Consider the following 55968-nt stretch of genomic DNA (forward strand, 5'->3'; position numbering starts at 1 on the left):
GTGCGCCGGGAGGCCGAGCGCGTGAACCGGGAGCTGGAACTCGTCCTGCGCCCGCTGCGGTCTCCGGGCTACCCCGACCCGTCCCCGCGCCCCCATCACCCCGGCGCCGGCTGGCAGCGCACGGCCATGCTCCCCGGCCCGCGACCGCAGTGACCGAGCCCGGTGACCGAGCGCGGTGACCGGCCACGTTGATCCGGCCACCGGTGACCTGACCGGGGTGACCCCCACCGCGGTGACCCGCGCACCGGCCGTCCCTGCCCGTCAGGGCCGGGCGGAGCCGGTGCAGTCGACGTGCTGGGGCCGCTGGTCCGCGACGGGCCGCCCCAGCCACTCGGCGATGGCGCGGGCGATCGGCTGGCCCGTGTCCACTTCCACGAAGCCGAACTGACCCGACTGGTTGCACTCCAGGAACCACCAGGTGCCGTCGCCGTCCTCGGCGAAGTCGAAGGCCCCGTACGCCAGTTCGGCCTGCTCCAGATAGCGGCGCACGGCCTGCGCCACCCGCGGCGGCACCTCCGCCGGCTCCCAGAGCGTGCCGGAGGCGTCGAAACGGACGTCCACCAGGTCCGGATCCGCCTGCGGATCGGCCGGCTTGCGGGCCGCCAGCAGCCGTTCGCCGACGGCGGTCAGCCGGATGTCGGCCCGCTTCGCGATCCGGCGCTGCAGCAGCGTGGGGCCGTAGGCGACGGCCGAGAAGTCGGTGTCCGGCGCCACCCGGCTGGTCGGCACGGCCCGAGGCGGATCCTGCGGATGCGCGCCCGAGACCGGTTTGACGACCAGGTCCGGAAAGCGTTCGGCGAACTCCCGGGCCGCCTGCGGGAACGTCGTGATCAGCGTGGCCGGGACGGGCAGCCCGCAGCGCTGGGCCAGGTGCAGTTGCCAGGGCTTGTGCCGGGCGCGGCGGGCCGCGTCCGGGTGGTTCATCCACCGCGCCCCGCTGCCGCGGAGCATGCCGTACAGCGCCTGCCCGGACTCCTCCGTCAGCCAGGCCGACGCGTGCGGCGCCCGCCCGGCCGGGGCTCCGGGCCTGCGCACCCACACGGAACGCAGGCCGTCGAGGCTCACCAGCCGCCCCCCGGAGGACAGATGGCCCCGGAACGCCCCGTGGACGTACTCCCCGGACAGCGCGACGCCGTCGGTGAGGTCGGCGGGGTCGAGCCGGACCACCGGCACCGCGGCGGCGTTCAGGTGGACCACCACCATGTCCGCCGTCACGTCCTCTTCACAGGTGAGGATCAGCACGGTCATTGTCGGCGGTCTCGCGTTCAGTCGTCGAAGTGGGTCTTGGAGCCCGCCGTCGACGTCGTGGTCCCCAGCTCCCGGAGCAGCGCGTGGTCGCGGGCCGCTATCCGGCCGTCCAGGAGCACGTTCAACTGCAGTCCGGAGTCGTAGGTGTACGGAACGGCGAACTCCAACTCCGCAGCGGGGCGTGCGTAGTTGAGCGCGAACGGTTGCATCGTCTCTCCCTCATCGGTACTGCATCGAACAAGTGGTGCCGCCGTGCGGCGCCCCTCGGCCCAGCGCGGTCCTGCGACCTCCAGTCACTTATACGAATCGAACGGGTGAATGGTTTCCTTACTCTGCGTAGTCGGCGCGGAGTGGGGCCTGGACGCCCGTCGTGACGCGGTGGTGAAGAGGATGTGCGGGGCCGGGAACTCCCGGTGGTTCAGCTCGCCGGCGCGGAGCGGTCCGCGAGGCGGCACACGGGCCGCGCGGCGAGCGGGAGTACGGCGATGTCGTCCGGGTGGGGATGATGGAGCAGAACGCCGGCCGGCAGGACGACGGGCGTGGTGGTCGTGTCCACGAGTCCTCCCCTTGCGCGGAACGCCGCGCCGCGTCTGCTCTTCCCCCGCTTTCGATTGACGGATTCCCGTTTCCGGGCCGCCGTACCGCTCCGAGGGGGGAAACGGGGCGCACGAACTTGCGTTCCGGTGGGCTCCTGTACCCCTCGCGGTTCCCCAGTTCACACGGGTGCGCCGGTGGAGTGGCGAACTGCTGTGCGTGCCCCTAGTAATGGGCAGGGCAAGCCGCGTGTCGCAGCTCGGGGGCCCGGTGCGACCGCACCCCTCAGAGAGAGCCCATGATGATCAGCCGCTCTTCGCCCGGTCCGGACCGTCCCACGTCTGCCCTGACCGACCTCACCGAGGCCCAGTCCCCGTCAGCGGGCCCCGCGCGCGCCGCCTACCCGGCCGGCCCCGACCCCGGCTCCGCGCCGCCCGGGACCGGTCCGGGGCCCGGTGCGACGCCGGCTCCCGGGCCGGCGCAGGCCGTTCCTGACGGTGCGCCGGTTGCCGCTGCGCCGTCGCTCTCCGACGCCGGGCCGGTCGCGGCTGCGGCGCCGGGCTTCGCGGAGGCGCCGGTGCCCGATGCGCTCGCGTCGGCTGCCTATGTGACGCCGGGGCCGGCTCCGTTCCCGAAGACCGGGTCCTTGGACTTCGGGGACTTCGCGTGGAATCCGGTGCGTGACGGCAGCCCGGCCGGCGGTCCCGCGCCGGCTGCCGAACCCGGCGCGCCGGCCGGCCCGCGCACGGCCGTCCTGCCGGCGGCGGACACCTCCGCCGGCGCGGGGGTCGTCCCGGAGACGGATCGGGCCGCGGCCGGCTACGCCCCGGCCGCGGAGGCCGCCTCCCCGGCTGCTGCTTCTCCGGCCGCTGCTTCTCCGGCCGCCGCCTTCCCGGCCACCGAATCGGTCGCGGGTCCTCCGCCTGGCGCGGACGGCGCCCCCGCCGAGGCCCCTGCCGCCCCGGCTGCAGCCGCCCCTGCCGCCGCTGCCGCCCCGGCGGCCCCAACCCCGGCTGCCGACGCGACGTCAGGTGCGGGCGCGGGCACGGACGCGGGCGACCCTGCCGGTGCCGGGGGCGCCGTCGCGGCGGCCACCGTGTCCGGCGAGCGCCCCGCCGCGGCCGGGACGGCCGCCGTCCCCGACGCCGCCCCCGCGTCCGGGACGTCCGCCGTCCCCGACGCCGCCCCCGCGTCCGGCGGCCCGGAGGCGGCTCCGGAGGCGGCTCCCGGCAGCCCCACGCCCGCGCCCGATGGCCCGGCGCGTCCTCAGGACGCGGTCGCGTCCGGCGCCGTGGAGAGCGCCGATCCCGTGGGCGGTCTGCTCCAGGTCGCCGCGGCACAGCGGTCGTTGGAGGACATCGCCCGGCTGATCACCCTGCTCCAGGAGTCCGGGGACCCGGGCGTGGCCAGAGACATGCTGCGCGCGGTCGGCATCGCCCGCCCCGTGGAGGACGTCAGCCGGCTGGTCGCGGTGCTCTCCCGGCCCCCGCACCGCGCGGAGGACGCCGACGAGATGATCCGCGCCGCGGCCGAGCACCGCCCCGTGGAGGAGGTGACCCGGCTGATGGACGTCCTCTACCGCGAACCGTCGCAGCCGCACTGCGGCGACGAGGCCGTGCGCGCCGCCGCCACCGGACGCCCCGTCGAGGAACTCGTCGAACTCGTCGGGCGCCTGGCCCGCGAGCGTCGGCACCGTGCGGCGGGCCCGGCTCAGCCTGAGCCCGACGCGGAATCGATGCCCGCCGAGGCGGCCGCCGCGGACACACCGGTGTCTTCGGAGCGCGAGGAGCGGCAGCCCGCCGCCCTCGCGCCCTGGGCCGGACGTCTCGCGGCCCTGGTGCTCGCGGTGTGCGGCGCCGCCTGGTTCCCGCTGCACCGCGACGGTGCGCCCGCGCAGACGTACGCCCTCGCCTTCGGGCTGTCCGCCGTGTGCCTGGTGCTGGCCCTGCTGCTGACGCTGCGGCGCCCGCTGCTGGTCGTGCTCGGCGCGGCCGTGGTGGTCCCGGCGGCTCTCGCGGCCGCCCAGCTGCTGGCGGACCGCGTCCATGTGGCGGAACTGACCCATGCCCTGGCGCTCACCGCGGCGCCGCCCTGGGTCACGGGCCCCCTCGCGGTCGCGGCGTCCTTCACCGCGCTCGCGGCCCTGTGCGTACGCCTCGCCGGTGAGCGCCCGGCGCCCCGCCAGGCCCCGCGGCGGAGAGCGAGCGCCGAGCCGAGCGCAGAGCCGAACCTCGAGCTGAGCCCCGAGCCGGCCTTGGCGCCGGTGGCGGAGCGCGCCTCCGAGTGAGGCGGCGCGGGCGGAAGGCCCGACGAAGACGGCGGCCGCCTCACGGGCCCGAGGACCCGGAGGCGGCCGCCGCCGTCCGCGCGGAAAGCGCCCTTTCGCCGTCCCTCCTCCTGCTCCTGCCTTTCCGGTCGGCCGTCCGCGCCGGGTCAGCCGCCGCCGGACAGGGCCGTCAGGACGCGGTCCGGGGTCAGCGGGAGGTCGCGCAGGCGGACGCCCGTCGCGTGGTGGACGGCATTGGCGACGGCCGCGGCCGTGCCGACGATGCCGATCTCGCCGATGCCCTTGCTGCCCATGGGGTTGAGGTGGGCGTCGTCCTCCTCGATCCAGTGCGCCTCGATGTCGGGCACGTCGGCGTTGACGGGCACGTGGTAGGACGCCAGGTCGGACTGGGCGAAGTCGCCGAACGCCGGGTCCACGGTGCTGTCCTCGGTCAGCGCCATGCCCAGGCCCATCGTCATCCCGCCCACGAACTGCGAGCGCGCGGTACGGGCGTTGAGGATCCGCCCGGCCGCGTACACCCCGAGCAGCCGGCGCACCCGGACCTCGCCGGTCACGGTGTCGACGGCGACCTCGGCGAAGTGCGCCCCGAAGACGTGCCGCGCGTACGGGCTGTCCGCGTCGGCCGTGCCGGAGGTGTCGGCTTCGGCGGTCAGTCCCTGCGGCGGCAGCGGTTCCGTGCGGGCGGCGAGGCGTTCGCCCAGCCGGGCGCACGCCTCGTGCACGGCCCAGCCCCAGGACGCGCTGCCCGAGGACCCGCCGGCCAGCGAGGCGTACGGCAGGTCGCTGCTGCCGACCTCGATGCCCACCCGGTCGAGCGGTACGCCGAGGGCGTCGGCGGCGACCTGTGCGAGCACCGTCCGGGCGCCGGTGCCGATGTCCGTGGCGTTGACCTGGACGAGGTACGTGCCGTCGGGACGGGCGTGCGCCCGCGCGGTCGACGGCTGGACCATGACGGGGTAGGTTGCCGCCGCCACTCCGGTGCCGAGCAGCAGCGGTCCCTGCCGGTGCGAGCCGGGCCGTGGGTCGCGCTCGGCCCAGCCGAACCGGCGGGCCCCCTCGCGCAGGCACTCCACCAGATGCCGGCTGCTGAACGGCTTGCCGCTGTCCGGTTCGCTCTCCGGCTCGTTGACGATCCGCAGCTCCACCGGGTCCATGCCCAGGGCGCAGGCCAGCTCGTCCATCGCCGACTCCAGCGCGTACATCCCGGGCGCCTCGCCGGGCGCCCGCATCCACGACGGGGTCGGCACGTCGAGCCGGACGACCCGGTGCACGGTACGGCTGCCGGGGGCGGCGTACATGACGCGGGAGGGCACCGCCGCCTGCTCCACGAACTCCTTGATGCGGGAGGTGTGCGTGGTGCTCTCGTGCAGCAGCGCGGTCAGCCGGCCGTCGGCGCCGGCCCCGAGCCGCATCCGCTGCACGGTGGGCGCGCGGTGGCCGACGGTGCAGGGCAGGAAGCGGCGGGGGAGGGCCAGCGTGACCGGCCGTCCGGTCTCCCGCGCCGCCATCGCCGCCAGGACGACGTCCGGGCGCGGGGTGCCCTTGGAGCCGAACCCGCCGCCGACGTGCTCGGCCACCACCGAGATCCGCTCCTCCGGCAGCCCGAACAGCCCCGCCAGCGTCATCCGCACCACGGAGGTGCCCTGGCTGGAGGTGTACACGGTGAGCCGGTCGCCGTCCCAGTGGGCGGTGCTGGCGTGCGGCTCCATCGGGTGGTTGTGCAGCGGCGGCACCTGGTAGGTCGCGTCCACGCGGACGGCCGCCGCGGCGAACGCCCCGTCGGCGTCGCCGCGTTCCCGCACCGCCGGGTGGCCGCCGTTGGCCTTCTCGGGGACGTACACCTCCGCATGGTCCTCGGTGAGGGTCACGTCGTGCGGTTCCTCGGTGTACGTCACGCGGACCGCGGCGGCACCCGCGCGTGCCGCCTCCAGGGTTTCGGCCACTACCAGGGCCACGCACCAGCCGCGGTGCGGCACCCGCGGGTCCTGCAGCACGGCGAGCGTCGGATCGTCCGCGTCGCCCAGGCGCGGCGCGTTGTCGTGGCTGAGCACCGTGACGACCCCGGGCAGGGCGAGCGCGGCGGAGGCGTCGACGGCGGTGACCCGGCCGCGCGCGATCGTGGCCGGCACCGGACGGGCGTACAGGCGGCCCGGCAGGGCGTGTTCGGCGGCGTAGCGGGCGGTGCCGGACACCTTCAGGCGCGCTTCGCGGCGCTCGGCCGGCGCGCCCACGGCGGTGGCGGTCATGTCTCCTCCTGAGGGATGCCGGTCCGGTCGTGTCCCGGGGCCAGGACACCGTGGCGCGGGGCCCGGAGCCGTGCTCCGGTGCCGGGCGGGCCCGGCGCGCGGGAACCGGCGGCGGTCATGTCGCGGCGGGCGGGGCGAGGCCGGTCAGGACGTCCACGGCGAGATTGCGGGCGAGGGGCACCTTGAAGGCGTTGTCGCGCAGCGGACGCGCGGCGGCGAGCTCCAGGTCCACGGCGTGCTCGAACGCGGCCGGGGTGGGGGCCGCGCCGCGCAGCGCCTCCTCGGCACGATGGGCGCGCCAGGGCCGGTGCGCCAGCGCCCCGAAGGCGATCCCGGCGTGCTCGACGACCCCGTCCGTCACATGCAGCACCGCGGCGACGGACGCCAGCGCGAAGGCGTACGACGCCCGGTCGCGGGCCTTGCGGTAGCGCGAGGGCAGCCCGGCCGTCGCCGCCGGCAGCAGCACGGCGGTGATCAGCTCGCCCGGCCGCAGCTCCGTGTCCTGCTCCGGGTGCTCCCCGGGCAGCCGGTGGAAGACGTCTGCCGCGATCTGCCGGGCGCCACCGGGCCCGTGCACCTCCACGCGCGCGTCGAGCGCGGCCAGCGCCACCGCCATGTCCGAGGGGTGCGTCGCGATGCACTGCGCGGAGTGGCCGAGCACCGCGTGGTCGCGGTGGACGCCGTCGCGGGCGCCGCAGCCGCTGCCCGGTTCGCGCTTGTTGCACGGCTTGGACAGGTCCTGGAAGTAGGGGCAGCGGGTGCGCTGCATCAGGTTGCCGCCGGTGGTGGCGGCGTTGCGCAGCTGGCCCGAGGCGCCCGCGAGCAGCGCCTGCGAGAGCGCCGGGTAGCGGTCGCGGACCAGGGGGTGGGCGGCGAGGTCGCTGTTGCGGACCAGCGCGCCGACCCGCAGCGAGCCGTCCGGCAGCTCCTCCACGCCGGCCAGCGGCAGCCGCGTGACGTCGACGAGGACGGCGGGCCGCTCCACGCCGAGCTTCATCAGGTCGACCAGGTTGGTGCCGCCGCCGAGGTAGCGGGCGCCCGGCTGGGCGGCGTACGCCTCGGTGGCCTCCGCGACGCTGCCCGGCCGTACGTAGCCGAAGGGTTTCACGGGATCACGTCCTCCACGGCGTCGACGATGCGTGGATAGGCTCCGCAGCGGCAGAGGTTGCCGCTGAGCCGTTCGCGGATCTCCTCCCGGCTGAGCGCCATCGGGCCGCCGGAGGGCACCGCCGGGTCGGTGACGTGCGAGGGATGCCCGGCCGCCGCCTCGGCCAGCGCGCCGAGGGCGGAACAGATCTGGCCCGGTGTGCAGTACCCGCACTGGAAGGCGTCGCGCTCGGTGAACGCCCGCTGCAGCGGGTGCGGTGCCTCCCCGTCGCCGGCGAGGCCTTCCACGGTGGTCACCTCGCAGCCGTCGAGCGTCACCGCCAGCAGCAGACAGGCGTTGACGCGGCGCCCGTCGACCAGCACCGTGCAGGCGCCGCACTGGCCGTGGTCGCAGCCCTTCTTCGCGCCGGTCAGGCCCAGGTCCTCGCGCAGCAGGTCGAGGAGGGTGCGCCGGTGGTCGACGGTGAGGGTGTGCGGTTTGCCGTTGACCCGCAAGGCCGTGTCGGAGCTGTGCGCGCCATGCGCTTCGGAGTGCTCGCTGTGCTCGCTGCCCATGTCGTGTTTCCCCTCCGGACGGGGGCGTCCTGCCGTCCTGTCCGCGTATCCAGGGCGGGCCGGACGACACCCACCGATCGCGGGCACCCTGGCGCGGGCGGGGGTGGTCGTCCCTAGGGGGTGTCTCGTCGATCACGCCGGGCTCGCGGCGCCTGGCACCGCACCTCGCCGCGTTGTCGTCGGTCCCCGATGCTCCGCATCGACTCCCTCCTCCGCCTTGCGATGCTCCCCCACTGCCTGAACGGCGTGGGAGGTACCCCCATCACCAGACGCCGCTCCCTGATCCGGCCTGATCGACGAGACACCCCCTAGGCTGGCCGCATGACGGCTGATCTTTCCGGCACCTTCGACCCGGTCGACGCCCTGCGCGCCTCCTACGGGGCCTTCGCCGCGGTGGTCGAGACGCTCGACGACGACGCGTCGTGGCTGCCGAGCGGCTGCACCGGCTGGGCCGTGCGCGATCTGGTCTTTCACTGCGCCGGCGACGCCCAGCGCGCCCTGGTCGCCCTGCACACGCCGGTGTCCGCCCCGCCGGACCGGGACTCCGTGACCTACTGGCGGGACTGGGGCGCCGACCAGACCGGCGCCGCGAACGGGCGGCGCTGGGCGCGGGTGAGCGCGAGCATGTTCCTCGACTTCGGCCAGTTGCGCGCGCTGTACCTGGAGACCGCCGCGGCGACGGTCGTCGCCGGCGCCGCCGCCGACCCCACGCGCACGGTGCGCACGCAGGGGCACGTGCTGCGCGCGGGGGACCTGCTGACCACGCTCGCCGTCGAGGCCACCGTGCACCACCTCGACCTCACGGTGTCCCTGCCGGGGGCCGCCCCTCCGGCGCCGGAGGGGCTCGCCGCGGTCCGCGCGACCCTGGACGGCCTGCTGGGCCGGCCCGTGCCGCTGGACTGGAGCGACGAGCACTACGCGCGCGCCGCGACCGGGCGCGCGCCGCTGACTCAGGAGGAGCGGCGCGCGCTGGGCTCCGACGCGGACCGGCTGCCGCTGCTGTCCTGAGCGGGAGCGGGAGCGGAGGCGGTGGACGGGGTGGCCGCGGCGGCCTCGGCGGAGGCGGCGGATACGGCGGGTGCGGCGGAAGCCGTGGACCCGCCCAAGGCGGCCGGCGTGGCGGAAGCGGTGGAGTCGGCGGAGGCGGCCGGCGTGGCGGAAGCGGTGGACTCGCGGGAGGCGGCGGGCGCCGGCGAGGCGGTGTCCGGACGGGTGGCGGCGGGGCGCGGCGCACGGGCGGCCTTCAGCCGCTCGAACGTCCGGGTCAGCTGCTGCAGCGGGCCACCGGCCGGCCTGCTGGGCGCCGACACCTCGTCCACGGGCGCCCCGGCGTTCTCCCGGTAGGCGGCCAGCGCCTCGTGCGCCCGCTCGGCGGCCTCCCGGTACAGGTCCCGGGACCGCGTCATCGCCTCCAGGGCTTCGGCGTACATGGCGACCAGGGCGCGCTGGCGCTCCAGCTCCTCCTGCAGCGTGTACAGGTGCCACTGCTCGCGCAGCGCTTCGAGCTGCTCCCCCGCACCCTCCGGGAGCGGCGTGGGCAGGGCGGCGAAGCGGGTCACCGCGTCGACCAGCTCGACGGGTTCGCTGCCGTCGAGGAACACGCTGCGCACCGCGAAGTCCGCGGCGTTCCAGCCGTCCGGGGCGGGGCTGCCGGGCAGCACCAGGGCGCCGCCGCGCGGCACCTCCAGCCCGGTGTCGCGCAGGGCCCAGTTCACCGCGCGCAGCTGCTGCGGGGTGGCCCGGTGCTCCACCACGCGGTGGTGCAGGCCGGGCGGCAGGAAACGGGTGAGCGGCCCACGGCCGCGTGCGTCCGGCGTCATGGCCTCGTGGACGACCACGTGGACGGTCCAGCTGTCGCGCAGCGCGTCCCGCAGCACGCGCCGCAGCGCCTTGTCCTCGTCCGGCAGGAAGTTGACCTCCAGGAACCGCAGACCGGTCGCGGACTCGTGCGCCCAGCCGCCGTCCGGCTCGGCGGGCCAGAACACCGCGGCCGGGGAGGGCCAGCGCAGGTCCCACGGCCGTTCGGCCTCGGCCAGCAGCTGCCACTCCTGGCCGTGTCCGGCGCCCTTGGCGACGGTGAGCCGCGCGCGCACGGTCACCGCGTCCTCGACCTGCCAGCGGGCCTCGAAGACCCGTCTGCCGGTGGGGCTCTCGTCCTCGGGCAGTTCGAGGAAGTCCTCGACGGCCCCGTCGTCCTTCAGCCGCTGCAGGTGTTTGCGCAGCACGCCGGCGGCGGCGGAGCCCGTGAAGCGGCCGCGGGCCGGCCACAGCGTCGGGGGAGTGGTGGTGGGGGCGGGGCGGTCGGTGGGCGAGGTCGGCATGGGTCCGTTCGTGGAGGCGGGGGCGACGTGCTCAGTCAGTATCGTTGCCGCGCGCCGCGCGGATCACACGGGGGTGAGGCCGCGGGTTCCGTCCGTGCCGGGTCCGCCCACCGGTCGTCCCGCCGGGGTCAGTCCTCCCGGTCGGGATGGGGTTCGAGGCCCGCGACGACGTCCGTGACGCCGGCCTCGTCGTCGGGCTCGTCCCGGGCCGGCCGGGCGTCGGCGCTGCGCGAGTTCGGCTGTCCGCCGCCCGTGGTGCCGTAGCCGCCGGGCACCCCGGGAACGCTGTCGGCGTCGGCCTGTTCGCGGCTGATGTGCCGGGTGGCGCGGACGCCGGCGCGCCGTTCGTCGTACGGGTAGCTGAAGGGGCGGGCGGCGGCCCGCCGCTCGTCGGCGGTCTCGGCCGCCTGCGCGGCCTCGTGCGGGTCGGGTGTCTTGCGGTCGCTCATGCGCGCCGGGTACCCGGGGCGTACGGCGGCATGTCGCTCACCCGGACGGGCGACATACTCGCGCCGCGGCTCGTGGACCGGGCCGAGCCGGGTGCGCGGACCTGGCACACGGGACGCACACCGCGCGCACGGCGTGTGCGGCGTTCACCACGGCGGGCGGTGCACACCCGTGGTCGCGGCAGGGGCGCTCCGCACACAATCGTCCGGGCGGACAGGGCCCGTCCACCATCCGCATCGGGACGGGTCCTGCCCGTTTCGGCCGCGCCCGGGGCCACCCACCCGGTCATCCACTGCTCGCTCAGCCGTCCAGCGGCCGCTCAGCCGCCCACCGGCCGCCCTGCCGGGCCGTCACCGTCTCCTGACGGACGAGGGACCGTCGCCGCAGACTCTAGGGACCGCCGCTGCCCTCCCGCTCCGGGCGGCCCCGGCGACGGCCGCGTCGGCGGCGGTCCGCCGGTGGGGCTGCCGGATCCGCCGGGGGAGCGCTGAAGCCGCCCGGCACGAACGACGCGGCCGCCGGCGCCGGGCGCGGCGCGGACCGGTCGTCGCCGGTGGGGCGGGGCACGGACGGGGCCGGCCGGGCGGCGGCCTTGGCCATCACGCGCGTGTGGCTCATCAGCGGCGCGCACGCGGAGCACACCTCGCTGAGCGTCCACACCTGACCGACCGCGGGGTCGTGGCGCAGCACCAGGACCACCGCGCCCCCACAGGAGACCCGGGTGCCCTCGTGCGGAGCGCACCGGTTGTGCCGGCACCAGCAGGCGGCGTCGGGCCGCACGGCCGCCGCTCGGGCGTGCGCGCGGGCATGGGCCTCGGCGAAGCGGCGCAGCGCCGCGAGGTCGCGGGAGCGCGGCGGCATCGCGCAGGCCGAGGAACAGGTGACCGAGGCGGTGCGGTCGCGGTGACCGACCACGCGGATCGTCCAGCTACGACCGGGGCGGCGCGCCGAAGGCGCGTCGGGAATCGTCAGAGTCAAGAGCGCATGTCCTTCGTGGGAGGCGATCAGGCGGGCAGGCACCGAGGAAGATCCACCGATCCACCGGAAGTGGCCTCGCTCACAGCATGCCCACGGGAAAGGCGCGCCATCCTTCTCCCACGCGGGCACCGCGACGCCGCTCACTCCAGCGCGCAGCGGCCTGCCGCGCGACGGGTCCCGGGCCTGGCCACGGGCGCGGCAGGGACCCCGCCGACGCCGGGGAACAGACGTTCAGTGCGGGTACTGCCGCGGCTGCCGCGGGCGCCGCGGGCGCCGCAGCCCGTCGCGGGACCGCGCGATCCGGGAGCTGATCCAGCGGTTCCCGCCCGGCCGCCCCGCTCCGCGGGATCCGGGCAGCGCACGGCGGGGCCGGCGCCGTGTCCGGCACCGGCCCCGCCGGCCGTACGGCCGCGCTCACGCCCTCCGTACGGGGGCCGCTCAGGCGCCGCTCGCCTTGAGCATCTCCTCGCGCTCCACGATCTTCACGCGCTCGCGGCCCTGCGGCTCGCCCAGGGCCTTCTCGGCAGCGTCGAGGGCGTACCAGCCGTCCCAGGTGGTGAAGCGGACGTTCCGCTCGGCCAGGAAGGCGTCGACGGCCTCCGGGGCGGGCGAGGCCGGCGTGTGCAGCCGGCCGTTCGCGTGGTCGTCCAGCAGGCTGGCCACCGTCTCGTTGGCGTCGCCCTTGGTGTGGCCGATGAGGCCGATCGGGCCGCGGCGGATCCAGCCGGTGACGTACACCGACTGCAGGTGGGTGCCGCCCTCCTCGATGACCCGGCCGCCCTCGTCGGGCACGGTGCCGCTGTCCAGGTCCCAGGGCAGCTTGGGGAGCTTGTCGGAGAGGTAGCCCACCGCGCGGTAGACCGCCGTGACGTCCCAGTCGGTGAACTTGCCCGTGCCGCGCACGTTGCCGGTGCCGTCCAGCTCGGTGCGCTCGGTGCGCAGCCCGACCACCTTGCCGTCCTCGCCGAGGATCTCGGTGGGCGACTCGAAGAAGTGCAGGAACAGCTTGTGCGGGCGGTCGCCGGTGTCGCGGATCGCCCAGTTCTCCAGGGTCTTGGCGACCATGTCGGCCTGCTTGTTTCCGCGCCGGGTGGCGATCGAGCCCTCGTCGTAGTCGATGTCCTCGGGGTCGACGACGACCTCGATGTTCGGCGAGTGGTCCAGCTCGCGCAGTTCCATCGGGCTGAACTTCGCCTGCGCCGGGCCGCGGCGGCCGAAGACGTGGATCTCCACGGCCTTGTTGGCCTTCAGCCCGTCGTAGACGTTCGGCGGGATCTCGGTGGGCAGCAGCTCGTCCGCCGTCTTGGCCAGGATGCGCGCCACGTCCAGGGCCACGTTGCCCACGCCCAGCACCGCGACCTTCTCCGCCTCCAGCGGCCAGGTGCGCGGCACGTCCGGGTGGCCGTCGTACCACGAGACGAAGTCGGCGGCGCCGTAGGAGCCGTCTAGGTCGATGCCCGGGATCGGCAGCGCGCGGTCGGCCATGGCGCCGGTGGCGAAGATCACGCCGTCGTAGAAGGCGCGCAGGTCGTCCAGGGAGAGGTCGCTCGGGTAGTCGACGTTGCCGAAGAGGCGGATCTGCGGCTTGTCCAGCACCTGGTGCAGGGCCGTGATGATGCCCTTGATGCGCGGGTGGTCGGGGGCGACGCCGTAGCGGATCAGCCCGAACGGGGCGGGCATGCGCTCGAAGATGTCGATGGACACGCCGGGGTCGGCGGCCACCTCGGACTTGAGGAGGGCGTCGGCGGCGTAGATCCCGGCGGGGCCGGAACCGACGATGGCGACCCGCAGGGGGCGAGACATGACAGGTTCCCTTCGAGCGGCGAATGATCGACTCGACGGGAAGCCTAAGCTAAGGCAAGCCTAAGTCGGTACGCGGGTCCGCTCTATGACCTCATAAGCGCCTCTTATGAGATCTCAAAGGACTGCTTGATGAGTGGAGGTCGGCGGGCGGCACCGGGCAGCGGTGAAGGCCACCGTCTGCCGGGACGTCCGAGGGCTGACGACGGCGGCTACGGCAGCGGCTGCTCGGCCCAGATGATCTTGCCGCTCTGGGTGTAGCGCGTGCCCCAGCGCTCCGTCATCTGCGCCACCAGGAACAGCCCCCGCCCGCCCTCGTCGGACAGGGCCGCGTAGCGCAGATGCGGCGAGGTGTTGCTGCCGTCGGAGACCTCGCAGATCAGGCTGCGGTCCCGCAGCAGCCGCACCCGCACCGGGGCGCTGCCGTACCGGATCGCGTTGGTCACCAGCTCGCTGAGGATCAGCTCCGTGGTGAATTCCAGCTCCTCCAGCCCCCACTGCGCCAGCTGCCGGGTGACGAACGCGCGCACCTCCTTTACCGCCGACGGCTCCATCGGCACCTCCCGCTCGGCGACCTGGTCGGGGCCGAGCGCGCGGGTACGGGCGACCAGCAGCGCGATGTCGTCGGCCTGCCGGGCCGGCAGCAGCGCCTGAAGCACCGACCGGCAGGTCTCCTCCGGCGAGGAGCCGGCCTCGCTCAGCGCCCCGGACAGCAGCTCCAGACCGGTCTCGATGTCGCGCTCGCGGTCCTCCACCAGGCCGTCGGTGTACAGCACGAGTCGGCTGCCCTCCGCCAGGTCCAGTTCGGCCGCCTCGAACGGCAGCCCGCCGAGCCCCAGCGGCGGACCGGCCGGCACCTCGGCGTACTCCACACCGCCGTCGGGACGGACCACCGCGGGTGGGGGATGGCCGGCCCGGGCCACCGTGCAGCGCCGCGCCACCGGGTCGTACACCGCGTACAGGCAGGTCGCCCCGGACACCGGCGCCGCCGAGCCGTCCTCCGTCTCGTCCTGGTCGATCCGCGCCACCAGCTCGTCCAGCAGCGTCAGCAGCTCGTCCGGCTCCAGATCGAGCGCGGAGAAGTTGTGCACCGCCGTGCGCAGCCGGCCCATCGTCGCCGCCGCGTGCAGCCCGTGGCCCACGACATCGCCCACGACGAGCGCCACCCGGGCCCCCGACAGCGGCAGTACGTCGAACCAGTCGCCGCCCACGCCGGCCTGCGCCGGCAGGTACCGGTAGGCGATGTCCAGGGCGTTCTGCGCGGGCAGGCTGCGCGGCAGCAGGCTGCGCTGCAGCGTCACCGCCAGGCCGTGCTCGCGGGTGTAGCGGCGCGCGTTGTCGATGGCCACCGCGGCCCGGGTCACCAGCTCCTCCGCCAGCGCCACCTCGTCGTCGTCGAACGGCTCGGGCCGCTGCGAGCGCCAGAAGCCGACCACGCCCAGCACCCGGCCGCCGGCCCGCACCGGCACGGTGATCAGCGAGTGGATGCCGAACTCCACCACCTGCGCCGACCGTTCCAGGTCCTGCGCCTGCCAGCCCCCGGCGTCGGCCAGGCTCGGCTCGGTCACCACCCGTCCCGTGCCCAGGCTCACCGCGTGCGGCGAGGAGTCCACGAACCGTATCTGCCGGCCCCGCGGGTACAGCGGCGCCCGCTCGCTGACCCCGCTCACCGCCGTACGGCGCAGCGCGCCCCCCGGCTCCGGCTCCTCCCCGGACAGGACCGCGTCGAAGAGGTCCACGGTCACGAAGTCCGCGAACCGGGGCACGGCCAGCTCGGCCAGCTCCTCCGCCGTCCGGGTGACGTCCAGGCTGGTGCCGACGCCCACCCCCGCCGCGTACAGCAGGTCCAGGCGCTCGCGCGCCGCCTCCGCCCGGCCCGACAGGGCCCGCAGCTCGGTGGAGTCGCGCAGGGTGGCCACACTGCCGCTCGGGCCGCCCTCCAGATCGGTGGGCCGCTGGTTGATCGCCAGCAGCCGGTCGCCGACCAGGTGCACCTCGTCGGTGGCGACCCGCCCCGAGGCCAGCAGCTCGGCCGTGTCCTCGTCCAGGCCCAGGTCCCGTACGTGCCGGCGTTCCGCGTCGGCGGGCAGGTCGAGCAGCCGGTGCGCCTCGTCGTTGGCGAGCAGCAGATCGCCGTCGCCGCTGACGATGAGCACGCCCTCGCGCACCGAGTGCAGCACCGCGTCGTGGTGCTCGTACATCCGGGTCATCTCGCGCGGGCCGAGGCCGTGGGTCTGGCGCATCAGCCGTCTGCTGACCAGCGCGGTACCCCCGGTGGCCAGGGCCAGGCCGATACCCGCCGCGGCCAGCACCAGCGGCAGCTGCCGGTCGGCCGCGCCGCCCACGTGCGCGGTGGTGATGCCGGCCGACACCAGCCCGACGACCTTCCCGCCGGGCGCCTTCACCGGCACCACCGCCTGCACCAGGCGGCCGATCGTGCCGTTGACCTCCTCCACGACCGTGCCCCCGGCCAGCGCCGGGGCGATGGTGCCGACGAACTTCTTGCCGATGCGGTCCGGCTTGGGGTGGGTGTAGCGGATGCCGTCGGTGTCCGTGACGACGATGAAGTCCACGTTCGCGGCCTTGCGGGCCGCCTCGGCGCGCGGCTGCAGGAGGGCGGTCGGGTGGGGGCTCTTGAGCGCCGCCTGGATGCCGGGGGAGTTGGCGAAGGTCTCGGCGACCGCGAGGGAGCGGGTGCGGGCCTCCTGCGTGGTGTCGTGCCGCACCTGCAGCACCAGCGCCACCACGGCCGCCACGACGAGCAGCAGCACGATGACGACGTTGAGCAGGAACACCTGCCCGGCCAGGCTGCGGCCACCCAGCGTGCCCCGCAGTCCCGCCGCCGGTTCCCACCGGGTGCGGCCCGGCCCCGAGCGCCGCGCGGCGGGCGGGGACGCGGCGGCCGTCGTCCGCCGCACGCGCCGTCCGTCCGTCCGGGGCACGCCGTCATGGCCGCGCGCATCCCGCCGGCTGCCGGGACGCCGGGGCGAGCGGGTCCCGGAACGACCCAGAAGTCGGACCATGTGCCCATGTCTACACTGCCGCGCCGCATGAGGCGAGGGGCGTCGCGCCCTGGTGGGGTCCCACGGGGTGAGTCCGGGGGCGGTCCTCTCGGCCGCCGGGGGCGGGAGCTCAGGGGACGTTCCGGCGGCGCCGGTGAGGCCGAGGCCCTCCCGCGCGGTGAGCCGCGTCCTCCGCGCCCTCGGCGGAAGGCATCACCGTGCGGTGGTCGCGGTCGGGGTGAGCGACGCGAGGAGGAGGGCGATGTCGTCCGGGCGGCCCGTCGCCTGGCGGGCCGTCGCGGTGAGCCGGTCGGCGACGTCCGACAGCGAACGGCAGCCCGGGTCGGTGCCGGGCGCGCCCGCCCGGCACAGGGCGTCCAGCAGCGCCGTGATGCCGTCGTCGATGTCGCGGCCGGGCCGTTCGACGAGCCCGTCGGTGTAGAGCGCGAGCACCGCGCCGGGCGTCATCCGCAGCTCCGCCACCGGATAGCGGGCGGCCGGGTCCACGCCGAGGACGACCCCGCCGGGCAGGTTCACGACCCGGGCCCGCCCGTCGGCGTCCCGCAGCAGCGGCGGCGGATGCCCGGCCCGCACCACCCGGGCCACCCCGCTGACCGGGTCCAGCCGGACATAGCAGCAGCTGGCGAACTGGCCCGGATCCAGGTCGATCAGCAGCCGGTTGGTGCCGCCCACCACCTCCTCGGGCGGCCGGTCGCTCAGCGCGAACGCGCGCACCGCGCTGCGCAGCTGCCCCATCGTGGCGGCCGCCTGCACGCCGTGGCCCTGCACGTCCCCGATGACCAGCGCGAGCCCGTCCCCGGACGGCACCACGTCGTACCAGTCGCCGCCCACGTCCATCCCCTCGGTGCCGGGCAGGTACCGCCCCGCGGTCTCCACCCGGGGGTGCACGGGCAGGCTGCGCGGCAGCAGCGCCTGCTGCAGCCCGTGGGCCAGGGCGGCCTCGGTGTCGTAGCGCTGGGCCTTCTCCATCACGTGCGCGATCAGCCCGGCGAGCGCGGTGAGCACCGTGCGCTCCTCGGCGCTGAAGCTGCGGGACCGGTCGAAGCCGAGGATGCACGAGCCGACCGGCCGGCCCGAGGAGATCAGCGGCAGGAACGCGCGGGCCCCCTCGGTGGCGTCCATCGGGATGCCCGGGTAGGCGGCCTGGAGCTGCTGCATGGAGTCGAAGAACAGCGGGCGGCCCGTGGTGAGGGTCTCCACCCCGGGCAGCCGCGCGTCCAGGGCCACCCCCTCGAACGGCGTGAGGAAGCCCGGTGGGAAGCCGGTCTCCCAGGCCAGGAACAGATGGCGTTCCTGCAGCAGGTAGATGGCCAGCCGGCGGCCCCCGAACGCGGGCAGCAACTCCTGGACGACCACGGCCGACACCTGGCGCGCCGTGACCGCCTCGGACAGCGCGAGGGCGAGGGCGATCGGGCGGTACTGCGGTGTCGTCGCGGCCGTGACCGGGCCGGGCGCGCCGTCCTTCGACACCGTCGGCGCGGAGTCCGGCACCCGGTCGGCGGGGACCACGGTGCAGGTCAGGATGTGCGGGCCGGGATGCACCGACACGGCCAGCCAGTCGCCCTCGTACGCCTGGCGCGCCGGGGCGGGCGGGCGCCGGACGTGGAAGGTCACCGGCTCCATGGAGAGCAGGGCGTGGCGCAGCTGGTCCTCGCAGCCCGGCTGGTCCAGCCACGGCACGGCCTCCCACAGCGGACGGCCGAGGAGACGGTCGTGCGCCAGGCCGAGCAGGTGCGCGGCGCGCGGATTGGCGTAGCCGACCACTCCGAGCCGGTCCAGGCAGAACACGCCCTGCGGCAGCAGATCGGCCGCCCCGTCGGCGAGCGTGCCGGACTCCGGGTCGAGGACGACGCCGTCGACGGGCCGGACCCGTCCGCCGTCCGCCGTGCCCGGCGCCCACAGCAGCACCAGGCGCTGCGCGCCGTCCGCGGTGCGCACCGGCAGTGGCAGGGGCGGCGGCCGGCCGTGGGCCGCCTCGCGCAGCAGCGCGGGCAGCTCCGGCGCGACGGTGCGCAGGGAGTCGAGCGTCCCGGGAAGCCGCCCGGACGCCACCCCGAGCAGGGCCTGGGCCTGGCCGTCCGCGGTGAGCACGTCGGCCAGCGGGTCCCAGGCCAGGCTGCCCACCCGGCCGCCGGCCGGCCCCGGGCCCGGCGGCCGCACGTCCAGGGGCGCCGTGTCCCAGGTGACGTCCGAGCCGGTCGCCGCGCGCCGGTGCAGCGCGGCGGCCAGCCGCTCGGCGAGCGCGGTCAGCGACTGGCGGTGCGGCACCAGGTCGGCGCCGTCCGCGACCGCGGGGCGCAGCACGGCCAGCACCCCGAACGCGCGCGCGTCGTGGCTGACCGGGACGCACAGGGAACCGAACGGGAACGGCAGCCCGGCCGCGAACTGCGGATAGCGCCGCATCGTCTCGGCCGGGTTCGGCAGCACCACGGGCTCGCCGAGGCGGTGCGCGTCGGACACCGGGAACGGCCGCTCGACGTGCAGCCGCCACCAGGGCCGGAACAGGGTCCCGGGCAGCCCGGAGAGCACCGCCAGCCGCAGCAGACCGGGCGTGGCCGAGCGCAGGTACACGGCGGCGACCCGGCCGTCCGCGGCACGCGCCGCCTGCGTCGCGGCATCGGTCAGCAGCGCCGCCGCCCACCCGGGTGGCCGCTGTCCGTCCCCGGCGCTCGCACTCATGCCCCTGCCTCATCGGTGTGCCGCCGCGTGGGCGACACAGCAAGAATGCGCCTCCTGCGGGCCGGGGCGCATCCGCGCGCACGGGGTACCCGGCCGTGGTCCGTCGCGGCCGCGGCGGCCGGCCGGCGGCACGGCCCGCCGACACGGCCGGTGGAGTGACGAACATCCCTCCGACGCACCGCCCGGTTTGCGCTCGCCACGAGTGAGCAGGGGATCTTGCGGTTGTCCCTGTCCGCTGGAAAGGAGTCCTCATGGAGCCCGGCGCGCCCGACACCTTCGAGGCCGCTGCGGATCCCGCGGCCGAACGCCGCCACCGCGCGCTCTTCCGCGCCGCGAGACGCCGCCGCAACCCGCCGCTGCGCCGCACCGACATCACGGTGACCGACGAGGCGGCCGTACAGCGCGCCGTGAAGGCGGCCTCGCTCGGCAACGCGATGGAGTGGTTCGACTTCGGCATCTACAGCTATCTGGCGGTCACGCTCGGACACGTCTTCTTCCCGTCCGGGAACGAAACGGTGCAGCTGCTGTCCTCGTTCGCGACGTTCGCGGTGTCCTTCCTGGTACGGCCGCTCGGCGGCATGGTCTTCGGGCCGCTCGGCGACCGCATCGGCCGCAAGAAGGTGCTCGCCCTCACCATGATCCTGATGGCGATCGGCACGTTCGCGATCGGCCTGATCCCCTCCTACGCGGTGATCGGCTTCTGGGCCCCGGCCCTGCTGATCCTGTTCCGCCTGGTCCAGGGCTTCTCCACGGGCGGCGAGTACGGCGGTGCCTCCACCTTCATCGCCGAGTACGCGCCCGACCGGCGGCGCGGCTTCTTCGGCAGCTTCCTCGAACTGGGCACCCTCGCCGGCTACGTCGGTGCCGCGGGCCTGGTGACGGCGCTGACGGCATGGCTGGGCGACGGCGGCATGCAGGACTGGGGCTGGCGGGTGCCGTTCCTGGTGGCCGGCCCGATCGGTCTGATCGGCCTCTACCTGCGGCTGCGGCTGGACGAGACGCCCGCCTTCCGCAAGCTGGAGGACGACTCCGTGCACCGGGCGTCGGAGGCCGCCTCCACCGTGGAGACGAGCGCGCGCGGCGACCTGGCGAAGATCTTCCGCGCGCACTGGCGGACGCTCATCCTGTGCGTCTGCCTGGTCGGCGCCTACAACATCGCCGACTACATGCTGCTGTCGTACATGCCGACCTATCTGTCCGACGAGATGGGCTACTCCGAGGCGCACGGCCTGCTGATCCTCATCGGCACCATGGTGGTGCTGATGCTGCTCATCAACCAGGTCGGCCGTCTCTCCGACCGGCTGGGCCGCAAGCCCCTGCTGATGACCGGCATGCTCGGCTTCCTGCTGCTGTCCGTCCCCGCGTTCCTGCTGGTCGGCCAGGGCAGTCTGGGCGCGGTGACGGCGGGCATGCTGATGCTCGGACTGTCCCTGGTGTGCCTGCTCGGCACGATGTCCGCCGCCCTGCCCGCGCTGTTCCCCACCCAGGTGCGCTACGGCTCGCTGTCGATCGGCTACAACCTCTCCGCGTCCCTCTTCGGCGGGACGACCCCGCTCGTCGTCACGGCGCTGATCTCGGCCACCGGCAGCGAGATGATGCCCGCGTACTACGCCATGGCGGCGGCCCTCGTCGGCGTGATCGCCGTCGCGTGCATGAAGGAGACGGCACGCCGCCCCCTCGACGGCTCCCCGCCGTCGGTGGAGACGCAGGAGGAGGCGGACCGCCTGGTGACGGAACAGGCACCGGCTCCCCGCTTCTGACCTGCCGTCAGGGCAGCCGCGGCACCTCGCGCCAGGGCGGAGCGATCCCCCGCATCACCCGGCACAGGCCCGCCCCCCCCGGGACGCACAGCGCGACGGGGCGGCGGGCCTGCGCGCGTCCGCCTCCCGCCGGCGTCCGGCCGCAACCGCCCCATGAGCGGGCCGCGTCGGGGTAATCGGGCCGCCATGGGTGAGATTCTCGTGGGCACGTGCTCGTGGACCGACCGGGCACTGGTCGGCAGCGGCTGGTACCCCGCCGGGCGGCGGGACGCCGAGGGACGGCTGCGGCACTACGCCGAGCGCTTCCCGGTCGTCGAGGTCGACGCCACCTACTACGCCCTCCCCTCCGCCCGCACCACCCGGCTGTGGGTCGAACGCACCCCCGACGGCTTCGTCTTCGACGTGAAGGCCTTCTCGCTGCTCACCGGCCACCCCACGCGGGCCGGTACGCTGCCGGACGGGCTGCCGCCCGACGGCCGGGACCCCGCGGTGCTGGACGAGGTGTGGTCCCGCTTCGCCGTCGCGCTCGAACCCCTGCGCGACGCGGGCCGCCTGGGCAGCGTCCTGTTCCAGTTCCCGCCCTGGCTGCGCCCCGGCGCGCGCGCCGAGGCGGTCCTGCGCGACTGCGCCGCACGCACCGCCGGCTGGACGGTCGCCGTCGAGTTCCGCCACCCGGCGTGGTGGAGCGGCGAACACCACGACGACACGCTCGCGTTGCTGCGCCGGCACGGCTTCGCCTCGGTCGCCGTGGACATGGCCCAGGGCCTGCCGTCCTCCGTGCCGCCCGTCACCCCGGTCACCTCACCCCGGGTGTCCGTGGTCCGCTTCCACGGGCGCAGCCCCGCCTGGGGGACCGGCAGCAAGGAGGACCGCTTCCGGCACGACTACACCGACGCCGAGCTGAAGCAGTGGGTGCCCCGGCTGCGCGCGGCGGCCCACCGGACCGAGCGGCTGCACGTGCTGTTCAACAACTGCTGCGGCACGGCCGCCGTCGACGCCGCCGCACGGATGCGCGACCTGCTGGCCGGCTGATCGCGGCGGCGCGCCACCCGAAGGCCCCCCGGCGGCACCGGCCGGCGGCACGCCACCACGACACCGCGGCCGGCGGCGTGCCACCACGCCACCGGCCGGCGGCACGTCGACACGCGGGCGCATGCGCGGCACCACAGCAACCCCGTGGCGGCGCGCATGCACCGGCACAGCCCGGCGGCGCGCAGCCGGCAGCATCCGCCACCGACGCGCCGCCGTGCGCGTCAGCCCCGGTGCGCCGCGATGACGTCCCGGTACCACCGGTAGCTGTCCTTCGGTGTCCGCCGCTGCGTCGCGTAGTCGACCCGGACGATGCCGAACCGCTTGCCGTAGCCGTGCGCCCACTCGAAGTTGTCCAGCAGGGACCACACGTAGTAGCCGCGCACGTCGACGCCCGCGTCCAGCGCGGCGCGCAGCGCGCGGAGGTGGTCGCGCAGGTAGGCGACGCGGTCGGTGTCGTGCACCGAGCCGTCGGCGCTCACCTCGTCGTGCTCGGCCGAGCCGTTCTCGGTGATGTGCACCGGCGGCAGCGCGTCGCCGTACCGCTCCTTGAGGGCCACCAGCAGGTCGGTGAAGGTGTCCGGCGCGACCGGCCAGTCCATCGCGGTGTGCCGTACGCCGTCCAGCCGCACCTCCGTGTACCGGTTGTCCGTGGCCACCCGCCGGGCCGGGTCGGTCTCCCGGTGGGGCGCGTCGGCGACCACGATGGGCCGGTAGTAGTTGATGCCGAGAAAGTCCAGCGGCTGCCCGATCAGCTCCAGGTCGCCCGCACGCCGGAAGTCCTGACCGGTGATCAGCTCGCCCCAGGTCTCCTCCTCGCTCGCCGGGTAGCGGCCCGCGAACAGCGGCTCGGTCCACACCAGGTTGTGCTGGGTGTCCGCGCGGACGACGGCGGCCCGGTCGGCGGGGGAGTCCGGCGAGGCCGGCAGGTTGCGGTCCAGGTTGAGGGTGATGCCCGCCTCGCGTACCCCGGCCGCCCGCAGGGCCTGGACGGCGAGCCCGTGGCCGACCAGCAGGTGGTGGGCGGCGGCGAGCGCGCCGCGCCCCTCCCGGGCGCCGGGCGCGTGGCGGCCGACGGAGTAGCCGAGGAAGGCGCTGCACCACGGCTCGTTGAGGGTGATCCAGCGCGGCACCCGGTCGCCCAGGCGCTCGGCGACGACGGCGGTGTACGCGGCGAAGTGCTCCGCCGTCTCGCGCGTCCGCCAGCCGCCCCGGTCCTCCAGGGCCTGCGGAAGGTCCCAGTGGTAGAGGGTGGCGGCGGGTTCGATCCCGGCGGCGAGCAGCTCGTCGACCAGCCGGTCGTAGAAGTCGAGGCCCTTGGGATTGACCGCGCCCGAGCCGTCCGGGACGATCCGCGGCCAGGCGAGGGAGAACCGGTAGGAGTCCACGCCCAGGTCGCGCAGCAGCGCCACGTCCTCGCGGTAGCGGTGGTAGTGGTCGCAGGCGACGTCGCCGGTGTCGCCGCCTGTGACCAGGCCCGGCGTGTGGCTGTAGGTGTCCCAGATGGAGGGGCCGCGGCCGTCCTCGTACGCGGCGCCCTCGATCTGGTACGAGGCGGTCGCGGCGCCGAAGACGAAACCGGGCGGGAACAGGGGGAAGTCGGTCATGTGGGCGGCCTTCGCGGTCACTTGACGGAACCGCCGGTGATTCCGGCGGCGATGTACTTCTGGGCGAGGACGAGCAGGATCGCGGCGGGGACGGCGGACAGCACCGACGCGGCCATCACCGAGCCCCAGTCGCCGACGTGCGCGCCGATGTACTGGTAGATGCCGAGCGTGACCGGCTTGACGTCGTCGGTGGTGTTCAGGGTGAGGGCGAACATGAAGTCGCTCCACGAGAACAGGAACGCGAACAGGCCCGAGGTGATGAGCGCGTTGCGGCTCATCGGCAGCACCACCTGGACGAACGTGCGCACCCGGCCCGCCCCGTCCACCTGCGCCGCCTCCACGACCTCGGCGGGCAGGGACACCATGAACGAGCGCATCAGCACGATGGAGAAGGGGATGCCGAGCGAGGCGTCCGCCAGCATCAGCCCGGCGTAGGAGTTGACCAGGCCGAGGTCGACGTAGGTGGTGTACAGGGCGTTGGCGATGACGATGCCCGGCACCATCTGGGTGATCAGGGTGCCGAAGACGATGCCGCGGCTGCCGGGCAGCCGGAACCGGGCGAGCCCGTAGGCGGCCGGCGCGGCGAGCGCCAGACAGATCACCACGGCACCCAGGGACACCACGAGCGAGGTCAGCAGATGCCCGCCCTGGTCCGTGAGCGCCTTGGAGAAGCCGGACAGGTCCAGTCCGTGCGGCAGCGGATCGACCTCCAGCAGGCCGGCCTTCGGCTGCAGCGCGGTGTCGAGCATCCAGTACAGCGGGAACAGCATCACGCCCAGCACGAGCACGCCCGCCACGGTGGAGCCCCAGCGGCGCTTCGGCCCGCGCGGCCTCACGGTCTCGGTGGCCATCGTTCGGTCACTTCCCCTCGGTGCGGTTGGCCCGCAGGTAGAACACCGCGAACACCGCGGAGATCAGGATCAGGACGTTGCCGACCACCGCGCCCGCACCGAAGTCCAGCTGCACGAAGGAGTTCTGGTAGGTGAGGGTGCCCAGGGTCTGCGTCGCGTCGGCGGGTCCGCCGTCGGTCAGGGCGAGGATCAGGTCGAGGATCTTGACCGTCGACATGAATCCCAGGACCAGCACGACGGTGATGACGGGCTTGAGCATCGGCAGGGTGACGGACCGGAACGTCCGCCATGCCGACGCCCCGTCAAGAGAGGCGGCCTCGTACAGCTCCCGGGGGATCTCCTGCAGACCGCCGTACAGAATGACCATGTTGAAGGGAATGCCGATCCAGACGTTGACCAGGACGACCGACAGCAGGGCCATGTGCGGACTGGTCAACCAGGGGGTGTGACCACCCAGTCCGACCGTGTCCAGGAACGTGTTGAGCACACCGGTGTCCTGGTCCAGGATGCGGCGCCACACGATGCCGGACACCACCATCGGCACCAGCCAGGGCAGGAGGATCAACGACCTGAGCACACCGCCCAGCGGAAACCTGTTGTTGAAGAACACCGCGAGGGCGAGGCCGGCGCTGAACTGCCCGAGCAGCGAGCCGGCCGTGAAGAGCAGGGTGTGCCAGAGCGCCTTGCCGAACAGGGTGTCGTGGAAGACGTGCGACCAGTTGTCGACGCCGTTGAAGGGCGCCTCGCCGGTGAAGAACGTCTTCGGCGTGTAGTGCTGGAAGCTCATCACGACGTTGCGGACCAGCGGATAGCCGAAGAACAGCAGCATGAAGACGACGGCGGGGGCGACGAACCCCCACTGTGCGAGCCGTTGCCGCAGCCGGCGGGGACCCGGGGCGCCGGTCTTCTCGCGCGAGGCGGCCGGCGCCGGGGCGGTGACGGTGGACGTGGTCATGGGCGCGTACCTCGGTTCCCGCTCGTGGCCCGCTGCTGGGCGCGCTTCAGGGCGGACTCGCTGGACTGCCCGGTGAGGGCGGACTGGAAGGCGCTCTGCAGGGCGAGGGACACGTTCGACCAGCCGGCGCCGAGTTCGGCGGTCCGGGAGCGGGCCTGGGCCACCTGGTCGGCGAGGGCGTCCAGCTCCGGCACGCGGCTGCGCCATACGGTGGCGGCCCGTTCGTTCGCGGGGACCATCCAGCTGTTGAGCGCGTAGGTCAGCTGCTCCTTCTCGCCGGCCAGGCAGCCGATGATGCGCCCGGCCGTCTTCTCCCGGGCCGTGTCGCCGGTGTTCGGCACGGTCAGCACCGCCCCGCCGAGCGGGCCGACGGACCGCCCGCCCGCCTTCGGCACGGGGATGCGCGCGATGCCCCAGTGCAGCGACTTCTTGTTGTTGAGCGTCTCGACCTGCCACGGACCGTTGATCATCATGGCGGCGTTGCCCGCCATGAACTGGTCGTTGACGTCCGCCTGGGTCCAGCCGACGGTCGCCTTCGACAGCGAGCCGTCCTTCAGCAGGCTCTTCCAGAAGTCCAGGGCCTGGACGACCTTCGGCCCGTCGAGGTGGGCCTCGTCGCCGCCGTTGGACCACATGAACGGCGTGAACTGGAAGACGCCGTCCTCCGCGCCGCCCGCGCTCAGGGCGATGCCGTAGCGCTTGCCGTCGGTGAGCTTCCTCGCCGCCGCGCGCAGTTCGTCCCAGGTGGTGGGCACCGGCACGCCGGCCCGGTCCAGCGCGTCCTTGTCGTAGAACAGCGCGAGCGTGTTCACCGAGCGGGCGGCGCCGTAGTACGTGCCCCGGTACGAACCGAAGTCGACGATGCCCCGCGGAACGCCCTCGGTGCGCAGCCCGAGCGTGCGCAGGTCGACCAGCCCGCCGGCCTCGGCGAACGTCGGCATCTCGGAGGCGTCGAACTGGATGATGTCCGGCAGCGATTTCGAGGACGCCATGCGCAGCGCCTTGGTCATCACCTGCGCCGCCGGGACGCTCTGCTGCTCGATCGTGACGCCGAGCTGCCGGCCGCAGCGGGCCATCGCCTGCGCGTCCCAGCGGTGGTACGACTCGTCGGTCGAGGAGTTCAGGACGGTGTAGACCCCGCTGTCGTGCTGCCGGCCGCATCCCGTCAGGGAGGTGCCGGCCAGCAGTATGAGGACCGCTGCAAGCGATTTGTTGAAGCGCTTCGACATAGGCTGGACCTTGCTGTCAGCTGCCCGGCCACCTTGCCGGGCGAGTTTGTTTGCTGCGATGACTAATACGGCAATCCTGGCTCCGGCGCCAGACCCTCTTCCGTGGTCGTCCGCTCACGAACCGAGGTGAGACCTCCACATTCCCGGGGTCTTGGGTACGATCCCAACCCTCGGGCGACGCTCCGCGCGGGCCCGCCGACCAGCCCCTCTCCCCCTGAGGAAGACCATGAAGTTCACCGACGGCTTCTGGCGCATCCGCGACGGCGTCCGCATCGACTACGCCACCGATGTCCGCGACGTGCGCCTGGAATCGAAGCGCTTCACCGCCTATGCTGCCGTGCAGAAGGTGACGCGGAGAGGGGCCACGCTCAACGCGCCGCTCCTCACGGTCGACTGCTTCTCACCGGCCGAGGGCGTCATCGGCGTGCGCGTCACCCACCACGCGGGCCGGCGCGCCCCGGGCCCCGACTTCGCCCTGGCCGGTGACCCCGGCGGCGCGGGCCGCGTGCGCGTCGACGGCACGGTCACCGAGCTGACCAGCGGCCCCCTCACCGTGCGCCTGGACCGGGACGCCCCCTGGACGCTGACCTTCCACGACGCCGACGGCCGGGAGCTGACCCGCGCCGGACGCAAGGGCACCGCGTTCGCCACCACCGACGACGCCGCCCACCACGTCCTCGCCCAGCTCGCCCTCGGCGTCGGCGAGCAGATCTACGGCCTCGGCGAGCGCTTCACGCCGTTCGTGAAGAACGGCCAGGTCGTTGACATCTGGCAGGCCGACGGCGGCACCAGCAGCGAACAGGCGTACAAGAACATCCCGTTCTACCTCTCCTCGCGCGGCTACGGCGTCTTCGTCAACCACCCCGGCGCGGTCTCCTTCGAGGTCGGCTCGGAGTCGGTCGGGCAGGTGCAGTTCAGCGTCGAGGACCAGACGATCGAGTACTACGTCGTCGCCGGCCCCACCCCCAAGGACGTCCTGACCCGCTACACGGCCCTCACCGGCCGCCCCGCCCTGCCGCCCGCCTGGTCCTTCGGGCTGTGGCTGACCACGTCCTTCACCACCGACTACGACGAGGCGACCGTGATGTCCTTCGTCGACGGCATGGCCGAGCGGGGCATCCCGCTGTCGGTGTTCCACTTCGACTGCTTCTGGATGCGCGCGTACCAGTGGTGCGACTTCGTGTGGGACCCGGACGTCTTCCCCGACCCCGAGGGCATGCTGGCGCGGCTCAAGGCCAAGGGGCTGAGGGTCAGCGCCTGGATCAACCCCTACATCGCGCAGAAGTCGCCCCTCTTTGAGGAGGCGGCCGAGCTGGGCCACCTGGTGCGCCGGCCCAACGGCGACGTGTGGCAGTGGGACCTGTGGCAGGCCGGCATGGGCCTGGTCGACTTCACCAGCCCTCACGCCCGCGCCTGGTTCCAGGCCAAGCTCAAGGTGCTGCTCGACCAGGGCGTGGACTGCTTCAAGACCGACTTCGGCGAGCGCGTCCCCACCGACGTGGTCTGGCACGACGGCTCCGACCCGCAGCGCATGCACAACTACTACACGCACCTGTACAACCGGACCGTCTTCGAACTGCTGGAGAAGGAGCGCGGCCAGGGCGAGGCCGTCGTCTTCGCCCGCTCCGCGACCGCCGGCGGCCAGCAGTACCCGGTGCACTGGGGAGGCGACTGCTGGTCCTCCTTCGAGGCCATGGCGGAGTCGCTGCGCGGCGGCCTGTCCCTGTCGCTGAGCGGTTTCGGCTTCTGGAGCCACGACATCGGCGGTTTCGAGGGCACCCCCGACCCGGCCGTCTTCAAACGCTGGCTCGCCTTCGGCCTGCTGTCCTCGCACAGCCGGCTGCACGGCTCGGACTCCTACCGGGTGCCGTGGGAGTTCGGTGAGGAGGCCGTCGAGGTCGCCCGGCGCTTCACGCTGCTCAAGTACCGCCTGATGCCGTACCTGTTCGGCGTGGCGGCCGAGGCGCACCGCACCGGCGTGCCGGTGATGCGCCCGATGCTGCTGGAGTTCCCGCACGACCCGGCGTGCCGCACGCTGGACCGCCAGTACCTGCTGGGTCCCGACCTGCTGGTCGCCCCGGTGTTCACGGAGGACGGCGAGGTGGAGGTCTACCTGCCCGCGGGCACCTGGACCCATCTGCTGACCGGCGAGCGGGTCACCGGCCCGGCCTGGCGCACCGAGCGTCACGGCTACGACAGCCTGCCGCTGTACGTCCGTGAGGGCGCCGTACTGCCGCTGGCGTCCGACGACAGCCGGCCCGACGGCGACTGGCTGGACACGCCGACCCTGCTCGTCCACCCCACCGCCGACCCGGCGTACCGGGCCGAGGTCACCGTGCCCGACCCAGCCGGGACCCCGGCGGCCGGCTTCGCCGTACGGCGCGACGGCGACCGTCTGCGTGTCACCGCGCACGGCACCGACCGCCCGTTCACGGTACGGGTGGCGGGCGGGGCGAGCGCGACCGGCACGGGCGAGGTGACGGTCACTCTGGAGTGAGGGCCATCCGTTGCCCGGGCCGAGTGCTCAGCCGCCCGACAGGAACCGCACGACGGTCCGGGTGAACTCCTCCGGCGCCTCGTCGTGGATCATGTGCCCGACGGGGAGGGTGACGAGCCGGGCGCCCGGGATGCGCCGGGCGAGCTCTGCGACGCCGTCCTGGGAGATGTGACTGGCCGGTCCGCCGGCCACCACGAGGGTCTCGGCCGTGATCCGGCCGAGCCGCTCGCGCCAGGCCGGGTCGGGTGTGTCGAGCTGCGGCCGCAGGGACGTCACCACGGCCCAGTCGAAGCCGAGTTCGCCCTCCGGGCGGACCGGTGGCACCGGCTCGCGGGGCCGGGGGACCGGCACGTCCTCCAGCACCAGCCGTGCCACCCGGTGCGGATGGTCCTGCGCCAGCAGATAGGCGACCACGCCGCCCAGCGAGTGCCCCACCAGGTCCACGACGGCGAGCCCCAGCGCGTCCAGCACACCGAGCACGTCGGACGCCAGCAGCTCCAGCGAGTAGGTCCCGGGCCAGGCGCTGCGGCCGTGGCCCCGCAACTCGACGGCGTACACCCGCCGTTCGCGGGCGAGCCGACGTGCCACCTCCCGCCAGCTTCCCGCGTCCTCGCCGAGCGCGTGCAGCAGCACGACGGGCGGTCCCTGCGCGGGCCCGGTCACCTCGTAGGCGAGCCGGACGCCGTTCACGATCACGCTCTCGTTCGTCATCGGCTCGATCATCGCGCGGGGCGGCGACGGTGTCACCCTGTTCCGGCCGAGCCGGTTTCCAGCTCCTCTTCCGGCCTGACGCGTCCGCCGCCCCCGACGCTGTGGTCCCGCCGACCGTCAGCGCACTTTCGCGCGCAACGCGCCCGCGGCCGCCGCCGGGTGGGCCGTGGCACGTGCCGTGCGCCGCACCAGCTCGGCCTGGCGGCGCGCGTCGTGCGCGCCGTGCCGGCCGCGCCACAGCAGCGACGGGGCGGCGCCGGTGTCGTCGGCGGTGATGAGCAGGCCGCCCAGCATGGAGAGGTTCTTCAGGAAGTGGATGCGCTGCTGGGCCCGCTGGGCCGGGTCGTCGGCCTCCCAGAAGCGGTGACCGGCGAGCGTGGTCGGCACCAGTGTGCCCGCCAGCGCCAGCGCCGCCAGCCGGGGCATCCGGCCGGTGGCCAGCATCAGACCGCCCACCACCTGGACGGCCCCGCTGATCCGTACGGCGTGCTCGGTGCGCTCGGGCAGCAGCGGCACACGCTCCTTGATCGGCCCGACGACGGGCTCCGCGGCGGGCGCGACCTTCTCGGGGGAGCGCACCGAGTTCAGGCCGCCGGAGACGAACATGGACGCGAGCAGGGGACGGCCGACAAGACGCAGCACACTCATGGTGACTCTCCAGGGTGTCGGGGCGGGCAGGGAACGGTCGGGTTCCCGGTGGTGGACGCAGCCATGCGCCGGGCTGTCATGGCGAGGCGTGGGCCGGGCGGCGCTCCCGGCTGCCGGGGTGCCGGTGGCGCCAGATCCAGAACACCGTGCACGACAGCAGTGCCCATCCGGCGAGCACCAGGAACGGGAACGCGTGCTGGTGCCGGGCGAAGTAGACGGCCGTGTGCTGGGCGCTGACCGAGGCCCCCGGCGGCAGCCACCGGCCGATGACACCGAGCGGGGAGGGCAGCAGCGCCCAGGACACCGCGCCGCCGGAGGACGGGTTGCCCAGCAGCACCATCAGGCCCCAGGTCGGCAGCATGGCCCAGCGCCCGATCAACGTGTTGAACATCGTGAAGACCATGCCGCTGGTGAACATCGTCAACGCCAGGATCAGCCATGACTCCACGAACGGCAGATCGAGGGCGCCCAGCAGCCAGTCCACGGTCGCGGCGATCGTGAAGCCCCCGAGCAGCGCGTAGCCGACGGTGAACGCGATCCGTTCCAGCGGGACGAGTGCCCGCGCGTGCACGCTCAGCTGGATCGCTCCGACGAAGCCGATGATCACGGCCGCCAGGGAGATGTAGAAGATGGCGAGCCCCCGCGGGTCGCCCGCCTGCAGCGGCTTGATGTCCCGGATCGTGACGGCGACCCCGGTCGCCCGGCCCACGGCCGGGGCCGTCTCGGCCAGCACCTGCGCGACGGAGGCTCCCGAGGCGCCGGAGACGTCCAGCACGACCCTGCGCCCGTCGTCGCGCACGTCGAAGATCGCGAAGACCCGCTGCTCGTCGAGGGCGTGCCGGGCCTCGGCCACGCTGCCGTAGGTGTGCACCTTCACGGAGGCGTTCAGGGCCTCCTCCATGCCGTCCAGGAAGGCACGGCCCCGGTCCTGCTGAGAGGAGCCGACCACCGCCGACGGGATGGAGTGCGGGGTGGGGTTGGCCATGGAGTAGGTGTACGAGCCCGCGAACAGTGCGGCGGCGGCCGCGAGGATGAGGGCCAGCACGGTGGCCGGAAGCAGCGGCGAGTGCCGGAACGCGGCCCAGCGTTCCGCGCGTGTCGGCGGCCTGCCGTGGCCGCCGTGGGGCGTGTCGGCCATCCCGCGCACTCTCCCTCCAGCCAGATACGAACCTGGCACATCGGGGAGCGACCGGCACGAGATGGCCGTGCATTGGAGGGGTGCGGGGCGGTCAGCCGCGCGGTGACAGCTCGGCCATCGCGCTCCAGCCGTGCTGGTCGGGAATGTTCACGTTGATGATCTCCGGCGTCTCGGCGATCGCGTCGGCCATCGCGGCGAGCCCCGCCGCGAAGTGCTCGGACTGCACGTGCGCGGCGCCCGCCTCCTCGTCGGCGAACGCCTCCAGCAGCGTGAACTTGTGCGGGTCGTCGACGCTGCGCGACCAGTCGAAGAACAGGTTCCCCGGCTCCGCGCGGGTGGCCTCGGTGAACGGGCCCACCAGCGACAGCCAGGAGTCGGCGTGCTCGGGGCGGACGGTGAATCGTACGGCGATGAAGATCATGCCTCCACCATGCGCCGAGCGGAGGGCGGGACGCCAGCCGCAGCGCCGCCCCGGCTCACCGCGGGCCGGGGGGCACCGTGGGACGGCGTCAGCCGCCTTCCGTGCGCTGCGCCGGGCTCGTCAGCCGGGAGCGGTGCGCCTCGTCCGAGCGGTGCGCCTCGTCCTGGATGAGCAGGGACAGCAGCGAGGCCACGGTGAGGCCGGCCTCGGCGGGGTGGCGCAGTACCTTGCCGGGCTCGATGGTGTAGATGTTGCCGCGGCCCTCACGCGTGTGCGAGAGGTAGCCGTCCTGCTCGAGATCAGCGATGATCTTCTGCACGGCGCGTTCGGTCAGCCGGCAGTGGGCGGCGATGTCACGGATGCGGGCGTTGTGGTTGTCGGCGATGGCCGCCAGGACCCGGGCGTGGTTGGTCAGGAACGTCCACCCGGTATGCGACTCAGGCACTCCCTCCATGAGGCAATTGTACGGCCAATCGTTCGTGTAACCAAAAACCCGAACTCGATTTCATGTATAGCTTGACGTGTTGCGATGGACGGGGGAGTCTGGAGCGAGAGACGGTCATCACTGACCGGGGGAGGCGGTCATGCCGGAGCCTGCGTACGAGGAGTCGTCCTCTGCCGGGAACGGCCTCGGGTGTTCGGTCACGACCGGGTTGCCGCCCGGCCGCCGGCCGGTCCTGCCGGTCGTCGACGTGCGCCCGGACGGCGAGCAGGTGCGGATCACGGTGCGGGGGGAACTCGACCTCGACGCCGGTGAGTCGCTCGACCGTGCCCTGCGGTCGGCCCTGACCCGGTCCACCGGGGGCGTCGAGCTGGATCTGTCCCAGGTCGCCTTCTGCGACTGCTCGGCGCTCAACGTGCTCCTCAGTCACCGGCGCCGCGCACTCGACGAGGGGAAGACGCTCACCGTCGGTGCCGCATCGGCGGGGGTCCTGCGCCTGCTGGAACTGACGGGGACCGCCGCGCTGTTCGCCGTCGGGGCGGACGCCGGCGGAGGTGCGGGGAAGTCCTCGGCCCAGGAGGACGGGGCCACCCTGGACGAGCTGCGCGTCGAGGTCGTCCAGCTGCGCCGCGCCATGCAGACCCGGCCGGTGATCGACCTGGCCCGGGGCATCCTCATGGCGTCCTTCGGGCTCAGTGCGGAGGACGCCTGGACGGTGCTGGTCCTGGCGTCCCAGAACACCAACATCAAGCTTCACCACCTGGCCCGGGACCTGGTCGAGGCGGTCGACGGCGACGCGTTGAGCGAGTCGGTCCAGGAGCAGCTCGCGGCGGCGGTCGCCAAGGTGACCTCGCCCCCGCCCGGCGAGGAGGGGACGGGGGACTGAACGCCGCGGGGCCCGCGAGGCGCACGGACGGCGGACGGGGACGACCGCCGGGGACGACCACCGGGCCGGCCCCGGCCGGTCGACTCGGGCCCACCCCGGCCGGTCGGCCGTCGCCGTCCCGGCGGCAAGCGGCTGCCTGCTCCTGCCGGTTGGGCGTGAGGTGACGCCCGGCCGGACGTCACCTCACGCCCCGTCGCCTCAGATGCGGCGCACGGTGTGCAGCGACGTGGCGTACGTGCCCGTGCCGTCGAGCAGGGAGGCCCCGCCGAGGTCGCCCATCGTCGGGCCGTTCACCGTCTTGCGGCTGGACAGGAAGCGGCGCTTGCCGGCCGCGTCCTTGCCCAGGTAGATGCCGACGTGGTCCACGGTCGGCGTCGGGTTGTCGTCCCCGGAGTCGGCGTTGAACAGCACGAGGTCGCCGGCCTGGATCTGGGTCGCGGCGGGCGGCTTGGTGCCGTCGGTGCGGTCGACGACGACGCCGGGCGCGTAGTCCACGATGTACCGGGAGTTGCGCGGGATGCGCTGCCCCGAGGTGTCCTGCCCCTGCGCGAGCGGCACGCCCATGTGGTAGCCGTAGACCATGCGCGTGTAGCCGGAGCAGTCGAGGTTGCCGACCTGCTTGCTGGACGGACCGGTGTACGACCCGTCGGGGAAGGTCCAGCCGACGTTCATGTACTCGTGGAAGTCGGCACCCTCGTACCGGTACCCGTGCGGGTCCAGGTAGCCGTAGCCCGACTCGCCGAGCACCTGCTTGCCCTGGGCCGGGCCGGAGCCCGCGGTGACCGCCGGGGCGCCGCCGAGGAACATGGCGGCGTAGGCCAGCACGTCGGGAACCGTGGAGCCGGCCCAGCCGCGGATCGTCTGCTCCAGCGCGTCCGTCCAGGTGCCGTCGAACGGCTGCGGCAGCACGCGCACCCAGTCGCCGTGGGTGACGCTCGGCGGCGTCTCCCAGGTGGCCGCGGACACCTCGAACCGGCTGACCGACAGCTTCACCGGCAGGTTGGTGCAGCCGTCGTTGGCCAGCGCGCGCAGGCCGACCCGGCCCTTGCCGAACGTGGCGTCGGTGACGTCGAAGGCCCAGGCCGACGGCTCGGCCGCCGACGAGCGCCACGCCTTGGCGCGGATCCGCGCGCCCTCCCGTCGCACACGGATGGTGAAGTCGGTGCCGGCCGCGACACCGGTCGCCAGGGTCACCGCCGTGCCGAGCTGGGTGACGGTGTCGGCGACCTCCTTCTCGACGCGCAGTTCGACCGCGCCCGTGGTCAGGAAGGACAGCCGGGCCCGGTAGTTGTTGTGGGTGTCCTGGTAGCCGAAGGACAGCGCGAACGAACACGCCTGCCCGGCAGGCACCTTGTCGAACCGGCCCACGCAGCGCACGTCCACGTCGGTGATCTCGTCGTCGCGCACCGTGGCGTGCCGGCTGGCGAAGTCGGTGGTCAGCGAGATGATCCCGGCGCCCGGGGTGACGGAGTAGTCGGTCGCGTCCGGCCCCAGCGTCGACCAGCTGCCGCCGCCGGGCGACTGGCCCCAGTACTGCCGCTGGTCCACCGGCAGGGTCGTGTCCGGCAGCGTGCGCTGGAAGTCGTCGACGAACGGGCGCTTGTTCTCCGCGAAGGTCCGCGTGGGGCCGGGCAGGACGACCGTGCGGGCGCCGTGGGTGAGCAGCGCGACGCGCTTGCCGCCGGAGGTGACCTCGGTGCGGGTGGGCGTGCCGGACAGCACCGTGGCGGTGAGCGGAGTGGTCAGCGTCACCGGGGTGAAGTACGAGGCGTTCAGCGGCGGGAGGGTCACCGCCGACTGGGCGCCGCCCAGCCCGGAGGGCGCGGTGAAGGGGTCGACCGGCGTGACCGGGGCCGGGGCCGCCTGGGCCTCCGGCGCGGCCAGGGCGGACAACGGGACGGTGGCGGCGGAGGCCGCGAGGGCGGCGAGGAGTCTTCGCCGTGACGTGTTGATCATGCGCACATCATGGCTTTGTTCGATCGTACGAACTTCACCGCCCCCGGGTTACGGTCGAACGGATCTGATAGTAAACCTTCCTGTCAGTGGCACCACGGCTCAACTCCCCACCCCCCACCTTCACTTGGAGTCCCCGTGACGCAACCCCACTCCGACCGCGCCCTGCGCAGGCGTACGCTCCTTGCCATGACCGGCGCCCTTTCCGCAGCATCCTTCCTCGGCATCTCCCGGGCCACCGCGGCCCCGGCCGCCACCGGGCTCGACGACCCGGCGAAGAAGGAGATCGCCATGAAGCTCGTCTCCAGCGCGGAGAACTCCTCGCTCGACTGGAAGGCGCAGTACCAGTACATCGAGGACATCGGCGACGGCCGCGGCTACACCGCGGGCATCATCGGCTTCTGCTCCGGCACCGGCGACATGCTCGACCTCGTCGAGCTGTACACCGACCGCAAGCCCGGCAACGTCCTCGCCCCCTACCTGCCGGCCCTGCGCCGGGTCGACGGCAGCGACTCGCACGACGGCCTGGACCCGAACTTCCCCCGCGACTGGCGCAAGGCGGCCCGCGACAGCGTCTTCCAGCAGGCCCAGAACGACGAACGCGACCGGGTCTACTTCGACCCGGCCGTCCGCCAGGGCAAGAGCGACGGCCTGCGCGTCCTCGGCCAGTTCTGCTACTACGACGCCATCGTCATGCACGGCGACGGCGACGACCCCACCAGCTTCCGCAACATCCGCAAGCGGGCCCTGCGCAAGGCCAAGCCGCCCGCGCAGGGCGGCGACGAGGTGCGCTACCTGGACGCGTTCCTCGACGCGCGCGTCTGGGCCATGCAGCAGGAGGAGGCCCACAGCGACACCAGCCGGGTCGACACCGCGCAGCGCGTCTTCCTGCGCCAGGGCAACCTGAACCTCGATCCGCCCCTGGACTGGAAGGTCTACGGCGACAGCTACCACATCGGCTGACGGGGCTCTTCAGGCCCTCGACCCCCTGGCCCGGTGGCCCCGTGACCCGGGCCCTGGGCGGGCGGCGGCCGGGCGCGCCCCACGGCGCCCGGCCGCCGCCGTTGCCCTACGGCAGTTTCACGAAGGGCGACAGGAAGGCGCGGGCGCCGGGGGCGTCCAGCCGGTACGCGACGTTCGTGGCGTAGCAGGGGCCGTCACCGGTGATGGTGGTGGCCGCCAGGACCGGTTTCCCGCCCAGCACCGCGAAGTTCGGGCCGCCCGAATCGCCGTAGCAGGCACCGCCATTGCCCTGCGGCGCCGTCATCGCCAGCCGTACCCAGGACTTGTTGAGGGCGTCGAAGGACAGCGGCGCCTTCATCCGGACACCGCCGCCCGGGTGGGTCTGGCCACCGGGCCCGTTGACGGCCTCCTGGGTGCCGTAGCCGGCCACGGACCAGTCCGTGGAGTTCAGCCCCTGCGGTCCCAGTGTGTCCAGCCGCCCGGCGGCGGGCAGGGTGGCCGGCGTGAACGACCAGCGCGCCGCGACCTGCGCAGCGGGCAGCTGGATCACGGCGATGTCGTGCGGGTCGGAGGACGGGCCCGGGTAGTCCGGGTGAGTGTGCGCGACGCCCTGCACGCCCACGGCGCGGGCCTGGGCGGCGGGGTCGCCGGGGTACTTCTTCGCGGCGGCGTCCAGGGCGGACTGCACGTCCTGGTCCAGGGAGACGTAGAAGCGCACGTCGTCCGGCCAGTCGGTGGTGCAGTGCGCCGCGGTGAGGAAGGTGTCGGCGTCGACCATCGTGCCCGAGCAGACCCAGTCCACGCGGTCGGGGGTGCTCGGGTCGTCGTCGTTGTCCCAGGTGGCGACGAGCGCGCCGACCTCGGTGCGTTCGGGCGCGGGCGTGGCGTTGTAGGAGTTGATCGCCGAGGACGGTACCGCGACGGCGAGCACGGTGGCGCAGGCCGCCGCGGTGAGGGCGGTGATGCGGAGCGCGGTCAAGAAGAACCCCTTCGCTGGGTGTGGATCAGGCGTTCTCCTGTGGGAGGTGAGGGAATTGAAACGCCCGCGCCCGCCGCGGGCAAGACCACGGCCGTACGGCGACGCGGCCGGCGTCCGGGGCTGCGGGGGCTGCCGTCCGCGAGCACTGGTCCACCCGCGGCCCGGCCGCACCGGGCGGTGTCGGCCACGACGACGGGCGGACCACGCCGTCCCACGCCGGGAGAGGCCGTCCCGCGCCGTCAGTCCTCGTCGGTGCCTTCCAGTTCCGCCAGCTTCGTCGCCGTCGTCATCGCGTGGCGGCGGGAGTCCCGCAGGCGCCGGTCCGCGGCCCGGGCTCGCTCGCGGGCGTCCTTCTCCGCGGTGTGCGCCTCCCGATGGCCGGCCTCGGCCTCCCGCAGCCGCTCGCGCAGATCGGCGACGCGCTGCCGCAGCTCTTCCGCGCGGCGCTCCGCGTCGGCGGCCTCCGACTCCGCGGCCGTCGCCTCCCGCTGCGCCGCGTCCAGTTCCCGCCGCGCCGCCTCCGCCTCCTCGCGGGCCTGCGCGACACGTCGGCGCCGCTCGGCCTCCCGCGCTTCGACGGCCTTGTCGCGCGCCCGGTCCGGGCGCCGCTCCTTGTGCGCCGTGCCGTCCCGGCGGCCGAGGCCGTGCGCCGTTGCGTCCCGGGGGCCCGCCGGAGCCGCCCGGCGCACGGCCCCGGCGCCCGCGGCGGGGAAGCCGACGGGCTGCTCCAGGGCTTTGACGAGCCGTCCGGCGGCCCATTCGCGCGCCGCGTCGGGGTCGGCGAGCACGGCGTGCAGGGTGGCCTCCACCTCACGCTGCGCGTCGTCGCCGATCGGATGCCCGGCCTCCGCGGCCAGTTGCCGGGCCTGCCGGGCCAGGGCCGAGACGAGCGACCCCTGCCGGCGGGTCAGCTCCCGCAACTGGCCGCCGTCCAGCTCGCGGTGCGCCTGCCGCAGCCCCTCGCCGAGTTCCAGCAGCGGCGCCACCGCGTCCGGCCGTTCCCGCACCAGCAGATTGCCCGCCCACGCCGACAGGCTCGGCCGGCGCAGCCGGGCGATCTCACCGGCGAGCGCCCGGTCCCCGGCCTTGCGGGCCTCGGCCGCGCGGGCGTTGCGGGCGGCGGTGAAGTCCTCGGGCCGCAGCCCGTACAGCTCGTCGGCGACGGTGTCCAGGTCCACCGGCCCACCCGGGTGTCAGCGCGCCTGTTCCGCCCCCGCGGCGGCCGGCACCCGCTCCAGGCCGGGCAGGTGGTACACGTGGAACGCCCGCCCGATCACGGGCTGGGCCACGTTGCGCACCCGCACCCCGCCGCTCGTCATGCCGTGCTCGGTGCCCGCGTGCGCGTGCCCGTGCACCGCCAGATCGGCCCCGGCCTCGTCGATCGCCTCGGCGAGCAGATAGCTGCCGAGGAAGGGATAGATCTCCAGCGGCTCGCCCGCGAGCGTGTCCGGCACGGGGGAGAAGTGGGTCAGCGCGATCCGTGCGGCGCAGTCCTGCCCGCCGAGCCGCTCCAGCGCCGCACGCAGCCCATCGGCGCAGCGGCGGGAGTAGCGGACGAACTCCTTCATCAGGGGTTCGCCGAACTCCCCGGCGTTGCGCCCGGCGAAGCCCCCGCCGAACCCCTTGGTGCCGGCCACGCCGATCCGGCCGGCCGGGCACTCCAGCACGGTCTCCTCGCTCTCCAGGACGCGCGCGCCGCCGTCCTTCAGGATCGCGGTGACCTCCTCGGGCCGCTCGTCGTGGTGGTCGTGGTTGCCGAGCACGGCCACCACCGGCACCCCGAGATCCGCGATCTCCCGCGCCACCACGCGGGCCTCCTCCGGTGTGCCGTGCCGGGTCAGGTCCCCGGCCAGCAGCAGGACGTCGGCGCAGTCGGGCAGGGTCTCGAACGCGGGCCGCAGCACTCCCTGGCTGTCCGGGCCCATGTGGATGTCTCCGACGGCTGCGATGCGGATCATGCCAGCTCCTCCGCCTGGTCGGGGGACGAGGCCTCGGCGACGACGAGGTCGCAGTGCACGGTCAGGCCGTCCAGCGCCTCGGACACCAGACGCGCGACCTCGTCACGGCAGTGCGCGGACGGCACGGTACCCGTCACCAGGACCGACTCCCCGTGGACGACGACCTGCACGCCCAGTTCGGCCAGTGGCCCTTCGGCGAGGCGTTCGCGCAGGTGGGCGACGCGGTAGTCCATGGTGCTCATGGATGCTCCTTCGACGGGGCGATCACGTTCAGGCGTTCCAGGAGGAACAGGAAGGCCGCCGGCATCGGCTCCGCGCCGCACTCGTCCCGCACCCGCCGCCAGTCGACCTTCTCGCGCAGCGCGCGGGCCACGGGCAGCACCGCGCCGAAGTCGCAGTAGTGCTCGGAGAACGCCGAGACCAGGCTGCACAGGAGGTCCGTGGCCGACAGCACCGGCATCACGACCGACTCCACCGGCATCTCCTCGGCCCGGTCGAGCATCTCGGTGCTCACGGGCCGGTGCGCCAGCTCGAAGATGATGTCGACCGACTGGCCGAAGCACTCGGTCTTCAGCAGCCAGTCCTCCGGCGGGACGAGCACCTCCAGACCGCCCTCCCGCAGGGTCGCTGCGATCGCCTCGGCGTCCTCCCGGCGGACGCAGAAGTCCGCGTCGTGCTGGAGGTTGGTGCCGGCGCCGTGCGCGTACGCGGCGACACTGCCGGCCAGCGCGAACCGGTGGCCGTTCTGCTTGAGCAGCGCCCCCACCTGCTTGGCCGCCTCCAGGATGGCCTGGGTGCGGTCCCGCGGCAGCTCCCGCTTCCCCGTGACCTCCGGCGGCAGCACCGTCGCCAGGTGCAGGCCCGGGCGCTCCGCCCGCCGGGTGACTGCCGGGTCGTCACCGTGCTGTGTCATCACCTCTCCCTTCGGCGCGCCGGGGTCCGCGCGGACCCGCGGGGATCCCGGTCGCCGCACCCTGTGACGCCTGTCCAAGTACCCGGGGCTCCGTCCCCGACACGGATCACGTCCTGGCCACCACCCGCAGGGTCTTCACCGTCGGGTCGGCGGCGTCCGGGATGAGCACCCCGTGCTCGACACCGCTGCGCAGGTACTCCAGCACCTCGTCGGTGATCACCTCGCCCGGCGCGATCACCGGGACGCCCGGCGGGTACGGGCTGATCATCTCGGCGCTGATCCGCCCCGCGGCACGCTCGGCCGGCACGTGCTCGACGGGCGCGAAGAACGCCTCCCGCGGCAGCATCGCCTGCTCCAGCTCCAGCGTCGACGGCTCCGGCAGCCGCACGTACGCCTGATGTTCGATCGTGTCGGCCTTCTCCACCAGTGCCTCCAGCGCCTCCACCAGGATGCGCTCGGTGGTGTCGTCGTCGGCGTGCGTGATCGAGGCGCTGATCCGGAAGGTGTCGGAGCCGCCCATGTCCACGTGCCGGTTCGTGCGCAGCCACTCGGTGGCCTGCATGCCGCTGATGCCGAGGCCGCGCACGTCGATCACGATCTTCAGCGGGTCGATGTCGGCGGCCAGGCCCTCCTCGACGACCTCCGGGCCCATGACCCGCAGCCCCGGCAGCCCGGCGGCCGCCGCCCGCACCCGCCGGGCCCGCTCCAGGGCCGTGCCCAGCAGTTCCCGCCCCTGCTCGACCATCTGGCGCCGCCAGCCGTCCAGCGTGGCGTACACCAGGGAGGAGGCGCTGGTGGTGCCCAGCAGGTCCTCCCGCTGCTTGAGCGCCTCGCTGGAGATCCGGTCGTACTGCAGATGGAAGACGGAGCTCTGCTCGATGGCCCCGCCCATCTTGTGCACGCTGGTGAGGACCAGGTCGGCGTCCGCGTTCATGCCCCACACGGGCAGCTCGGGATGGAACGGCAGATGCGCGCCCCACGCCTCGTCCACGATGAGCGGCACGTCGAACTCGTGGCACACCCGGGCCACGCCCGCGATGTCGGCGCACGAACCCCAGTCGGTCGGGGTGATCAGCAGCATCCCCTTGGCGGCCGGGTGCTCGCGCAGCTTCGCGCGCACGTCGTCGGGCTCCGGCGGATGGGCCAGATGCCGCTCGGTGTCGAACTTCGGGTGCACCCAGATCGGCTCCACCCCGTTGACGACGACGGCCGCCACCACCGACTTGTGCGCGTTGCGCGAGATCAGCAGCTTCTCGCCGGGGCCGGCCACGGCCAGCATCGCCGTCTTCACCGACAGCGAGCTGCCGCAGGTGGAGAAGAACGCCTCGCGCGCGCCGACCGCGTCCGCCATCAGCTCCTGCGCCTGGCTGAGCACGCCCTGCGACTGCCGCCGGTCGTCCAGCCCGTTGAGGGACAGCACGTCCGAGCGGAACACGTCCATCCCCACGACGTCCGCCACCCGAGGGTCCGCGCCCCGGCCCTGCTTGTGGCCCGGCGGGCCGTAGGCGATGTCGCCGCGGCGCCGGAACTCCTGCAGCGCTTCCAGGACAGGGGCACGTGAGTGGTCCATCGTTCCTCCAGGTCGCACGGATCACCGGCGGGGAGCCGGCCGGCCGCGCGGGCGGCCGTACCCACCGTGTTGCACCGCCACGGCGGGTGAAACTCCGGGGTGTCGGCGCCGGGCGCCCTGGAAACCCGTGCCGGCACGACCGCTGCCCCCGGGAGGACGTGTGACTGTGACACCGGACGGCGTCCACGACGCCCTGCGCGCCGAGGTCGCCGGCCGGGCCGGCGCCCTGTGGGACGTCGCCCTGCGCCTGCACGCCGACCCCGAGTACGCCTTCGCCGAGCACCGGGCCGCCGCGCTGCTCAGCGGCGAGCTGGAGAGCGCCGGGCTCACCGTGCGACGGGAGGTGGCGGGCATGCCGACCGCGTTCACCGCCCGCTCGGGCCGCGGCCGGCCCGCGGTGGCCCTGCTGCTGGAGTACGACGCGCTGCCCGGCCTCGGCCACGCCTGCGGCCACAACCTGATCGCCGCCGCCGGCCTGGGCGCCGCCCTCGCCCTGCACACGGTGCTCGGCGGCGCCCACGGCAGCGTGCTGGCGGTCGGCACCCCGGCCGAGGAGGGCGGTGGGGGCAAGGCCGTCGAGGTGGAGGCCGGCGTGTTCGACGACGTCGACGCCGCACTGATGTTCCACCCCGGGGTCCACGACTGGGCGCGTGCCCCGCTGACCGCGCAGGTGCAGTACCGCGTCGGCTTCCACGGCCGCGCCGCCCATCCCACGGGCAACCCGACCGAGGGCATCGACGCGCTGGCCGCGCTGGTCGAGCTGTTCAACGTGGTGTACGCCCTCGGACGGCGCCTGCCGCCGGCCTCCCACGTCCAGGGCATCGTCACGCACGGCGGCACCGCCACCAACATCGTCCCCGACTACGCCGAGGGCCGCTTCGGTCTGCGCGCGGCCACGACCGCCGAACTGGACGCACTGACGGCCCAGTTGGGCGAATGCGCCGAGGGTGTCGCGCGGGCCACGGGCACCCGGGCGGAGACGGAGCGGGTCACGGTCCGCTACGACCACTTCCGGGACAGCGCGGTCCTCTCGGAACGGTTCGCCGGACACGTCTCGCGGGCCGGCATCACCCTGACCCCGCCGGTGCCGGGCGTGCAGCTGGGTTCGTCGGACATCGGCAACGTCAGCGGCAAGGTGCCCGCCATCCACCCATTCGTGGCGATCATGGACGCGGACGGCTCCGACCACACCCCGGAGTTCGCCCGGGCGGCCGCCTCACCGCGGGCCCGCACGGTGCTGACCGCCGCCGCCCAGGCGCTCGCGTGCACGGCGGCGGACGTCCTGCTCGACGCGGACCTGCGCACGGCGGCGTGGGCCCGCCACCGGGAGGGCGAGGGGACCTGACCCGCCCACGGACCGCGGGCCCCCTCAGTCCTGCGCTCGCGCGCAGTACAGGAAGAGATGCGGCTCGGGCGCGGCGGAGGCGTGCGCGGGCGTGAACTCCACGGCGTGACGGGCCAGCACGCCGAGCCCCGCCGAGCGGGCCAGCGCGGCGAAGTCCTCGGCGGCGAAGCTGGTCGCGCGCACCGGCTGTCCCATGAAGTCGATCGGGACGTCCTCCACGTCCGCCGGGACCGTGGCGAGCACCATGCTGCCACCGGGACGCACCGCCCGCGCCAGTTTCCCGACGACATCGGTCTGCTCGGCGCGGGTCATCTGCAGCAGCGAGAAGTACACGCACACCGCGTCGAACGACGCCTCCTCCAGCGGCAGGTCCCGCACGTCGGCCTCCTCGAAGCGGGCGCCGGGGACCTGCCGCGCGGCGAGGGCGACCATCACGGGGGAGACGTCGACACCGAGCACGTCATGGCCGGCCGCGGCCAGCGCGGCGGCGGTGGGCCGCCCGGTGCCGCTGCCCACGTCCAGCACGCGGCTGCCCGGCGCCAGACGCCCCAGGAGCCAGTCCAGGGACGCCAGATGCGCGGGGGAGGCGGCGAACGCCTTCTCGTAGTCCGCGCCCAGCGCGTCGAACACCACCGCCGCCGGCGGCCGTTCCTCGGAGTCGCTCACGTGTGTGCCCTGCCTTTCCCGTCGGATGCTGCCGGGTGCGCACCGGATCTGCCCCCGTTCACCGGACCCTATGCGCGCGGACCGCCGCCCGCGCGGCACCGCGGGAACTCACGTCTCCCGCACCGGCGCGTACACGTCCGGGTGCAGTCCGAACGTCCAGGCCACTCCCTCACGGGCGGTGCGCGTCTGCGGCGGCACCCGCAGCCAGTACGTGCGCCGCGTGCCGTCCGGCTCCGGCGTGGAGTTGAGCACCTCGACCATCACCACCGGCTCGTCGCCGTCCAGGTCGATCCGCCACAGGGTGCCCGTCGCGTCCGTGTGCAGCGGACGGGCCCCGGAGTCGGCCAGATAGCGCTCGTAGCCGTAGTACTCCAGCATCACCCGGCGCAGCTCGGCGTTCTCCTCGGTGCGGATCCGCTCGGGCGTCAGCCCCGCCAGCTCCGCGAGGAACGCGGCCGGGACCGGCATGCCCCGCCAGGCGTACAGCGCGAAGCCGTCCGCGAAGGCGAGCGCCGGACCGTCGCCGTGATCGAGCCGCCCCGCCTCGTCGCGGTGCAGGGCGACCGGCCGCTCGCACACGACGGCGGCTCTCTCCAGCGGCCACCACCAGCCGGCGTTGCGCGCGACCAGCGCCAGCCCGTCCAGGGGCGCACAGTCGGTCGCGAACGCCGCCAGCCACGGCGCGTCGTGCTGACCCAGCACCGCGTCCAGCAGGACCAGCCGCACCGCGGCCGCCTCCCGCCGGTCACCGTCCCCGGCGAGGTCGTCCAGCAGGCCCCGGCGGATCCTCTCGACGAGCGCCTCGGTGGTGTCCCACAGCCGGCCCCCGGTCGCAGACCAGTGCGCCGACCAGCCCGCCGGCCCCAGCTCCCCGTGCAACCGGGCGCGTGCCGCCGCCCACGGGCGGCTGCGCACCGCCTCCCGCACACTCGGCCCCGCGTCCGTCAACTCCCGTACCAGAGCGACCCCTTCGCGCGGGGAGCGCGCCCACAGCACTCGCTCCGGCTCCGCGAGACCCGCCCGCCGGTAGGCCAGACGCACCCCGGCCTCCGCCGCGGCCCGGTCGGCCGGCCCGGTCGCCGCGGCGCGGGCCCGCCAGTCGGCGACCACCTCGTCCGCGTGCGCCGTCACCTGTTCCTCCGTCAGCACGCCCGTCCCCTCCACCGCGCTCAGTCCGCCACGATCCGCACCGACCCGGGCACGTACTCCCGTTGCCGGACCACCCGGTACCAGCCCTTCGGCAGGGTGATCGGCGCATGCTCCTCGTGCACCACCCGCCCGCCCTCCGGCAGCCGCAGCAGCATGGGCCCGAACGGCCCCGGCTCCCGCACCAGTTCGCCCGGACCGACCACGGCATGGGCGTGCCCGGTCACCTCGCCGAGCGCCAGCACCAGCCGGCCGCGCGCGTCCCGCGGCTCCCGCGCCGCCTGCTCCACGTGCGGCGGCACCGCGTCCTGCGCCACGGGCACGATCAGCACGTCTCCCTGCCGGTACACAGAGCTCTCCCCTCCGCCCGCCGCACGGTGCGCGGGCCTGGAGAAGACCGTAGGGGCCGGCACTGACAACGGGCCGCTGCCGCTCCCCGCCGCACCCGCCTGTCAGTGCCTGTTGGTAGAACTGCTCGCACGTCGCACCCGCGGCGCCCCACCCACGACCGGCCCTCACGTCAGGAGCAGTCCGCATGACCATCGGCGACCACCTTCAGGAGCTGTACGGGCTGCCCGCCTTCACCTTCCCCCAGTCCGGCGACAAGCCGGACCTCCCCGCTGCCTCCGCCGTCGCCTGGCGGATCGAGAGCGACACCTACGACGCCGAGGAGGACTGGACGGAGGTGTTCGCCCGCTTCTGCGCCGCCGTGGACACCACCGGGGTCCGTGCGCTGATCGTGGGCGCCTGGGAGGACGCCTACGACACCGCGCCCACCGCGATCATCGAGGCGCTGCTCGCCGCCCGCGACCGCCTCCCCGCCCTGCGCGCCCTGTTCCTGGGCGACATGACGGGCGAGGAGTGCGAGATCTCCTGGATCAACCAGACCGACGTCAGCGCTCTGCTCGCCGGCTTCCCGGAACTGGAGGAGTTCGGCGTGCGCGGCGGCGAGGACCTGGGCTGGACGGCGCTGCGGCACGAGGGGCTGCGCCGGCTGACCGTGCAGACCGGCGGCCTGCCCGTCGCGGTCGTCCGCGGCATCGGCGCGAGCGACCTGCCGGCGCTGGAACACCTCGACCTGTGGCTGGGCACCTCCTGGTACGGCGCCGACAGCGAGGCCGCCGACCTCGCCCCGCTGCTGTCCGGTGAGCGCCTGCCCCGGCTGCGTCATCTCGCGCTGCGCAACAGCGAGATACAGGACGAGGTCGCCGCGGCCGTGGCGTCCGCGCCCGTCGTCGCCCGGCTGGAGGTGCTCGACCTGTCCATGGGCACCCTGAGCGACGAGGGCGCCACCGCGCTGCTCGCCGGCCAGCCGCTCACCCACCTCAAGAAGCTCGACCTGCACCACCACTTCATGAGCGAGGCGCTCGCCGAACGCATCCGGCAGACCCTCGAACCCGCGGGCGTCGAGGTCGACCTGGACCGGGACGGCGCCGACGAGGACGTGGACACCGACGGCACCGTCCACCGGTACGTCGCGGTGGGCGAGTGACCACGGTCGTGCCCGGCGTTCCGCCCGCCCGGCCGGCGGCGCCGATCGCCGTCGTCGGCAACCCCGAGAACCGGCGGGTGACCCTGTTCACCCGGGCCGTGACGGAGGCCGGCCTGCCCGCACCCCGTGTCGTCCCGTGGACGCGGGTCCTGCGGGACGGCGGGGCCGCGTTCGCGCCGGAGGAGGTGGTGCGCCTCGACTCGCCCGGCGAGAACCCCGAGGTGGACCGGCTGCTGCGGGGCACCGACGACCCGACCCGGGTGGAGGGCTCCGCCCGCTGGTACGCCGGTTTCCTGGCCGCCGTGCGCGGCCTGCGGGGCGGCCTCCGCCTGGACGACCCGGACGAGCTGGCCGTGCTGTTCGACAAGCGGCGCTGCCACGCCGTCCTGCGCGCGGCCGGCGTCCCCGTGCCCGCCTCGCCCACCTCGGGCCCGGCGGCCGCACCGGTCGGCGGCTGGGACGACGTACGGCGGCTGATGCGTGAGCACCACCTGCCGCGGCTGTTCGTGAAGCCGGCGCACGGCTCGTCCGCGTCCGGGGTGCTCGCCGTGGAGTCCGGTCCCCGCGGCCGCGTCAGGGCGACCACCTCGGTCGAAGCCGCCCCCGGGGGACGGCTGTTCAACTCGCTGCGGGTGCGGCGCCTGGAGGACGAGCGGGACATCGCCGCCCTCGTCGACGCCCTCGCGCCCGACGGGCTGCATCTGGAGCGCTGGCTGCCGAAGGCGTCGCAGGACGGCCGGGCCGCGGACCTGCGCGTCGTCGTGATCGCCGGCCGGGCCACCCACGCGGTGGTGCGCACCAGCGCCTTCCCGCTGACCAACCTCCACCTCGGCGGCCGGCGGGGCGACCTGGACGCGGCCCGGCGGGCCTTCGAGGACGCGGGCCTGCCCTGGGGCGAGGTGCTCGCCACCTGCGAGCGGGCCGCCGCCTGCTTCCCGCGCACCCTGTGCGTCGGCGTCGACCTGCTCCCGGCGGCCGGCTGGCGGCGCGTCGCCGTCGGCGAGGTCAACGCCTTCGGTGACCTGCTGCCCCGGCTCACCGGCCTGCCCGGCAGCGGCGCGGAGGGCCTGGACACGTACGCCGCCCAGGTCGCGGCGCTGCTGCGCACACCGCACACGGGGTTCGCCTGGCGTCAGGTGCCGGACCCGTCCGTGGGGAGGGAAACGTCGGCGCGGCGTGTTGCGGGTGTGCGGCTGGACCCGTCCGTGGGGCAGGGGACGTTGGCCCGTCCTGACGCGGGTGACCCGCGCGGCCCGTCCGAGCCGCCCGGGACACCGGCCCGGCGTGCCATGCGTGCGCCGCACGATCGGGCCGCGGTGCAGGTGCGTCCGGCCCGGCGTGACGCCCGTGCGCCGCAAGGCCGCCGCGCCCCAGGCGAACCGGACGGCCCTCGCGACCGGCGCGACCCGCTCGACCGGCCCGGATTGCCCGGCGCGCCTGGACGGCTTGACCCGCTGAACCCGCCCGATGCGTTCGGACCGCCTGACGCACCCGGACCGCCTGACGCACCCGGACCGCCCGGTGCGCCCGGACCGGCCGGACTGCCCGGACTGCCCGGCGGCCTGGGACGGGCCGGCTCGTACGGTCCGCCCGGCCAGGCCCGCCGCGCCGATCCGCCCGACCAGGCTCGCCGCGCCGATCCGCCCGCGCGCCCCGCACCCCCGGCATCGCACCACCACGGAACGGAAACACCCCATGCCCGCGCCTGACCTGGACATGAACGAGGTCGTCGGCAGTCACGACCTGCTGCTCGTCACCCTCGACACCCTCCGGTACGACGTCGCCGCCGAACTCGCCGCGGCCGGCCGCATCCCCCACCTGGCCCGCCATCTGCCCGGCGGCCGGTGGGAGAAGCGGCACGCCCCGGGCAGCTTCACGTACGCCTCCCACCAGGCGATCTTCGCCGGCTTCCTGCCCACCCCGGCCGCACCCGGCCCGCACCCGCGGCTCTTCGCGGCCCGGTTCGCCGGCAGCGAGACCACCGCCGAGCGCACCTACGTCTACGACGCGCCCGACCTGGTCGGCGCCCTCGCCCAGGACGGCTACCGCACGGTGTGCATCGGGGGAGTGGGCTTCTTCAACCGGCAGGGGCCGCTCGGCTCGGTGCTGCCCGGCTTCTTCCAGGAGGCCCACTGGGAGCCGGAGTTCGGCGTCGCCTCGCCCACCTCCTTCGAGGCGCAGGTCGAGCGCGCCGAGCAGGTGGCGCGCGCCCTGCCCCACGACCAGCGGCTGTTCCTGTTCGTCAACGTCGCCGCCCTGCACCAGCCGAACTGGTTCCACCTGCCCGGCGCCACCCGCGAGGCGGGCGACTCCCGCGCCACGCACGCCGCCGCCCTGGAGTACGTCGACCGGCACATCGGCCGCCTGTTCGCCGCCGCGAGCAGCCGCCGCCGCTGCTTCGCCATCGTCTGTTCCGACCACGGCACCGCCTACGGCGACGACGGCTACACCGGCCACCGCCTCGGCCACGAGGCGGTCTGGACCGTGCCGTACGCCCACTTCTTCCTCGAACCCGCCCCGGCCATGGACCCCGTGCCGTCCATGGACCACGCACACCCCGCCGAGGCCGCCCGATGAGCACCGTCACCCCCGCACGCCCCGCACCCCCGCGGCCGTACCAGAGTTACGTCTACGCCTATCCGCACAAGACCGCCTACCGGCCGCTGCCCGACCGGCCGTCCCTGCGCGCCCTGTGGGAGAGCGAGCCTAAGGACGCCCTCTCCCTCTATCTGCACATCCCGTTCTGCGAGGTGCGCTGCGGCTTCTGCAACCTCTTCACCCGCATCGGCGCCCCCGACGGCCTGACCGGCGCCTACCTGGACGCCCTGGAGCGGCAGGGCCGCGCCGTACGCGACGCGCTCGGCGACACGGAGCCGGTCCGCTTCGCCACCGCGGCGTTCGGCGGCGGCACCCCCACCTTCCTCACCGCCGCCGAACTGACCCGGCTGTGCGACATCGCCGAGCGGCACATGGGCGCCGGCCTGGGCCGCATCCCGCTGTCGGTGGAGGCGTCGCCCGCCACCGCGACCGCGGACCGGCTGGGCGTGCTCGCCGAGCGCGGCACCACCCGGCTCAGCCTCGGCGTGCAGAGCTTCGACGACATCGAGGCCCGTGCCGCCGTACGCCCTCAGCGTCGCGCCGACGTCGAGGCGGCCCTCGCCCGCGTCCGCGACACCCGCATCCCGGTGCTCAACATCGACCTGATCTACGGCATCGACGGCCAGACCGAGGACAGCTGGCTGCGCTCCCTGGACGCCGCCCTCGCCTGGCGCCCCGAGGAGCTGTACCTGTACCCGCTCTACATACGCCCCCTGACCGGTCTCGCCCGCCGCGCCGACGACGCCGACCCGGCCTGGGACGCGCAGCGCCTGCGCCTGTACCGGGCCGGCCGCGACCACCTCCTCGCGCACGGCTACACCCAGCAGTCGATGCGCATGTTCCGCCGCGCCGACGCCCCGCCCCAGGGACCCGACGACCACGCCTGCCAGACCGACGGCATGATCGGCCTCGGCTGCGGCGCCCGCTCCTACACCGCCGCGCTGCACTACTCCTTCGACTACGCCGTCTCGATGCACGAGATCCGCGGCATCATCGACGACTACGTCGCCACCGAGGACTTCGCCCACGCCGAGCACGGCCGGCGCATCGACGCCGGCGAGGCCCGCCGCCGGCACCTGCTGCAGTCCCTGCTGCAGGCCGAGGGCCTGCGGGTGGCCGACTACCGGGAGCGCTTCGGCAGCACCCCCGCGGACGACTTCGGCCCGCAGCTGCGCCGGTTCGCCGAACGCGGCTGGCTCGCCGGCGACGGCGCGCACGGCACGCTGCGGCTCACCGCCGAGGGCCTGGCCTACTCCGACGCCGTGGGGCCCGAGCTGTTCTCCCCGGCCGTGCGCGCCGCCATGGCCGCCTACGCCCGCAAGTGAGGCGGCGGTCCATGGATCTGACCCTGCTGTACCGCGGCCCGCTCGCCTCCTGCGACTACGACTGCCCCTACTGCCCCTTCGCCAAGCGGCGCGACAGCCCCGGCCAACTGCGCGCCGACCGCGCCTGCCTGGAGAGGTTCGCCGCCTGGGCCGCCGGTCAGCGCGGCGACCGGCTCTCCGTGCTGTTCACGCCGTGGGGCGAGGGCCTCGTCCGCTCCTGGTACCGGCGTGCCCTCACCGAGCTGTCGCACCTGCCGCACATCCGCCGCGTCGCCATCCAGACCAACCTCAGCTGCCGCACCGACTGGCTCGCCGACGCCGACCTCGACACGCTCGCCCTGTGGTGCACCTACCACCCGGGCCAGACGCCCTACGACCGCTTCCTCACCAAGTGCCACGACCTCGCCGCGCGCGGCGTCCGCTTCAGCGTCGGCATCGTCGGCCTGCCCGGCCACCTGGAAGCCGCGCGGCGCCTGCGCGCCGACCTCCCCCCGCACGTCTACCTGTGGGTGAACGCCGCCGAGGGACACCTCTACGACGACGCCGAGGCCGACCGGTGGACGGCCCTGGACCCGCTCTTCCCCTACAGCCGCCACCCGCACCCGAGCGCCGGACTGCCCTGCCGCACCGGAGAGTCCGTGGTGTCGGTCGACGGGGACGGCACCGTGCGCCGCTGCCACTTCGTGCCCGCCGAACTCGGCAACCTCTACGACGGCTCCTGGCGGGCAGCCCTGCGCCCCCGCCCCTGCCCGCTCGCCGTGTGCGACTGCCACATCGGTTACGTCCACCTGGAGACGCTGCCGCTGTACGACGTGTTCGCGGGCGGTGTGCTCGAACGGATCCCCGCGCGGCTCCCGTCCCGGACCGGCACACCCGGGTAGGCGGCGCCGACTTACTGCACTTGCCACCCTTCGCGTCCCCCATCGCGGGAAACACCTCCGCCGGCGCCATGAGGAGCGGACGTCGCGGCTAGGCCTATGGCTCCACGACGTCCTACGTCTCGTACTCCTCATCCGAGTCCAAGGAGGCCTTCCGTATGGTCGGCAGACATCCCGCGCGCACCGGCCGTGCCGCCCTGGTGGCGATCGCCGCCCTCGCCCTCGCCGCGGTCCACCCCGCGGCGGACGCCGCGCCCCCGCCCGCCCCCGGTCCCGTCCCGTCCGCGGCGCAGACGCTCGGGGCGGACCGGCCCTCCGCCGCGATGCTGCAGGCCCTCCAGCGCGACCTGAAGCTGACCCCGGCTCAGGCGACGGCCCGCCTGGTCAACGAGGCGGAGGCCGGCGCCCGGGCGGGCCGGCTGCGCAACACCCTCGGCGCGCACTTCGCCGGCGCCTGGGTCAAGGGCAGCACCGCCTCCGAACTGACCGTCGCCACCACCCGCGCCGCCGACGCGTCCGCCATCCGCGCCCAGGGCGCGAAGGCGGCCGTCGTCAGCGCGTCGCTGAGCGACCTGCGGTCGCTGAAGACGAAGCTCGACCAGGCGGCGCTGCGGGCGAAGAAGGCCGCGGACACACCGGTGCGGTACGTCGACGTGCGCACCAACCGGGTCGTCGTCCAGGCCACCAGCCGTCAGGCGGCGGACGCCCTGATCAAGGCGGCGGGCGTGTCCACGAAGCGGGTGGCCGTGCGCGTGTCGAAGGAACGGCCCCGCGCGCTCGCCGATCTCGTCGGCGGCGACGCGTACCACATCAACAACACCTTCCGGTGTTCCATCGGTTTCTCCGTCACCAAGGGCGACCAGAACGGCTTCGCCTCGGCGGGCCACTGCGGCAAGCCCGGTGACACCACCACCGACCCGAACGGCACCCAGCAGGGCACCTTCCAGGCCTCCACGTTCCCCGGCAAGGACATGTCGTGGGTGGGGGTGACCAGCGGCTGGTCCGTCACGCCCAAGGTGCGCGGCGAGGGCGGCGCGACCGTCGACGTGGCCGGTTCCGTCGAGGCGATGGTGGGCGCGTCCGTGTGCCGTTCCGGCTCCACGACCGGCTGGCACTGCGGCACCGTCCAGGAGCAGAACGCCACCGTCACCTACGCGGAGGGCACGGTCAACGGGCTGACGCGGACCACGGTGTGCGCCGAGCCCGGCGACTCCGGCGGCCCGTACATGGCGGGGACGCAGGCGCAGGGCGTGACCTCCGGCGGCTCGGGCGACTGCACGAGCGGCGGCACCACGTTCTTCCAGCCGGTCAACCCGATCCTGAGCGACTTCGGGCTGACCCTGGTCACCGCCACCGCCCAGTCCAACGCCCCGCTCCCGCAGGACACGGCGGCCGACGCGTGGGCCACGGGCCGGGTGTACGAGACCGGGGCGACGGTGACGTACGACAAGGTGCGCTACCAGTGCCTGCAGTCCCACCAGGCGCAGGGCGCGTGGGCGCCGAAGAGCACCCCGGCGCTGTGGCAGCGCCTGTGAGCGACGCCTGACGGGCCCGGCGCGCGGACACCACCCGCGCGTCGGGCCCGTGGCGTGCCAGGGACTCCCGCCCAGGCGCATCGGTGCGTTCAGCCTCCGGCCCGGACCCGGGCCGGCGTGTTCTGCCTCCGCCCGGACCCGGACCGGCGTGTTCTGCCCCCGCCCGGTCCCGGGGCTGCACGTCACCCCAGGCTCCGCCATGGGGGCTCGCGTTCACGTCCCGTCGTCGAACAGCAGCGCGTACGCCGTGGCCACGAACGGGTCGGAGGCGCGGAACCGGCGGGTGCACACGGCGGCCAGCGCGGTGCCGGTGTCCGGCCGGAAGCCCAGGAACGCCTGCTGACCGAGCGTGGCCCCGCTGTGGAAGTACATCGGCCCGCCGTCCGTCGGATGCCGGAACCAGGTCAGGGTGTGCGTGTGCCGGCGGCCCAGGCCCCGGCGCAGTACCGGCACGCGGACCGCCCGCAGCGCGCCGGGCAGCGGCGCCCCGCCCGGATCGAGGTGGGCCTCCAGGAAGGTGAGCAGGTCCGCCGGGGTGGCCCGGACGGCGCCCGCCGCCTGGAACCCGCCGGCATCGAAACCGTGGGTGGGCGTACGGCCGTCCTTGCCGTGCCCCACGGCGTCGGTGGCCGGCGAACCCGCCCACAGCCCGGTGTCCCGCAGGCCGAGCGGGTGCAGCACGTGCGCGGTGACCAGGTCCTCCCAGGACGTCCCGGCCGCCGCCGCGAGGGCGTGGCCGAGGACGGCGACTCCGAAGTTGGAGTAGTGCCAGCGGCTGCCGGGCCGGTGCCGGGGCCGGGCGCGCAGGAAGGCCGCCACGACCCGCTCCGCCGGGTAGCGTGCGTAGGGCTGGGTGTGCCAGGCGGGCAGCGCGCGCGGGAAGAAGTCGACGGGCAGCGCGGGCAGTCCGGACGTGTGCGTGACCAGGTGCGCGAGGGTGATCCCGGCGGTGCGTGCCGGCCGGCCGGGCGCCAGGAGGGCGGCTGCCGACTCACCGCCGGTGAGGGTGCCGCGCTGGATCAGGTCGGCCAGGAGCAGGCCGGTGAAGGTCTTGGAGGCCGAGCCGATCTCGTAGCGCAGGTTTTCCCGGGGCGTGGTGGTGAAGCGGCGGCCGCCGCAGTGGACGATGCGGTGTCCGTGCCGGGAGAGCGCGAACACGGCGTCGGGCGCGTCGGACGCCTCTACGGCGGCCGCGAGCCGTTCCTCGTCGTCGCCCCTGGTGAACGGCCCGGCGACTGGGGTCTCCTCGGGGAGGGCGGGCTCGGGCCAGGTGGTGCGCCGCGCGCCGCTCATGACGCCCGCGCCAGGTCGTCGAGGGAACGGGACAGGGCCAGGGTGCCGGCGAACGCGGCGACCAGCGTGGGGTGGTAGACGACGTCGAAGACCTCGTCCCGGTCCCCTTCCGGCATGGTGCGTACCGCGGGCATGGCGCCGTCGGGCTGCTGGGCCGCCGCGAACGCCTCCCAGGCGCGGGGGTCGAGCGTGGGCCGGGGCAGGCAGGCGTCGACGACGAGCAGTTCGCCGAGCAGGTCCCAGCGCTGCAGGTCCACCCAGTCGTCGAGCCACGCCGGCAGCCACAGTGCCAGGTACTCGGCGGCCTCGGCGGGCAGGCGCTCGGGGTGCTCGCCCCAGTCGGTGAGGTGGAAGACGGCGTGAGTGATGTCGTAGGCGGTGTGCCCCTCCACGGTCCACGGCTCGGGCCGGCGGGCCAGCCAGGTGCGGCGGTAGGCCTCGGCCTCCGGCGGCCGCGGGGTCAGGCCGAAGCGGCGCTGGGCGGCGGACAGGCCGAGCCGCCGGGTGGGGGCCGTCTCGAAGGCGGACCAGCTCTCCAGCCGGTGGTTCAGCTCGGTGGCCCGCTCGATCCCGGGCCGGCTGTAGCCCAGTTCCCGGAACGGCAGGTACACCTCGAAGGGGATCGGCGAGAACGGCTCGGTGCGCTGCCCGCGCTCCAGCAGGGCGCCGCCGTCGAGGCTGTCGCGCCAGACGTGGTCGAGCAGCCTGCGGGCCAGCTCGCCCTGGCGTGAGCCGGCCACTCCCTCGCGGAAGAGCACCGTGCACACGAGGGCGAGTTCGCCGATGGGCTTGAAGCGCTCCAGGAAACCCACCTCGGGGTCCGCGTCGGGCTCCAGCCGGAAGCCGTCGCGGTGGGCCCACAGCCATTCGAGGGCACGCACACTCACGGTGTGCGTCAGGCGCGCGCCGGTCATGCGTGTACTCCTTGCGGTCCCTGGGGGACGTGCGCGTCCCCGCGGAGGCGGTCGAGGGTGAGGACGCCGGCGAAGGCCGCCATGAGGGTGGAGTGGTAGTGGCCGAGGAAGTCCGCCGCCTCACCGGCGCCGGCGGCCAGGTGCGGCTCCTCGGGGAGCGCGCCCGACGGGTGCCGGGCGGCGGCCAGGGCCGTCCAGGCGGTGTCGAGCGCTGCGGGGGCGGGCAGGCAGGGCACGCTCGCCGCCACGGCGAGCAGTTCGCAGGACAGGTCCCACATGCCCGCGTCGAGGCAGGTGTCGAGCCAGGCCGGCAGCCACAGCGTCAGATAGGCCGCCACCTCCGGCTCGACGCCCGGGCCGCCGCGCCCCCAGTCGGTGAGGTGGAAGACGACGTGGGTGAGGGCGTAGCCGGAGAACCGTTCGAAGGTCCACGGTTCGGGCAGCCCGCCCAGCCAGGTGCGGCGCACCGTCCCCGGCACCTCGCCGTCCGGGGGGCGGCCGCAGTGCCGTTCGGCGAGCAGCACGCCCAGCCGGCGCACCGGCACCTGCTCCACGAGGCGGCGGCCGCGCGCGCGGACGAGGTGGGCGGTCAGCTCCTCGAACCCGTCGTGGCGCAGGCCGGCCGAGGCGAACGCGGCGTACACCTCCAGGGGATACGTCGCGAAGGGTTCGTGGCGCTGCAGGCGCAGCAGCAGGTCGCCGTGCTCGGTCTGCCGCCACGCGAAGGAGAGCAGATCGGCGGCTGCCGCGTACAGCGGATCCGCCGGCGGGACGACGTGCAGGGCGGTCGAGCAGACCTGGGCGAGTTCGCCGAGCGGCTTCCAGGTGGTGTTCACCACGCCGGGGTCGTCGAGCGCGCCCTCGCCGAGGACGAAACGGTCGCGTTCCGCCTGGAGCCAGGCGAACGACGTCCCGGTCACCTCCCGCACGCGCGCCGCCGTCATGCGGCGACTCCGCTGCGCATCAGCCGTGCGGCCCGCACCTGCAGGGCCACGCACGCGTCGTCGCCTCCCATCAGCTCCACGAAGTCCAGGCCGGCGT

At 74.5% G+C, this 55968-nt stretch carries 49 protein-coding genes and 1 pseudogene (2 of these 50 only partly in view); 15 read left to right on the forward strand and 35 right to left on the reverse strand.

Features of this window, described 5'->3' with window-relative positions; translation table 11 throughout:
- Window positions 1-153: the 3' portion of a hypothetical protein gene (locus ACF1AL_RS21440; protein ID WP_366838633.1), read on the forward strand. 63 nt of this gene lie to the left of the window's left edge; only the last 153 of its 216 coding nucleotides appear in the window; its start codon lies off the left edge, out of view; its stop codon occupies window positions 151-153.
- Window positions 154-261: 108 nt separating this feature from the next.
- Here ACF1AL_RS21440 and tgmB read toward each other — a convergent pair whose 3' ends face one another.
- From tgmB to ACF1AL_RS21455, 3 genes are all read right to left on the reverse strand, one after another.
- Window positions 262-1248 carry an ATP-grasp ribosomal peptide maturase gene (gene tgmB, locus ACF1AL_RS21445; RefSeq protein WP_391826898.1) on the reverse strand — a complete coding sequence of 329 codons (987 nt, stop codon included), beginning with the start codon at window positions 1246-1248 and terminating at the stop codon, window positions 262-264.
- Window positions 1249-1265: 17 nt separating this feature from the next.
- Entirely contained in the window at window positions 1266-1457 is a 192-nt protein-coding gene (gene tgmA / locus ACF1AL_RS21450; protein ID WP_366838635.1) for a putative ATP-grasp-modified RiPP, read from the reverse strand.
- 209 nt (window positions 1458-1666) lie between these two features.
- The gene (locus ACF1AL_RS21455) at window positions 1667-1804 is read right to left on the reverse strand and encodes a hypothetical protein (RefSeq protein ID WP_391700356.1); all 138 of its coding nucleotides are present in this window, start codon (window positions 1802-1804) and stop codon (window positions 1667-1669) included.
- A gap of 1074 nt (window positions 1805-2878) precedes the next feature.
- On the opposite strand from ACF1AL_RS21455, the gene ACF1AL_RS21460 reads away from it, so the two are divergent.
- Window positions 2879-4069 carry a hypothetical protein gene (locus ACF1AL_RS21460; protein ID WP_391826900.1) on the forward strand — a complete coding sequence of 397 codons (1191 nt, stop codon included), beginning with the start codon at window positions 2879-2881 and terminating at the stop codon, window positions 4067-4069.
- Window positions 4070-4215: 146 nt separating this feature from the next.
- On the opposite strand, the gene ACF1AL_RS21465 is transcribed toward ACF1AL_RS21460, so the two are convergent.
- The 3 genes from ACF1AL_RS21465 to ACF1AL_RS21475 all read right to left on the reverse strand — a co-directional run bounded on the left by ACF1AL_RS21465 (window position 4216) and on the right by ACF1AL_RS21475 (window position 7977).
- Window positions 4216-6315: a xanthine dehydrogenase family protein molybdopterin-binding subunit gene (locus tag ACF1AL_RS21465; protein WP_391826902.1), complete on the reverse strand. Its 2100-nt coding sequence runs from the start codon at window positions 6313-6315 to the stop codon at window positions 4216-4218.
- A gap of 115 nt (window positions 6316-6430) precedes the next feature.
- On the reverse strand, window positions 6431-7423 hold the full coding sequence (locus tag ACF1AL_RS21470; RefSeq protein ID WP_366838639.1) for a xanthine dehydrogenase family protein subunit M: 993 nt from the start codon (window positions 7421-7423) through the stop codon (window positions 6431-6433).
- Complete coding sequence (locus tag ACF1AL_RS21475) at window positions 7420-7977, reverse strand: (2Fe-2S)-binding protein (protein WP_391826904.1); 558 nt, start codon at window positions 7975-7977, stop codon at window positions 7420-7422. The genes ACF1AL_RS21470 and ACF1AL_RS21475 overlap by 4 nt, the downstream gene beginning before the upstream one ends.
- 321 nt (window positions 7978-8298) lie before the next feature.
- Here ACF1AL_RS21475 and ACF1AL_RS21480 point away from each other — a divergent pair, with 321 nt between their 5' ends.
- Window positions 8299-8985, forward strand: coding sequence for a maleylpyruvate isomerase N-terminal domain-containing protein (locus ACF1AL_RS21480; RefSeq protein WP_391826906.1), 687 nt, complete (start codon window positions 8299-8301; stop codon window positions 8983-8985).
- Here the strand turns inward: ACF1AL_RS21480 and ACF1AL_RS21485 are convergent.
- From ACF1AL_RS21485 to ACF1AL_RS21510, 6 genes are all read right to left on the reverse strand, one after another.
- Window positions 8928-10298 carry a hypothetical protein gene (locus ACF1AL_RS21485; RefSeq protein WP_391826908.1) on the reverse strand — a complete coding sequence of 457 codons (1371 nt, stop codon included), beginning with the start codon at window positions 10296-10298 and terminating at the stop codon, window positions 8928-8930. The two genes, ACF1AL_RS21480 and ACF1AL_RS21485, sit on opposite strands and share 58 nt — an antisense overlap.
- A gap of 128 nt (window positions 10299-10426) precedes the next feature.
- Window positions 10427-10747 carry a hypothetical protein gene (locus tag ACF1AL_RS21490; protein ID WP_391777587.1) on the reverse strand — a complete coding sequence of 107 codons (321 nt, stop codon included), beginning with the start codon at window positions 10745-10747 and terminating at the stop codon, window positions 10427-10429.
- 388 nt (window positions 10748-11135) lie between these two features.
- On the reverse strand, window positions 11136-11723 hold the full coding sequence (locus ACF1AL_RS21495) for a hypothetical protein (RefSeq protein WP_391826910.1): 588 nt from the start codon (window positions 11721-11723) through the stop codon (window positions 11136-11138).
- Between the two features lie 438 nt (window positions 11724-12161).
- Window positions 12162-13526, reverse strand: a complete 1365-nt coding sequence (locus ACF1AL_RS21500; RefSeq protein ID WP_366838646.1) for an FAD-dependent oxidoreductase — start codon at window positions 13524-13526, stop codon at window positions 12162-12164.
- A gap of 209 nt (window positions 13527-13735) precedes the next feature.
- Window positions 13736-16546 carry a SpoIIE family protein phosphatase gene (locus tag ACF1AL_RS21505; protein ID WP_391818130.1) on the reverse strand — a complete coding sequence of 937 codons (2811 nt, stop codon included), beginning with the start codon at window positions 16544-16546 and terminating at the stop codon, window positions 13736-13738.
- 192 nt (window positions 16547-16738) lie between these two features.
- The gene (locus tag ACF1AL_RS21510) at window positions 16739-19225 is read right to left on the reverse strand and encodes a SpoIIE family protein phosphatase (protein ID WP_391777590.1); all 2487 of its coding nucleotides are present in this window, start codon (window positions 19223-19225) and stop codon (window positions 16739-16741) included.
- 251 nt (window positions 19226-19476) lie between these two features.
- Here ACF1AL_RS21510 and proP point away from each other — a divergent pair, with 251 nt between their 5' ends.
- Together proP and ACF1AL_RS21520 are read left to right on the forward strand one after the other, a co-directional pair.
- Window positions 19477-20985 (forward strand): glycine betaine/L-proline transporter ProP, encoded by a 1509-nt coding sequence (gene proP, locus ACF1AL_RS21515; protein WP_391826912.1) that lies wholly within the window; start codon window positions 19477-19479, stop codon window positions 20983-20985.
- A gap of 186 nt (window positions 20986-21171) precedes the next feature.
- Entirely contained in the window at window positions 21172-22017 is an 846-nt protein-coding gene (locus tag ACF1AL_RS21520) for a DUF72 domain-containing protein (protein WP_391826914.1), read from the forward strand.
- 221 nt (window positions 22018-22238) lie between these two features.
- Here the strand turns inward: ACF1AL_RS21520 and ACF1AL_RS21525 are convergent, their stop codons facing one another.
- The 4 genes from ACF1AL_RS21525 to ACF1AL_RS21540 are packed head-to-tail and all read right to left on the reverse strand — an operon-like array spanning window position 22239 to window position 26656.
- On the reverse strand, window positions 22239-23621 hold the full coding sequence (locus ACF1AL_RS21525; RefSeq protein ID WP_391826916.1) for a GH1 family beta-glucosidase: 1383 nt from the start codon (window positions 23619-23621) through the stop codon (window positions 22239-22241).
- A 17-nt stretch (window positions 23622-23638) separates the two neighbouring features.
- On the reverse strand, window positions 23639-24472 hold the full coding sequence (locus ACF1AL_RS21530; protein ID WP_366842084.1) for a carbohydrate ABC transporter permease: 834 nt from the start codon (window positions 24470-24472) through the stop codon (window positions 23639-23641).
- Between the two features lie 7 nt (window positions 24473-24479).
- Complete coding sequence (locus ACF1AL_RS21535; RefSeq protein ID WP_391826919.1) at window positions 24480-25427, reverse strand: carbohydrate ABC transporter permease; 948 nt, start codon at window positions 25425-25427, stop codon at window positions 24480-24482.
- Window positions 25424-26656, reverse strand: coding sequence for an ABC transporter substrate-binding protein (locus ACF1AL_RS21540; RefSeq protein WP_391826921.1), 1233 nt, complete (start codon window positions 26654-26656; stop codon window positions 25424-25426). The genes ACF1AL_RS21535 and ACF1AL_RS21540 overlap by 4 nt, the downstream gene beginning before the upstream one ends.
- Before the next feature lie 226 nt (window positions 26657-26882).
- Here ACF1AL_RS21540 and yicI point away from each other — a divergent pair, with 226 nt between their 5' ends.
- Entirely contained in the window at window positions 26883-29153 is a 2271-nt protein-coding gene (gene yicI, locus ACF1AL_RS21545) for an alpha-xylosidase (RefSeq protein WP_391826923.1), read from the forward strand.
- A 27-nt stretch (window positions 29154-29180) separates the two neighbouring features.
- Here yicI and ACF1AL_RS21550 read toward each other — a convergent pair whose 3' ends face one another.
- The 5 genes from ACF1AL_RS21550 to ACF1AL_RS21570 all read right to left on the reverse strand — a co-directional run bounded on the left by ACF1AL_RS21550 (window position 29181) and on the right by ACF1AL_RS21570 (window position 32525).
- A complete protein-coding gene (locus tag ACF1AL_RS21550; RefSeq protein WP_391706113.1) occupies window positions 29181-29864 on the reverse strand; it encodes an alpha/beta fold hydrolase in 684 nt (227 codons plus the stop codon).
- Window positions 29865-29981: 117 nt separating this feature from the next.
- The gene (locus ACF1AL_RS21555; RefSeq protein ID WP_391826925.1) at window positions 29982-30512 is read right to left on the reverse strand and encodes a DoxX family protein; all 531 of its coding nucleotides are present in this window, start codon (window positions 30510-30512) and stop codon (window positions 29982-29984) included.
- Window positions 30513-30588: 76 nt separating this feature from the next.
- Window positions 30589-31650: an ABC transporter permease gene (locus ACF1AL_RS21560; RefSeq protein ID WP_391826927.1), complete on the reverse strand. Its 1062-nt coding sequence runs from the start codon at window positions 31648-31650 to the stop codon at window positions 30589-30591.
- A 91-nt stretch (window positions 31651-31741) separates the two neighbouring features.
- Window positions 31742-32071 (reverse strand): putative quinol monooxygenase, encoded by a 330-nt coding sequence (locus tag ACF1AL_RS21565; protein ID WP_391658532.1) that lies wholly within the window; start codon window positions 32069-32071, stop codon window positions 31742-31744.
- Between the two features lie 88 nt (window positions 32072-32159).
- Window positions 32160-32525 carry a helix-turn-helix transcriptional regulator gene (locus tag ACF1AL_RS21570; protein ID WP_391826929.1) on the reverse strand — a complete coding sequence of 122 codons (366 nt, stop codon included), beginning with the start codon at window positions 32523-32525 and terminating at the stop codon, window positions 32160-32162.
- Between the two features lie 130 nt (window positions 32526-32655).
- On the opposite strand from ACF1AL_RS21570, the gene ACF1AL_RS21575 reads away from it, so the two are divergent.
- Complete coding sequence (locus ACF1AL_RS21575) at window positions 32656-33399, forward strand: ANTAR domain-containing protein (RefSeq protein WP_391826931.1); 744 nt, start codon at window positions 32656-32658, stop codon at window positions 33397-33399.
- 198 nt (window positions 33400-33597) lie between these two features.
- Here the strand turns inward: ACF1AL_RS21575 and ACF1AL_RS21580 are convergent, their stop codons facing one another.
- The gene (locus ACF1AL_RS21580; protein WP_391706107.1) at window positions 33598-35355 is read right to left on the reverse strand and encodes an NlpC/P60 family protein; all 1758 of its coding nucleotides are present in this window, start codon (window positions 35353-35355) and stop codon (window positions 33598-33600) included.
- Window positions 35356-35541: 186 nt separating this feature from the next.
- On the opposite strand from ACF1AL_RS21580, the gene ACF1AL_RS21585 reads away from it, so the two are divergent.
- A complete protein-coding gene (locus ACF1AL_RS21585) occupies window positions 35542-36315 on the forward strand; it encodes a chitosanase (protein ID WP_366842073.1) in 774 nt (257 codons plus the stop codon).
- A 106-nt stretch (window positions 36316-36421) separates the two neighbouring features.
- Here ACF1AL_RS21585 and ACF1AL_RS21590 read toward each other — a convergent pair whose 3' ends face one another.
- From ACF1AL_RS21590 to ACF1AL_RS21615, 6 genes are all read right to left on the reverse strand, one after another.
- On the reverse strand, window positions 36422-37294 hold the full coding sequence (locus ACF1AL_RS21590; RefSeq protein WP_391826933.1) for a trypsin-like serine protease: 873 nt from the start codon (window positions 37292-37294) through the stop codon (window positions 36422-36424).
- 239 nt (window positions 37295-37533) lie between these two features.
- Complete coding sequence (locus ACF1AL_RS21595; protein ID WP_391826935.1) at window positions 37534-38472, reverse strand: hypothetical protein; 939 nt, start codon at window positions 38470-38472, stop codon at window positions 37534-37536.
- Window positions 38473-38487: 15 nt separating this feature from the next.
- The gene (locus ACF1AL_RS21600) at window positions 38488-39252 is read right to left on the reverse strand and encodes a metallophosphoesterase (RefSeq protein WP_391826937.1); all 765 of its coding nucleotides are present in this window, start codon (window positions 39250-39252) and stop codon (window positions 38488-38490) included.
- Window positions 39249-39494 carry a BON domain-containing protein gene (locus ACF1AL_RS21605; RefSeq protein ID WP_366842165.1) on the reverse strand — a complete coding sequence of 82 codons (246 nt, stop codon included), beginning with the start codon at window positions 39492-39494 and terminating at the stop codon, window positions 39249-39251. Before ACF1AL_RS21605 ends, ACF1AL_RS21600 begins: the two co-directional genes overlap by 4 nt.
- Window positions 39491-40165, reverse strand: coding sequence for a hypothetical protein (locus tag ACF1AL_RS21610; RefSeq protein ID WP_391826939.1), 675 nt, complete (start codon window positions 40163-40165; stop codon window positions 39491-39493). Before ACF1AL_RS21610 ends, ACF1AL_RS21605 begins: the two co-directional genes overlap by 4 nt.
- 106 nt (window positions 40166-40271) lie before the next feature.
- Complete coding sequence (locus ACF1AL_RS21615; RefSeq protein ID WP_391826941.1) at window positions 40272-41735, reverse strand: aminotransferase class I/II-fold pyridoxal phosphate-dependent enzyme; 1464 nt, start codon at window positions 41733-41735, stop codon at window positions 40272-40274.
- A gap of 160 nt (window positions 41736-41895) precedes the next feature.
- On the opposite strand from ACF1AL_RS21615, the gene ACF1AL_RS21620 reads away from it, so the two are divergent.
- Window positions 41896-43080 carry an amidohydrolase gene (locus tag ACF1AL_RS21620; RefSeq protein ID WP_391826943.1) on the forward strand — a complete coding sequence of 395 codons (1185 nt, stop codon included), beginning with the start codon at window positions 41896-41898 and terminating at the stop codon, window positions 43078-43080.
- A 24-nt stretch (window positions 43081-43104) separates the two neighbouring features.
- Here the strand turns inward: ACF1AL_RS21620 and ACF1AL_RS21625 are convergent, their stop codons facing one another.
- From ACF1AL_RS21625 to ACF1AL_RS21635, 3 genes are all read right to left on the reverse strand, one after another.
- Window positions 43105-43746, reverse strand: coding sequence for a class I SAM-dependent methyltransferase (locus tag ACF1AL_RS21625; protein ID WP_391706088.1), 642 nt, complete (start codon window positions 43744-43746; stop codon window positions 43105-43107).
- 108 nt (window positions 43747-43854) lie between these two features.
- On the reverse strand, window positions 43855-44895 hold the full coding sequence (locus ACF1AL_RS21630) for a DUF6745 domain-containing protein (protein ID WP_391826945.1): 1041 nt from the start codon (window positions 44893-44895) through the stop codon (window positions 43855-43857).
- A 20-nt stretch (window positions 44896-44915) separates the two neighbouring features.
- Complete coding sequence (locus tag ACF1AL_RS21635; protein WP_384205504.1) at window positions 44916-45242, reverse strand: hypothetical protein; 327 nt, start codon at window positions 45240-45242, stop codon at window positions 44916-44918.
- Window positions 45243-45427: 185 nt separating this feature from the next.
- Between ACF1AL_RS21635 and ACF1AL_RS21640 the strand changes: the two genes are divergently transcribed.
- The 6 genes and pseudogenes from ACF1AL_RS21640 (at window position 45428) to ACF1AL_RS21665 (ending at window position 52720) form a co-directional block, all read left to right on the forward strand.
- Complete coding sequence (locus ACF1AL_RS21640) at window positions 45428-46384, forward strand: STM4015 family protein (protein WP_386420581.1); 957 nt, start codon at window positions 45428-45430, stop codon at window positions 46382-46384.
- Window positions 46381-47490: pseudogene (locus tag ACF1AL_RS21645) on the forward strand (STM4014 family protein); the annotation flags it as partial. The gene ACF1AL_RS21640 and the pseudogene ACF1AL_RS21645, both read left to right, overlap by 4 nt.
- A gap of 610 nt (window positions 47491-48100) precedes the next feature.
- Window positions 48101-48961 (forward strand): STM4013/SEN3800 family hydrolase, encoded by an 861-nt coding sequence (locus tag ACF1AL_RS21650; RefSeq protein ID WP_391827006.1) that lies wholly within the window; start codon window positions 48101-48103, stop codon window positions 48959-48961.
- The gene (locus ACF1AL_RS21655; RefSeq protein ID WP_391826947.1) at window positions 48958-50307 is read left to right on the forward strand and encodes an STM4012 family radical SAM protein; all 1350 of its coding nucleotides are present in this window, start codon (window positions 48958-48960) and stop codon (window positions 50305-50307) included. Before ACF1AL_RS21650 ends, ACF1AL_RS21655 begins: the two co-directional genes overlap by 4 nt.
- Window positions 50308-50318: 11 nt before the next feature.
- Entirely contained in the window at window positions 50319-51188 is an 870-nt protein-coding gene (locus ACF1AL_RS21660; protein ID WP_384205499.1) for an STM4011 family radical SAM protein, read from the forward strand.
- Between the two features lie 155 nt (window positions 51189-51343).
- Window positions 51344-52720, forward strand: coding sequence for an alpha-lytic protease prodomain-containing protein (locus ACF1AL_RS21665; protein WP_386420580.1), 1377 nt, complete (start codon window positions 51344-51346; stop codon window positions 52718-52720).
- 213 nt (window positions 52721-52933) lie between these two features.
- Here ACF1AL_RS21665 and ACF1AL_RS21670 read toward each other — a convergent pair whose 3' ends face one another.
- The 4 genes in view from ACF1AL_RS21670 to ACF1AL_RS21685 are tightly spaced (each overlapping or abutting the next) and all read right to left on the reverse strand, a layout consistent with a single transcriptional unit that may run on beyond the window.
- A complete protein-coding gene (locus ACF1AL_RS21670) occupies window positions 52934-54013 on the reverse strand; it encodes a serine hydrolase domain-containing protein (RefSeq protein ID WP_391706072.1) in 1080 nt (359 codons plus the stop codon).
- On the reverse strand, window positions 54010-54927 hold the full coding sequence (locus ACF1AL_RS21675; protein ID WP_366841224.1) for a DUF6895 family protein: 918 nt from the start codon (window positions 54925-54927) through the stop codon (window positions 54010-54012). The genes ACF1AL_RS21670 and ACF1AL_RS21675 overlap by 4 nt, the downstream gene beginning before the upstream one ends.
- A complete protein-coding gene (locus ACF1AL_RS21680; RefSeq protein WP_391777608.1) occupies window positions 54924-55871 on the reverse strand; it encodes a DUF6895 family protein in 948 nt (315 codons plus the stop codon). Before ACF1AL_RS21680 ends, ACF1AL_RS21675 begins: the two co-directional genes overlap by 4 nt.
- A protein-coding gene (locus ACF1AL_RS21685) for a hypothetical protein (protein WP_391706066.1) crosses the window boundary here: on the reverse strand, window positions 55868-55968 show its end. Its footprint extends 595 nt past the window's final position; 101 of the gene's 696 nt are visible here — the last part of the coding sequence; its start codon lies beyond the right edge, outside the window; the stop codon is at window positions 55868-55870. The genes ACF1AL_RS21680 and ACF1AL_RS21685 overlap by 4 nt, the downstream gene beginning before the upstream one ends.

The organism is Streptomyces sp. NPDC014801 (genome assembly GCF_043082085.1).
In the GTDB taxonomy this organism is placed as follows: domain Bacteria; phylum Actinomycetota; class Actinomycetes; order Streptomycetales; family Streptomycetaceae; genus Streptomyces.

What these genes read in the sequence shown, in the direction of transcription:
- ACF1AL_RS21555 (WP_391826925.1), bottom strand. Translation starts at nt 30,512, where the DNA reads ATGAGTGTGCTGCGTCTTGTCGGCCGTCCCCTGCTCGCGTCCATGTTC.
- ACF1AL_RS21485 (WP_391826908.1), bottom strand. Translation starts at nt 10,298, where the DNA reads ATGCCGACCTCGCCCACCGACCGCCCCGCCCCCACCACCACTCCCCCG.
- ACF1AL_RS21525 (WP_391826916.1), bottom strand. Translation starts at nt 23,621, where the DNA reads ATGACCGACTTCCCCCTGTTCCCGCCCGGTTTCGTCTTCGGCGCCGCG.
- tgmB (WP_391826898.1), bottom strand. Translation starts at nt 1,248, where the DNA reads ATGACCGTGCTGATCCTCACCTGTGAAGAGGACGTGACGGCGGACATG.
- ACF1AL_RS21650 (WP_391827006.1), top strand. Translation starts at nt 48,101, where the DNA reads ATGAACGAGGTCGTCGGCAGTCACGACCTGCTGCTCGTCACCCTCGAC.
- ACF1AL_RS21505 (WP_391818130.1), bottom strand. Translation starts at nt 16,546, where the DNA reads ATGGTCCGACTTCTGGGTCGTTCCGGGACCCGCTCGCCCCGGCGTCCC.
- ACF1AL_RS21675 (WP_366841224.1), bottom strand. Translation starts at nt 54,927, where the DNA reads ATGACCGGCGCGCGCCTGACGCACACCGTGAGTGTGCGTGCCCTCGAA.
- ACF1AL_RS21570 (WP_391826929.1), bottom strand. Translation starts at nt 32,525, where the DNA reads ATGGAGGGAGTGCCTGAGTCGCATACCGGGTGGACGTTCCTGACCAAC.
- ACF1AL_RS21660 (WP_384205499.1), top strand. Translation starts at nt 50,319, where the DNA reads ATGGATCTGACCCTGCTGTACCGCGGCCCGCTCGCCTCCTGCGACTAC.
- ACF1AL_RS21665 (WP_386420580.1), top strand. Translation starts at nt 51,344, where the DNA reads ATGGTCGGCAGACATCCCGCGCGCACCGGCCGTGCCGCCCTGGTGGCG.
- ACF1AL_RS21480 (WP_391826906.1), top strand. Translation starts at nt 8,299, where the DNA reads ATGACGGCTGATCTTTCCGGCACCTTCGACCCGGTCGACGCCCTGCGC.
- ACF1AL_RS21510 (WP_391777590.1), bottom strand. Translation starts at nt 19,225, where the DNA reads ATGAGTGCGAGCGCCGGGGACGGACAGCGGCCACCCGGGTGGGCGGCG.
- ACF1AL_RS21580 (WP_391706107.1), bottom strand. Translation starts at nt 35,355, where the DNA reads ATGATCAACACGTCACGGCGAAGACTCCTCGCCGCCCTCGCGGCCTCC.
- ACF1AL_RS21565 (WP_391658532.1), bottom strand. Translation starts at nt 32,071, where the DNA reads ATGATCTTCATCGCCGTACGATTCACCGTCCGCCCCGAGCACGCCGAC.
- ACF1AL_RS21490 (WP_391777587.1), bottom strand. Translation starts at nt 10,747, where the DNA reads ATGAGCGACCGCAAGACACCCGACCCGCACGAGGCCGCGCAGGCGGCC.
- proP (WP_391826912.1), top strand. Translation starts at nt 19,477, where the DNA reads ATGGAGCCCGGCGCGCCCGACACCTTCGAGGCCGCTGCGGATCCCGCG.
- ACF1AL_RS21520 (WP_391826914.1), top strand. Translation starts at nt 21,172, where the DNA reads ATGGGTGAGATTCTCGTGGGCACGTGCTCGTGGACCGACCGGGCACTG.
- ACF1AL_RS21465 (WP_391826902.1), bottom strand. Translation starts at nt 6,315, where the DNA reads ATGACCGCCACCGCCGTGGGCGCGCCGGCCGAGCGCCGCGAAGCGCGC.
- ACF1AL_RS21535 (WP_391826919.1), bottom strand. Translation starts at nt 25,427, where the DNA reads ATGACCACGTCCACCGTCACCGCCCCGGCGCCGGCCGCCTCGCGCGAG.
- ACF1AL_RS21610 (WP_391826939.1), bottom strand. Translation starts at nt 40,165, where the DNA reads ATGACACAGCACGGTGACGACCCGGCAGTCACCCGGCGGGCGGAGCGC.
- ACF1AL_RS21585 (WP_366842073.1), top strand. Translation starts at nt 35,542, where the DNA reads ATGACCGGCGCCCTTTCCGCAGCATCCTTCCTCGGCATCTCCCGGGCC.
- ACF1AL_RS21500 (WP_366838646.1), bottom strand. Translation starts at nt 13,526, where the DNA reads ATGTCTCGCCCCCTGCGGGTCGCCATCGTCGGTTCCGGCCCCGCCGGG.
- ACF1AL_RS21670 (WP_391706072.1), bottom strand. Translation starts at nt 54,013, where the DNA reads ATGAGCGGCGCGCGGCGCACCACCTGGCCCGAGCCCGCCCTCCCCGAG.
- yicI (WP_391826923.1), top strand. Translation starts at nt 26,883, where the DNA reads ATGAAGTTCACCGACGGCTTCTGGCGCATCCGCGACGGCGTCCGCATC.
- ACF1AL_RS21575 (WP_391826931.1), top strand. Translation starts at nt 32,656, where the DNA reads ATGCCGGAGCCTGCGTACGAGGAGTCGTCCTCTGCCGGGAACGGCCTC.
- ACF1AL_RS21475 (WP_391826904.1), bottom strand. Translation starts at nt 7,977, where the DNA reads ATGGGCAGCGAGCACAGCGAGCACTCCGAAGCGCATGGCGCGCACAGC.
- ACF1AL_RS21655 (WP_391826947.1), top strand. Translation starts at nt 48,958, where the DNA reads ATGAGCACCGTCACCCCCGCACGCCCCGCACCCCCGCGGCCGTACCAG.
- ACF1AL_RS21605 (WP_366842165.1), bottom strand. Translation starts at nt 39,494, where the DNA reads ATGAGCACCATGGACTACCGCGTCGCCCACCTGCGCGAACGCCTCGCC.
- ACF1AL_RS21560 (WP_391826927.1), bottom strand. Translation starts at nt 31,650, where the DNA reads ATGGCCGACACGCCCCACGGCGGCCACGGCAGGCCGCCGACACGCGCG.
- ACF1AL_RS21550 (WP_391706113.1), bottom strand. Translation starts at nt 29,864, where the DNA reads ATGACGAACGAGAGCGTGATCGTGAACGGCGTCCGGCTCGCCTACGAG.
- tgmA (WP_366838635.1), bottom strand. Translation starts at nt 1,457, where the DNA reads ATGCAACCGTTCGCGCTCAACTACGCACGCCCCGCTGCGGAGTTGGAG.
- ACF1AL_RS21540 (WP_391826921.1), bottom strand. Translation starts at nt 26,656, where the DNA reads ATGTCGAAGCGCTTCAACAAATCGCTTGCAGCGGTCCTCATACTGCTG.
- ACF1AL_RS21600 (WP_391826937.1), bottom strand. Translation starts at nt 39,252, where the DNA reads ATGATCCGCATCGCAGCCGTCGGAGACATCCACATGGGCCCGGACAGC.
- ACF1AL_RS21640 (WP_386420581.1), top strand. Translation starts at nt 45,428, where the DNA reads ATGACCATCGGCGACCACCTTCAGGAGCTGTACGGGCTGCCCGCCTTC.
- ACF1AL_RS21680 (WP_391777608.1), bottom strand. Translation starts at nt 55,871, where the DNA reads ATGACGGCGGCGCGCGTGCGGGAGGTGACCGGGACGTCGTTCGCCTGG.
- ACF1AL_RS21615 (WP_391826941.1), bottom strand. Translation starts at nt 41,735, where the DNA reads ATGGACCACTCACGTGCCCCTGTCCTGGAAGCGCTGCAGGAGTTCCGG.
- ACF1AL_RS21530 (WP_366842084.1), bottom strand. Translation starts at nt 24,472, where the DNA reads ATGGCCACCGAGACCGTGAGGCCGCGCGGGCCGAAGCGCCGCTGGGGC.